This window comes from Kaistia hirudinis (assembly GCF_014196455.1).
Lineage (GTDB): Bacteria > Pseudomonadota > Alphaproteobacteria > Rhizobiales > Kaistiaceae > Kaistia > Kaistia hirudinis.
Genome location: NZ_JACIDS010000001.1, coordinates 56330 through 111110 on the forward strand (window position 1 = coordinate 56330; position 54781 = coordinate 111110).

The following is a 54781-nucleotide window of genomic DNA, read 5'->3' on the forward strand; positions in this document are numbered from 1 at the left end:
AGCGTGGCGGCCAGAAGCTGACGCTGACGGCCACCCCGCAGCGCAAGGAAGTCACCGACCGATTCGGCAATGTTCACCGCGTCGGCCAGCTCGGCATTTCGCGCAACGGCTCGGCCGCCGACGTGAAGGTCCAGCGCTTCTCAGTGCCGGAGGCCGTGTGGCTCGGCGCGCGCGAAACCTGGTTCGTGGTCGACCGGACCTTCTCCTATATCGGCGGGCTCTTTGCGGGCCGGGAATCGACCGACGAGCTCGGCGGCATGATTCGCGTCGCCCAGGTCTCGGGGCAGGTCGCGACGCTCGGCTTCGTGGCGCTGGTCAATCTGGCCGCCGTGCTGTCGGTCAGCATCGGCCTGCTCAACCTCTTCCCGATTCCCATGCTCGATGGCGGGCATCTGATGTTCTATGCCGTCGAGGCGCTGCGCGGTCGCCCGCTGAGCGCCCGGGCGCAGGACATCGGCTTCCGCATCGGCCTCGCGGCCGTCGTCATGTTGATGATCTTCACAACATGGAACGATATCATACACTTGACGTCGCTCTGAGCCGGGCTCGGGGCGTTCGTCCACCTTCCGTAGCGTCACGCGTCACCAGGCGTGGCGGTATGGCAACGGAAGGTTAAATTCCTGCGTGGCATGCTCCGGCTCGGCTTGCGAGGCCGGGGAAAGCCTGCCACAAAGCGATATGTCAGTCGGCCTTTTGGGGGCGAATCCGCCTCGGGGAATAAAAGGCTGGGAAGTCGGAATCGGGAAGGGCGTTTGAACCCAATGAATTTCCTCAAGACTTTCACTCGGGGTGTCGTCCGCGCGGCGGTTGTCTCGGCCGCAGCGCTCCTGATCTTCGGCCAGGTTTCGGTCATGGCGCCGGGCGCGGCTCATGCTGCGGTGGTCTCTTCGATCGTCGTGCAGGGCGGCCAGCGTCTCGATGCCGAGACGGTCAAGAATTACATCACGATCCAGCCGGGCAAGAATTTCGGCCCGAACGAGATCAACGAGTCGATCAAGGCGCTCTACGCGACGGGCCTCTTCTCCGACGTCAAGATCGCGCAGCGTGGCAACGCGCTCGTCGTGACGGTGTCCGAGAATAATGTCGTCGGCAGCGTGCGCTTCGAGGGCAACAAGAAGCTCAAGGACGACATGCTCGAGGCGGTCGTCGAGACCAAGCCGCGCTCCGTCCTCAGCCAGGCGAAGCTCGACGCCGATGTCGAGCGCCTGAAGGAGACCTACAAGCGCAACGGTCGCGCCGAGGCGCAGATCGAGGTCCAGACGATTCCGCGTGAGAACGGCCGTACCGACGTGATCTTCAAGATCACGGAAGGCTCGCGCACCGGCATTTCCTCGATCACCTTCGTTGGCAACAAGGCCTTCTCGTCCGGTCGCCTGCGCGACGTGATGACGATCAAGCGCACCGATTTCACGAGCTGGCTGTCGAAGCGCGACCAGTTCGACGACGCGAAGCTGCAGGCTGACGAGGAGATGATCCGTCGTCTCTACCTGCGCAACGGCTATGCCGACTTCCGCATCGTCAACACCGATGTGCAGTTCAACGAAGAGAAGAACCGCTACAACATCACCATCACGCTCGACGAAGGCCCGCGCTACACCTTCGGCAGCGTCGCCGTCGACTCCTCGGTCGCCAGCATCAACGGCCCGAGCCTGATGCCCTATGTGCTGACCAAGTCCGGCAAGGTGTTCAACGCCGACCTCGTCCAGAAGTCGACCGAGAAGCTCAGCCTCGCGCTGCTCAGCCAGGGCCATTCCTTCGCCCAGGTTCGTCCGCGCGGCGATCGTGACTACACGACGCACACCATCAACGTGACCTATCTGGTCGACGAGGGCCCGCGGCTCTATGTCGAGCGGATCGACATTCGCGGCAACACGCGGACGCGTGACTATGTCATCCGGCGCGAGTTCTCGATGTCTGAGGGTGACGCCTATAACAAGGCGCTCATCGACCAGGCTGAGCGCCGGCTGAAGAATCTCGGCTACTTCAAGACGGTCAACATCGCGACCCAGCCGGGCAGCACGCCCGACCGCGTGATCGTCGTCGTCAATGTCGAGGATCAGTCGACCGGTTCGTTCTCGGTCGGCGGCGGCTACACGACGGACAATGGCGGCGGCTTCATCGCCACGGTTGCGCTGACGGAGAAGAACTTCCTCGGTCGCGGCCAGTTCCTGAAGGTCTCGGTCGGTGGCGGTGCCTCGGACCGTACGTTCAACGTGTCGTGGACCGAGCCCTTCTTCCTCGGCCGGCGCATGTCCTTCGGCTTCGACGCCCTGTACAATCAGGCGGAGCAGACCGACTACCGTCCGTACAACCAGAACAACTGGGGTGGTACGCTGCGTCTCGGCCTGCCGATCACCGACGAGTGGAACGTCCAGTTCAACTACAAGCTCGCTCAGCGTGACGTGACGTCGTGGGGCTCGCAGTACATCGCGGATTGGGGCGCGTTCGCCCAGCTCTATCCGATCGGTTCCTGGATCAACTCGTCCGTCGGCTACGTCCTGACCTACACGACGATCGACAACTACCAGAACCCGCGCAACGGCACGTTCGTGCAGTTGGCCCAGGACTTCGCGGGCCTCGGTGGCGACGGCAAGTTCGTCCGCTCGACCGTCGATGCGCGCTACTACAAGGAGATCATGCCGGACTCCAACATGGTCGGCTTGATCAAGGCCGGCGCGGGTAACATCACCGGTCTCGACGGGCAGGATGTCCAGGTTCTGGACAACTTCTACCGCGGCGGCGAGACGATCCGTGGCTTCGCGTCCTACGGTTATGGCGCGCGCTACATGGGTAACGCGTCGAACTATGCCATCGGTGGTACGACCTACTACAATGTGACGGCGGAACTGCAGTTCCCGCTGCCGCTGATGCCGGAGGAATTCGGTCTGCGCGGCGCGATCTTCGCGGATGCCGGTACGCTGTTTGGGTATGACGGCCTGCAGAACCTGAACATCGAGGACAGCTCGATGATCCGCTCCTCGGTCGGTGCCTCGATCATCTGGAACTCGCCGTTCGGTATCCTGCGCGGCGACTTCGGCGAGGCGCTCACCAAGGCCAGCTACGACCAGACGCAGGTCTTCCGCTTCAGCGCTGGCACGCAGTTCTGATCTTCCCTATAGAATGCAGAAGCGGGACCGCCGGGATTTCCGGCGGTCCTTCGTTTGTGGGTATGGCGTTCTTCATCGGATAGCGTGATGGCAGATCCCGTCTTCTTCGCGCCGGAAGGTTCGCTGAGCCTCGACGATCTCGTCGCTCTCACGGGCGCCCGTATCGCCTCGGCCGGCGATGGCTCATTGCGCATCGGCGGCGTCGCGCCGCTGGACGAAGCCGGGGCCGGCGACGTGACCTTCGTCGAGGGGCCGCGCTATCTTCCTCTTCTGGCCGCGACGCAGGCGGCAGCCTGCTTCGTCGTGCCGCGTCATGTCGCGTCCGTTCCGGCCGGCGTGATCGCGCTGGAGACCGCCAAGCCGCATGACGCCTATGTCGCCGTCCTGCGGCGGCTCTATCCGGCGGCGCTCAGCCCTGCTCCCCTGTTTTCGCCCGGCATCTCGCCGGCGGCGCATATCCATCCCGAGGCGCGGCTCGAAGACGGCGTGACCGTCGAGCCGGGCGCTGTCGTCGGGGCAGGCGCCGAGATCGGGCGCGGAACCATCCTCGCGCCTGGTTGCGTGATCGGACCTGGCGTGCGGATCGGCCGTGACTGCCGGATCGGGGCGGGCGCGACGGTGACGCATGCGCTCCTCGGCAACCGCGTGTTCCTGCATCCGGGCGTGCGGATCGGTCAGGACGGCTTCGGCTATCTGATGAGCGCGCGCGGTCACCAGAAGGTGCCGCAGGTCGGACGGGTGGTGATCCAGGACGATGTCGAGATCGGCGCCAACACGACGGTCGACCGCGGCGCCAACCGCGATACGGTCATCGGAGAAGGCACGAAGATCGACAACCAGGTCCAGATCGGCCACAACGTCGTCATCGGGCGGCACTGCGTGATCGTCTCGCAGGTCGGCATTTCCGGCAGCGCCACGCTCGGGGATTTCGTGGTCATCGGCGGGCAGGCCGGTGTCATCGGCCATGCCCGCGTCGGCAATGGCGGGCAGGTCGCGGCAACGTCGAGCGTCAAGGACGACGTGCCGCCGGGTGGGCGCTATGGCGGGACGCCGGCGCGGCCGATCAAGGAATGGTATCGCGAGGAGCTCGCGTTGCGCCGGCTGGCGCTGCGTGAATTGAAGTCCGCCCCCCGCGACGAAGAGGAGAGCTGAAGCTCATGGACGAGGCACCCGAGAGCCTTGGGCGCAAGAGCCTTGCGAGCGCGGATATCGCGCGCATTCTTGAGCTCCTGCCGCATCGCTATCCGTTCCTGCTCGTCGACAGGATCATCGAGATCGACGGCGACGAATCGGCGATCGGCATCAAGAACGTCACGTTCAACGAGCCGCATTTCCAGGGGCATTTTCCGGGCAAGCCGGTGATGCCGGGCGTGCTGATCATCGAGGGCATGGCGCAGACGGCCGGGGCGATCTGCCTCGCGGCGCGCGCCGGCAAGCCGCAGCTCGTCTATTTCCTGACGATCGACAATTGCAAGTTCCGCAAACCGGTCGAGCCCGGCGACGTGCTCGAATATCACGTGCGCAAGCTCAAGAACCGCGGCAATCTCTGGCGCTTCCAGAGCGAGGCCAAGGTGGCGGGCGTCAAGGTAGCCGAAGCCGAGATCAGCGCCATGCTGGTGGGGCAGTAACGGAGTTTCATGACAACGATCCATCCCACCGCCGTCGTCGAGGACGGCGCGCGTCTCGGTGCCGACGTCGAGGTCGGGCCGTTCACTTTCGTCGGCCGCGATGTGTCGCTCGGCGATGGTGTCGTGCTGAAGAACCATGTCTCGATCGCCGGCCGCACCACGATCGGTGCCCGCACGACGATCAGCCCGTTCGCCTCGATCGGCGGCACGCCGCAGTCGGTTCACTACAAGGGCCAGCCCGGCTCGATCGTCATCGGCGAAAGCTGCGTCATCCGCGAGAATGTCACGGTGAATTTCGGGCTGGTCGGCCCGGATCCCGTGACGCGCATCGGCGATCGCTGCTTCCTGATGACCGGCGTCCATGTCGCGCATGACTGCACGCTGGGCAACGAGGTCATCCTCGCGAATTGCGCGACGATGGGCGGCCACGTCACGATCGGCAACAATGTCTTCATGGGCGGTCTCTGCGCGCTGCATCAGTTCGTGCGCATCGGCGACCACGCGATCGTCGGCGGCCTCTGCCCGGTCTGGCACGACGTCATTCCCTTCGGCGCGCTGCGCGAGGGATTGGAGGGCCTCGGCGGCCTCAATATCATCGGCATGAAGCGCCGCGGCTTCGGGCGGCCGGCGATCCATGCGCTGCGCGCGGCCTATCGCGACCTCTTCTTCACCGAGGGTCAGTTCGCCGAGCGCGTGGAGCGCGTGGCCGAACGCTATGCGGATGACCAGAACGTCATGCACATCGTCACCTTCATCCGTGAGCGTGGCAAGCGTCGCATCACCATGCCGCATGCCGCCAGCGGAGCCGATGTCGGCGAGGAGTAGGGCCGTGCCCGCGGCCGCCGATGCCACGCCGCTGGCGCTGGTTTGCGGCGGCGGCTCGTTTCCGATGGCGGTCGCCGACTCCGCGTTGCGCGACGGCCGCCCGGTCGTGCTGTTCGCCATTCGCGGCTTTGCCGATCCGGATTCGGTGCAGCGCTATGATCATGAATGGATCCATCTCGGCGCGGTCGAGAAGCTGATCTCGTTGCTGCGGCGCCGCGGCTGCCACGACATCGTCATCGTCGGCAATGTCCTTCGCCCACATTGGTGGCAGATCCGCCTCGACTTGATGACGATCCGCCTGCTGCCGCGCATTCTCGCCGCCATGCGCGGCGGGGACGACCACATGCTGTCGCGGCTCGCCGAGTTCGTCGAGGAGCAGGGCTTCGCGCTGATGGGCGCGCATGAGGTCGCGCCGGATCTGCTGGTGCCGGCCGGTGTCCTCGGCAGCGTGCAGCCCCGGCCGGCGGATCTCGAGGATGCGCGAATCGGGCTCGATGTCGTGCGTACGCTCGGCCCCTTCGATGTCGGGCAGGGCGTCGTGGTGGCGCGGCGCCACGTCCAGGCCGTCGAAGCGGCGGAGGGGACGGACTGGATGCTCGAGCGCTGCGCGCTGCTGCGCCAGCGCGGCCGCGTCAAGCTGCCGGATCGTGCCGGCGTGCTGGTGAAGGCGCCGAAGCCGGGGCAGGACCGGCGCGTCGACCTGCCGTCGATCGGCCGTCTCACGGTCGAGATGGCCGCCAAGGCCGGCCTCGCCGGTATCGCGGTCGAGCCGGGCGGCGTCATGGCGGTCGGCATGGCGGAGATGGTCCGCGAGGCGGATCGTCTCGGGCTCTTCATTTACGGTATCGCGGAATGACGGCGGGCGAGGCGCGTCCGCTCCGCGTCTTCCTCGTCGCGGGGGAGGAATCGGGCGACGCACTGGCGGCGCCCCTGATGCACGCGCTGGCGGCGCGGAAGGGTGGCGCGCGCTTCGTCGGGGTCGGTGGCGACCGGATGCGCGCGGCGGGGCTCGAATCGCTCTTTCCGATGGAAGACCTGACGGCGATGGGGTTCGCCGCTGTCATCGGCAAGCTGCCGACGATCCTGCGCCGCATGCGGCAGACCGTCGAGGCGATCATCGCCGATCCGCCAGATGTCGTGGTGCTGGTCGATTCGCCCGATTTCACCCACCGCGTCGCGGCCCGCCTGCGCGCGCGGCGGCCCGATATCCCGATCGTCAAATATGTCGCGCCGACCGTCTGGGCCTGGCGCTCCGGCCGCGCCCGCGCGCTGGCGCCGATCGTCGACCATGTGCTGGCCCTGCTGCCATTCGAGCCCAAGGTGATGGCGGATCTCGGCGGCCCTCCGACGCGCTATGTCGGCCATTCGCTCTCCGAGGAGCGCGCCGAGCTGCGGCCCTCGGCGGAGGAGGCGGAACGGCGGCGGGCGTCTCCGCCCCTGCTGCTGGTCCTGCCTGGCAGTCGTGGCCAGGAAATCCGGATGATGGCGCCGCTCTTCGGCAAGGCGCTGGCGATCCTGGCGGATCGCGGACACCGCTTCGAACTCGTGCTGCCGACGCCGCCGCGCCTCAAGGGCCGGATCGAGACGCTGACCGCGGACTGGACGGTGAAGCCGCGCATCGTGACGGATCCGGCGGTGAAGCGCGCAGCCTTCCGCTCGGCCTATGCGGCGCTCGCCGCCTCCGGAACGGTCACGCTCGAACTCGCGCTCGCCCGCATCCCCATGGTCGGCGCCTATCGCCTGCCGAACTGGGAGGCGATCATCGCCTGGTTCGCGCTGAAAACGCGTACGATCCTGCTCGCCAACATCGTGCTGGGCAAGCAGGTGATCCCCGAGGTGATGCAGCTCGACTGCACGCCGGAGCGCCTCGCCGATGCGCTGGAGCCGATCCTGCGCGAGGGCCCGGCGCGTGAGGCGCAGTTCGCGGCGTTCGATGAGATCGAGCGCGTCCTGGATACGGGCGGGCGCACCAGCGCGGAGATCGCCGCCGAAGTGGTCGAGGCCGCCGCGGCCGGGCGAAACAGGCCGGCGCGGCTCTCCTGACGCCGGCGCGGCCTGTCGCATAGCCGTCTTACTAGCTGGCTATGATCCGGCGGTGCAGGGTCCGTCACTTGATCGCGGGCGGGCCGACGGATCATCGCGATGACAAGTTCCTCCCTCACCGTTCAAGCCCCGGCGGGACGTCCCGTCTCGGGCGTGATCTGGCTCTATCGTTTCGAGGCGTCGGGCCACGCGCAGTCCATGCCGCTCGATGCGCCGTTCGACCTGTTCGATCCCGACGACAGCTTTCTGTGGCTGCATCTCGATCTGGTCGATCGGCTCGCGCGCGGCTGGATCGAGAAATTGTCGGGCCTGCCGGCGGCGGCGCGGCAGACGCTGCTCGCGACCGACGAGCATCCCTCGCTCGAGTGCGACGACGAGGCGCTCTGGGGCGTCTTCGTCGACACGATCGAGGATCCGGAGGATGACAGCCTGCGTGCCGCGCCGATGCGTTTCGTGCTCGGCGACGGCTTCCTGGTGACGGGGCGGCGGCATCCGGTGCGCTCGGCCGCGCTGATGCGCCAGCGCCTCGACCGCGGCCATCTGGTGCGCGGGCCCGTGGCGCTGTTCGAGCTCATGATCTCGCAGGTGCTCGGCGCGATCGCGGAGATGCTGCGGGAACTGCGGACGGAAGCGGATTCGATCGAGGATCGGGTGCTCGATGATCGCGTGCACGACGAATCGCGTCGCCTGGCACCGCTGCGCCGCACGGCGGTGCGCCTGCGGCGCCAGCTCGCCGGCTTTCGCGGCATCTTGAGGCACTTCGCCGAGGACCACGCCGACAAGCCCCGCCATGCCGGTTCGCGCGAGGCCGCTGAGCGGCTGTCGCGGCGGATCGAGGAACTGGACCAGGAGGTGCTGGAGGTGCAGGACCGCGCGCGTTTCCTGCAGGACGAGATCGCGGCGAAGCTTGCCAACACGACCAACCGCCACCTCTATGTGCTGTCGATCCTGACCGCGATGCTGATGCCGGCGACGCTCGTCACCGGCATATTCGGCATGAATACGAGCGATCTCTGGCTCGAGAAGGGCGGTCACGGCACGCTGATCGCCATCTTCATCGCGGTCGGCGCGTCCGGCGGTGTGCTGTACCTGCTGCGCCGGCTCGGCTTCTTCGACTGACGAAAAAGGCGACGCGCGACGCGTCGCCTTGTTTCATGTTCGGGTCAGGGAAGGACCGCGCGCCTCAGCGCTTGGTCGCGTCCTTGAGCTTCACGCTATCGTCGCGCAGCTCGTACCACATGGCGTTGAGGATCGCGAAAGCGCAGGCGAGGCTGAGGCCGAGGATCCAGGAAAAGTACCACATCGTCGTCTTCTCCGATCAATAGGCGTTGGGGTTGCGGCCGAGGCTCTCGGTCGTGACCTTGCCGCGCATCACGCGATACACGAAGGCCGTGTAGGCGAGGATGATCGGCAGGAAGATGACGACGCAGATCAGCATGATCCACAGCGTCAGGTGCGAGGACGAGGCGTCCCAGACCGTGAGGCTCTTGGCCGGATCGAGCGAGGACGGCAGCAGGAACGGGAACAGGGAGAGACCCGCCGTCGAGATGATGCCGATGATGGCAATCGCCGTGCCGAAGAAGGACGCCCAGGCCGCACGGGCCGAGAAGCCGATGATCGCGATCAGGCTGCCGAGGAAGCCGAGCACCGGCGCGATGATCATCCAGCCATACTTGTCATAGTTCAGCATCCAGGCGCCGGCCTGCATCTCGACCGTCTTGCCGATCGGGTTGGACGGTCCGACCGTATCCTGCACGCTGGTGACGACATAGCCGGGCAGCGCCTTGGCGACCCAGAGGCCGGCGAGCGCGAACAGCACGATCGTCACCACCGAGGCGATCCGGCCATAGGAGCGGGCGCGGGCTGCGATCGGTCCGACGGTCTTCAGCGTCAGCATGGAAGCGCCATGGGCGACCAGCATGGAGACGCTGACGAGGCCGGAGAGCAGGGCGAAGGGCGTCAGCAGGCCGAAGAACGAGCCGTGATAGGACGGCCGCAGCACGTCGTCGAGCGTGAAGGGCACGCCGAGCAGCACATTGCCGACGGCGACGCCGAAGATCAGCGCGGGGACGAAGCCGCCGATGAAGAGGCCGAGATCCCAGAGCCCGCGCCAGCGCGGGTCAGCGATCTTGGAGCGGTATTTGAAGCCGACCGGCCGCAGGATGATGCCGAACAGCACCACGATCATCGCCAGATAGAATCCGGAGAAGGAGGTGGCGTAGAGCGCCGGCCAGGCGGCGAAGATCGCGCCGCCGCCGAGGATCAGCCAGACCTGGTTGCCTTCCCAGACCGGGCCGACAACGTTGATCACGATGCGCCGTTCATCGTCGTTGCGGGCGACGAAGGGCAGGAGGGCGCCGACGCCGAGGTCGAAGCCGTCCATCACCGCGAAACCGATCAGCAGCACGCCGAGCAGCAGCCACCAGATCAGGCGAAGGATCTCATAATCGAGAGGAATGCTCATCCGTGTCGTTCCTTCAGAGCTCGGGCTGTGCGGCAGCGGCCATGGGCAGCACCTTCGCGCCACCGATCGGGTCCTCGAGCGGATCGCGCTCGGCCGGCCCCTTCTTGATGGTGTGCAGGAGCAGGAAGACCTCGATCACCGCCAGCGTCGAATAGACGATGACGAAGAAGGCGAGGCTGATGATGAGGTCGGTCACCGTCAGGCTGGACGCCGCATAGAAAGTCGGCAGCACGCCTTCGATGATCCAGGGTTGACGCCCGAACTCGGCGATCAGCCAGCCCATCTCGACCGCGATCCAGGGCAGCGGCAGCGTCGCCAGCGCTCCCCAGAGCATCCAGCGCCACTTTCCGAGTTCGTGGCGGGACGCCACCCAGAACGCGACGGCGAAGAAGGCGATGAAGTAGAAGCCGATCGCGACCATGATGCGGAAGCCCCAGAAGAGCACCCACACTTCCGGAATGGTCTCGTTCGCGGCCTGCTGGATCTGTTCCTCGGTCGCGTTCTCCACATCCGGCCGGATCTTCTTCAGGAGAAGGCCATAGCCGAGGTTCTTCCAGTTCGCGTCAAACAGCGAACGCGCCTCAGCGTCGTTCTTGTCGGCGCGAACCTTCTGCAGCGCGGCATAGGCGATCATGCCGCTCTTGATGCGCTCCTTGGCATTCTCATAGAGGTTCATGATGCCGTCGACCGGCGTATCGAGCGAACGCGTCGCGATGATGCCGAGCAGATACGGAATCTGCAGCTCGTACGTGTTCCGCCGTTGCGCCTGATCGGGGATGGCGATCACGTTGATCGCAGCCGGCGCCGGTTCGGTGTGCCACATGGATTCCATGCCGGCCACCTTCATCTTCTGGTTCTCGGTCGCGAGATAGCCGCTCTCATCGCCGAGTACGACGGCGGAGAGCGCGCCGGCAAGGCCGAAGCTCGCGGCGACCACCATGGACCGCTTGGCGAATTCGGCATGACGGCCCCTGAGCAGGAACCAGGCGCTGACGCCCATCACGAAGACGGCGCCGGTCACGTAGCCGGCGCTGACGGTGTGCACGAACTTGGCCTGCGCGACGGTATTGAAGAGGATATCGCTGAAATTGGCGATCTCCATCCGCATCGTCTCGGGGTTGAAGGTCGCGCCGACCGGGTTCTGCATCCAGCCATTGGCGATCAGGATCCAGAGCGCCGAGAAATTGGCGCCGAAGGCCACCAGCCAGGTCACGATCAGATGGCCGACCTTGGAGAGGCGGTCCCAGCCGAAGAAGAACAGGCCGACGAAGGTCGCCTCCAGGAAGAAGGCCATCAGGCCCTCGATGGCGAGGGGCGCGCCGAAGATGTCGCCGACGTAGTGGCTATAGTAGGCCCAGTCCATTCCGAACTGGAACTCCATCACCACGCCGGTCGCCACGCCCATGGCGAAGTTGATTCCGAACAGAGTCCCCCAGAACATCGTCATGCGCCGCCAGATTTCCCGGCCGGTCATGACGTAGACGCTCTCCATAATCGCCAAAAGGAACGAAAGGCCGAGCGTTAAAGGGACAAAGAGAAAATGATACATCGCTGTCGCGGCGAATTGCAGCCGCGCCAGTGTCACCACGTCCATATCTATCATGGTCCACCTTTGAGTCGCGTCGGACTTTAGAATCCGTCTTCATAAGGCCGCTGACCTTGACCGAAATCAATGGTGCCAAAGTGCCCATGCGGTGGATTGGCGCAGCGCAGCATCGGCTGTTCCGCACATCGTTAGCCACACGTTGAATTGCGGAGGGCGGGCGGTCATTCTGACGACAAGCTCGGCCGCGGAGGAGCGCGCATGGATTCGGTGCTGAAGGCGTGGGGGCGGTTGACGAACCGTTCGCCGGTGCTGGCATTCGTCGACTGGTGCCTGCGCGGCATCGGCCAGGTGATGTTCCAGGACAATCCGCTGACCGGCGCGATCTTCCTCGCCGCAATCGCCTGGGGATCGATTGCGGCCGGCGCGCCGGCCGTGCTGATCGGGGGCGTGGTCGCCGTCGTCGCGGCAACGCTGGCCGCGCTGTGGCTGCGCGTCGACGGCGCGGCGCTCCGGTCGGGACTCTTCGGCTACAATGCCGTTTTGGTCGGCCTGGCGCTTCCGACCTTCCTGCCCGCCGGGCGGCTTCTGTGGCTTTATGTCCTGCTCGGCGCTGTTGTCTCCGTGGTCGCGACCCGCGCGACCGCCGAAGCGGGCAAGCCCTTCGCGGTGGCCGCGCTGACCTTTCCCTTCGTGCTGGTCACCTGGCTCATGCTGCTCGCGAGCCACGGCTTCTCCGCCGTGTCAGCGCCGCTCGCCGTCGAGCCCGCCGTGCTGCCGATCGCCGAGAGCAATCCGCTGGACGCCATCGCCTTCCTCGGCGCCGTGCTGAAGAGCATCTCGCAGGTCTTCCTCAAGGCGAGCTTCGTCGCGGCGATCCTGTTCGTGATCGGGCTTGCGGTGAACTCCGTCGCCGCTGCGCTCTTCGCCGTGGCCGGCGCGATCGTCGCCGTCGCCTTCGCCCATCTCTTCGGCGCGGAGAGCGAACTGGTGACCGGCGGTCTCTTCGGCTTCAGCCCGGTGCTGACGGCGGTGGCGCTCGGCACGGTGTTCTATCGGCCGAGCGGACGCGTCGCGCTCTATGCGCTGGTCGGAACCTTGTTCACCGTCGTGGCCCAGGCGGCGACCAATGCCGCGCTGGCGCCCATCGGCATACCCAGCCTGACGGCGCCCTTCGTGCTGACGACCTGGCTGTTCCTCCTGCCGCGCCAGAGCTTCGAGACGGGCAAGGGCTGAGCCGCGCTCACGGCTCCGGCTCTTCCTTGCCGGCCTCGGGCTTCGTCAGCGCAAACGCCACGGGCACGATGACCGCGGCGACGATGCCGGCCGCGAAGCCGTTATTATAGAGGTTGAGCCCGCCGTGCAGGAAGCCGACGCTGAGCGCGGCGGAGGAGTGGACGAAGCCGGCGATAATGCCCCAATGCCAGCCGAAGCGACCGGCGATCGGCGCGAGCGTGGTGCCGAACAGCGCGGCGAGCACGATCGCCGGATCCGCCGCGCCCCAGGGTTTCAGCATCGAGCCGAGGAAGACGCCGGCCATGATCGGCACGATGTTGAAGGCGTGCTTGCCATAGGCCGAGAAGCCGACGACGGTCAGGATCGCGCCGATGGTCGGGCCGTTGATGTCGCCGCCGACGATGAGGACATAGGCCGTGGCGATCGTGCCGGTGGAGGCCATGTTGACGAGCGCCGCCGCAAAGCCCTGTTTCTCGGTGAAGTCGCAGGGCGCCTGGCCGCTCAGATGCCAGATCGGGCGCAGCCGGGCGATTGCGCTGCGATCGAGCGCCACGGCGAGCGCGACCATCAGCGCGAACAGCACGAAGAGTGCCATGCCGAGCAGCAGATTGTTGCCCGCGCTCCAGACGAAGACCGGATCCGGCACGAAGCCATAGGATTTGTAGATGGCGACGACGAGCGTGCCGACGATGCCGGCGGTGAAGCCCATATTGTAGAGGCTGAAGCCCATATGCGCCCGGAACAGCTGGGCGGCGGCGGGAACGAGGATGAAGCCGATCAGGAGCGTCGTGGCGATGGCGAGCGGGATCGCAACCGCGTTGGAGATCGTCGTCGAGAACAGGATTTCCGTGAAGATCGGCGCCAGCGCCGCGCCGAAGAAGGCCGTGTTGATGTGATCGGCGAAAGGTTCGCGCTTGAAGCGGCAATAGAGATAGACGCCCGCGACAATGAACCAGACGTTCAGGAGGTTCTTGCCGAACAGGCCGAAGCCGAGCACCAGGAAGAGACAGGCCGTCGCCGCGCCGCCGATCTTCGCGCCGGAAAGGCGATAGATCGCTGCGGCGATCAGCGTCAGCACGCCGGCGTTCAGAAAGGCTCCGCCGATCCCGCCGATGCCGATATAGTCCGTCACAAGCGTGTCGCGAACGATCATGATCGCGCCGAGGCCGCGCAGCGATGCCGCCGGTCCGTCGACGACAAGGCCGAAGAGGGTGAAGAGCCCCGCGATCGCCGCGATCGTCATCAGCCGCCGGCCGTCGGAGACGGCAGGGGCGGGGTGCAATGGCTGTCGATCCGGCATGGCGTACTCGTGCTTTGGTCTCGATGCGAGGTGAGGAGCGGAGATTGAGTTCTGTCAATACCCTCCGGCCCGATGCGGGCCATGGGATAACCGCGGCGCCCTTCGGCGTGCGCATGCGCTCGCCCCGGAACAAGGTCCATCCCGCCCGATGAGCTCCGTCGAATTCGATCCGCGCGCTTCGGCGGATTCCCTCCGGCCCGAGGCCAAGGCCTGGCTGTCCGCGCAGCGCAAGGCGGCCGGTCGCTGGCTCACGGTCTCGATGCTGCTGCCCCTTTTGGGCGGCGTGCTGATCGCGGCGCAGGCGCTGACACTCGCCGGCATATTGGCCGGCGTGATCGCGGGTGGACGCTCGCCGTCGGATGAGGGCGGCGCAATCCTGATTCTTCTGGCGGTCATCGTTGCGCGGGCCGCGCTCGCCCTCGTCGGTGAGCGGGTTGCCGCCCGCGCGGCCGAGGACATCAAGCTCGCGGTCCGGCAGAGCCTGTTCGCGGCGCTGATGGCCCGCACGCCGGAATGGATGCGCGCGCGCAGTTCTGGCGAGCTCACCAGCGGCATGGTTGACCAGGTCGAGGCGCTGGACGGCTATTTCGCGCGCTTCACGCCGGCCATGGTCGCCGCCTCGGTGCTACCGCTGGTCTTCGCGATCGGCCTGATGACGGTCGACTGGGTCGTCGGCGTGATCTTTCTCGTCTCGGCGCCGCTGATCCCGCTATTCATGGCGCTCGTTGGCTGGGGGGCCGAATCGGCGAGCCGCCGCCATCTCGGCGCGATGTCTCGCCTCTCCGGCCTGTTCGCCGACCGGCTGCGTGGCCTTGTCGTGCTGAAACTGTTTGGCCGGGCGGAGGACGAGGTCGGGCGCGTTCAGATAGCGACCGAGGATCTCGCCGCCCGCACCATGGCCGTGCTCAAGATCGCGTTCCTGTCCTCGGCCGTGCTCGAGTTCTTCGCCGCGCTCGGCGTCGCCGGCGTCGCGGTCTATGTCGGCCTGACCTTCCTCGGCGACATTCCGCTCCGCTCCGTGCCGCTCGGCCTCGAGGCCGGGCTGTTCTGCCTCTTGATGGCGCCCGAGGTCTATCTGCCGCTCCGCACACTCGCCGCGCATTATCACGACCGCGCCTCGGCGCGGGCCGCCGTCGCCAGCCTCGATGCCGTCTTCGATGGCCTGCCCGAGGCCGCGCCGCTGCCGGTCATGGCCGCCCGGCGCGCCGTCGTGCCCGTGCGGGCGGCGTCCGTCGTGATCCGCGGTCTGACGGTGACGGCCGAGGGGCGCGGCAAGGTGCTCGACGGCATCGATCTCGACATTACGCCCGGCGAGCGGATCGCGATCCTCGGCGCCAGCGGCATCGGCAAGTCGACGCTGCTCGAGGCGATCGGCCGCTTCCGCTCCTTCGAGGGCGATATCCGCATCGACGATGCGCCGGTCGGCGCGATCGACGAGGGTTCCTTCCGCGGCCGCGTCGCGCTGCTGGTTCAGCGCCCCCGACTGTTCCACGGCACGATCGCCGGCAATGTCCGCCTCGCCCGTCCCGACGCGAGCGACGCCGACATCCGCCGCGCCGCCGCGCTGGCCCATGTCACCGATTTCGCCGACCGCCTGCCGGACGGGCTCGAGACGGCCGTGGGCGAGCGGGGCAGGGGCATTTCCGGCGGCGAGGCGCAGCGCGTGGCGCTGGCGCGCATCTTCCTTTCCGATCCCGGACTCGTGCTGCTCGACGAGCCGACGGCCCATCTCGATGTCGGTACCGAAGCGCTGGTCGCCGATTCGATCCTCGATTTCGCCGCCGGGCGCACGCTGATCGTCGCGACCCATTCGGCGGCGCTGGCCCGGCGCATGGACCGCATCTACCGGATCGCCGGGGGCAAGCTGCTGCCCGTGCCGCATCGTCCGCCGGGATCGGTTCCGACGCGCGCCGGCATGGGAGACGCGCCATGAGGTTCTTCGTCGAATTGCTGCGCGGGCGCACGCGCAAGCTTCTGCTGGCGCTCGCTTTGAGCGTGGCAACGTTGCTCACCGGCATGGCGCTGCTCGGCGTCTCCGGCTGGTTCCTGACCGCGACCTATCTCGCGGGGATCGGCGCGCTGTTCAACATCTTCATTCCCTCGTCGATGGTGCGCGGCTCCTCCTTCCTGCGCATCCTGTCGCGCTATGGCGAGCGGGTGAGCGGACATGCGGCGACGCTCGCCATCCTCTCCGACCTCCGCGTGCTCGTCTTCTCGCGGCTCATCCCCCTGGTACCGATCCGCGATGCCGCCGCGCGCACCGGAGACTTCGTCGCGCGCCTGACCGGCGACATCGATACGCTCGACATGGTGGTGCTGCAGCTGGTGCTGCCGGTCGCCGCCGCGCTGGTCGCCGCGCTCGGCCTCGGCGTCGTGCTGGCCTTCGTCCTGCCCGAGGCCATCATTCCCGCGATTGGCGGCCTGCTGGCGACGACATTGCTCGTCCCGTTCGTGCTGTCGCGGCTCGGCCAGGCGGCGGGCACCGAAGCCGTCGGACGTTCGGCGCATCTGCGCACACTGGCGCTCGACGGCGCTGATGGGCATGGCGACATCGTCGCGCTCGGCATCGCGCCGCTCGTCTCCGGCGAGTTCGACAAGGCTGCCAGGGATTTGCGCGCTGCCCGGCTGCGGCAGGCCCGCTGGACGGCGCTGGGTCCGGCCGCGATGCAGCTCGGCCTCGGCCTCACCATGGCGGCGGTGCTGTGGATCGGGCTCGGCGCCCATGCCACCGGCAGGATCAGCGGCCCCATGCTGGTCAGCATGGTCCTCCTGATCCTCGCCACCTTCGAAGCCAGCGGCCCCGTTCTGCGCGGTGCCGGCCGTCTCGGCGCCGCTCGCGCCGCCGCCCGCCGCCTTTCGGCGATCCTGCAGGCGGAGCCTGCCGTCGACGAGCCGCGTGTTCCGGCCGTTCTGCCCGCGAGCGGAGCGCTTTCGGCTGGTCATGTCGGTTTCCGCTATGGCGACCGGCCGGTCCTCACCGATGTCTCGCTCACCATCGAGGCCGGCGAGCGCATCGCCATCCTCGGCGAGAGCGGCTCGGGCAAGTCGACGCTGCTGGCGCTTCTGATCCGCCTTGCCGATCCGGGGGAGGGCGCCATCCGCCTCGGCGGCATCAATATTCGCGATGTCGCGACATCGGAACTGCATGGCCGCATCGCGCTGCTGACGCAGGATACGCCCGTCTTCATCGGCACGATCCGCGACAACCTCAGGATCGGCGCGCCGGACGCCGATGATGCGACGCTCTATGGCGCGCTGGCCCGCGCCCGGCTCGACGAGTTCGTCCGCCGCCTGCCGCTCGGGCTCGACACCTGGCTGGGCGAGGCCGGCGCGACGCTCTCGGCCGGCCAGGCGCGCCGGCTTTGCCTTGCGCGCACGCTGCTGGCGCCCGCGGCGATCCTGCTGCTGGACGAGCCCACGGCAGGCCTCGATCCTGATATCGAGGCGGATCTGCTGGCCGATATTCTCACGGCGACGTCGGGGCGCTCGGTGGTGCTCGCGACGCACGCCGCGCTGCCGGAGGGTGCGTTCGACCGGGTCTATCGCATGGATGCAGGCCGGCTCGCCGCCGCTTGAGGCGCGCCGTCCCGGCCGCGCTCAGGGAGCGGCGACCGCGAGCGGCTCATGCGATGCGAGGATGCGGGCAAATAGCGCGCGGAGATCGCAGGCGCATCCGTCCGGTCCGAGGCTGCGCTGGAAGACGCGGGAACCCTCGACCAGCAGGAAGAGCTGATCCGCCAGCATCTGCGGCTCGGACAGGCCGGACGCGAGGCACAGCGCCGTCAGCCGTTCGCGATGCTTGCGCTTCGTCTGCTCGATGACGCGGCGGCCCGGATGATCTGGATCGCTGATCTGGATCGCCGCATTCACCAGCGCGCAGCCACCGTCGCGCCAGCGGCTCTTCTGGTTGCAGATCTCGTCCATCCAGGCGTTGATCTGCGCCAGCGCATCGCCGGGATATTGGCGGTCGAGGTCGTCCCAGAAGCGCTCACCCTCGGCGGCGAGGCCGCTCAGATATTCCGCGACCAGCAGCTCCTTCGATTCGAAGTGCCGATAGAGCGTCATCTTGTTGGTGCCGGCCGTCTCGGCGATCGTCTCGACGCCGACGCCCTGGATGCCGAACCGATAGAACAGGTCGCGCGCCGCGATGAGAATCCTCTGGCGCGGCGGGAGGCTGCTGTCGATGGCCTCGGTCGGGTGAACGGTCTGTTCAACTGCCGCGCTGCGCACGCCCTTGAATCCTTCTGCTGCCCCGTCGATATTCAATAATGTTACCGTACGGTACCGTTTGTAGGTGCCGTCAACGTAAAGATAGTGAAGGAAAGCGGCATGACCAACATTCTTTTTGTGACGTCGAGTCCTCGCGGCGAGGCGTCCCATTCGACCCGGGTGGCCGAGAAAGCGATCGAGCAGCTTCTCGCGTCCGATCCCGGGGCGACGTTGGTGCGCCGCGATCTCGCGCGGGAGCCGCTGCCGCATGTCGGCGAGGCGTTTCTGGGCGCCGTGTTCACGCCGGACGCGGCGCGTTCGGAAGAGCAGCAGGCGCTGGTCGCGCGCTCGGATGCGCTGATCGACGAACTCTTCGCGGCCGACGTCATCGTCATCGCCTCAGCGATGATCAATTTCACCGTTCCTTCGACGCTGAAGAGCTGGTTCGACTATATCGCCCGCTCAGGCAAGACATTCAGCTATGGCGAGAACGGACCCGTCGGTCTCGTGACCGGCAAGCGCGTGGTCCTGGTGGAGGCCAAGGGCGGCATCTATTCGCAGGGCCCGATGAAGGCCCATGACTATCAGCAGCCTTACCTCCGCTTCATGCTCGGCTTCCTCGGCCTCACCGACGTCGAGGTGATCGATGTCGAGGGCGTGGCGTTCGGCCCTGAAGCGGCCGAACGCGCCGTGACGGCGGCGGTCGAGCGTGCCGATAATGCGGCCCGCGCCATCAGCGAGACGCGCGTCGCCGCGTGAGCCGGGCAGGCCGGCCTTACTGGCCGGCCTGCACTTCGAGCGAGATCAGGTTCGGCAGCGTGCGCGGATCGCTCTCCGCGGCCGCGATGATCGCGAGCAGCGGCACGGGCGTGGCGGGTGCTGCCGTGAACGTCAGCTTTCCGGGCGTGCGGATGAAGGTCTGAAGCGCCGGGGCCAGCTTCTGCTGGAAGGTCGGGTTCTTCAGCACCAGCATCAGCGTCAGCGGGAGCGCGCCAGCGACGTCCTCGCGGAACTTCTCCGGCGTCTGGTTCTTCTTCTTCGCTTCCATGGCCACGGCGCGGTCGACGACCGAGCTGTCCTGCACGGTGACCTTGGCGCGGGAGAAGAGGAGGTTCGGCAGCGCGGACTCGATGGTCTGCGGTGCTTCGATCGTCGCGCGCTTGAGGCCGGTCAGCGCGACATCCGCATTGATCGTGCCGACATCCTTCACCGTGAGCTTGAAATCCGACAGGTTCAAGCTCTCGTCGGCCTCGCGCCAATGCAGCTTGAAGCCGTAATCCGCCATCAGCCGGTCATAGCCGAGGCCCTCGATCAGCTTGCGGGCCTGCGGGTCGTCGACCAGCGACAGATCCAGATTGAGGCCGCGGAGGTCCAGCCCGACATTGGTGGGGACCGGGCCGATATAGTCCGAGAGGTCGAGACGGGCGCGGTCGAGCGCGCCGAGCTTCTTGCCGCCCTGGACGAGATCGAGATTGACGGCTTCGGCGAAGCCCATGGTCGGCGCGAGCGTCAGCGGATCGACCTCGATGTCGGATTCGGCCGCCTTGATCGCCGAGCGGATCCTGTCGATCGACGGGAAGACGAAGCCGCCCACGGCGATCCGCTCCGCCCCGAACGAGCCCTTGTCGCCGACGGCGACGTCGAGATCGCCGACGCCGATCTCGCCGAGACCATCGGACGAGAAATCGGTCAGGTGGAAGTCGCCGAGATGGAACCGCTCGATTTCAGGCGCGACCACGTCGAGGTCGCTCAGGCGGGAGGAGCCGATGCCGAACGAATAGATGATGTCCGGCACCATATCGAGCGCGAGCGCGCCCAGCGCCTTCTCGTCCATATCCGGATTGGCGATGATCTGGTCGATCGCGGGCGTGAACGGCTTCGAGGGCTGGCGCGTCTTGAGATTCTCGGTCTCGAAGGAGCCGATGCGGATCTCGACGCCGGGAATGACGAAGCTCCAGTTGCGATAGGTCTCGAGCGCCACGGCCGTGCGCCATTTGCCGTCGCCGACGCCGCCGACATAGCGGTCGGGATCGAGGACATCCATGATGGCGTTGACGTTGTAGCCACGCCCCTCGATCTTCTCGACCTTCATCTTGACGAGACCATCGGGAGAGGGCGTCTCCTGGGTCAGCGGACCCATCGACACCATGTCCACCACCCCATCCTTCATGCCGCTCATCTGAATGGCGTCGATGGTGGTGTGGGTCTTCTCGCCCTGCATTTCGGTGTCATAGACGAAGTTCCGGCCCTCCGAGGGGCCCGAGGAGGCCTTCAGCGCGACGGACATCACCTTGATCCAGGACGCGACCGGCTTCGCGGTGTCGATCACGACGCCGGCGAAGCTCGGGACCGAAACGTCCTTGTAGGACAGCGAGCCGAAGCGCATGTCGAACCGGATCGGGCTGCTGGTGACGGCGGCACTGCCCTCCGTCGACACCTCGGCCTTGACCGGAGGCTTGCCGGAAGCGACGACGCGGGCGTCGTGAATGTCCAGTTCCTGGAACGCGAACGCGCCGTCGGGGCTCTGGTTGAAACCCTTGACGTCGATTCGGTCGAAGGTGACCTCCAGCTTGCCGCCGGGGATCGCGGTGACATTCTCCGTGCGGATGCTCAGATTGCGGATCGTCGCCGTCTGCGTCGCCGCGTCATAGCTGAGCTCGCCGAAGCCGGCGACCCAGTTCGGGGTCGCGTCCAGCGAGGAAATCCAGCCCCGGATCGTCGTCTCGACCGGCTCCTCGGCCAGCGCATGACCGGCGGGGAAAACGGCGCATCCGAAGAGGATGACGGCGGCGGTGCGCGTGCGCAGTGCAGGGCGGATCATGGTCTTTCCTTCACTTCCTCGGCGGCGAGCCGATTATCCAGACGCGAAAGCCCGGATCGGTTGGATCCGGGCTTCCGAAGAGTCGATTGCGATCAGTTGTTGGCGGCGACGCCGATGCCGAGCAGCTTCAGCACGCCGTTCGGGCTCGCCAGCGCCGTCTTGCCGACTTCGGTCAGCAGCACGGGCGTCGCCGGCGCGAACTTCACCGTGATCGACTTCGGGTCCTTCAGATAGGCGCTGACCGCGGCCGACACCTCGCTCTGGAACGCCTCGTCCGTGATGTTGACCTGGCTGAAGGCGAGCGGCAGGAAGCCGGGAACCATGGCGGCGAGATCCTCGCGCTTGGCGCCGAGCTGCTTGGCCTGCATGTCGAGCGCGCGGTTGGTCAGGCCGGCATCGTCGAAGCGGACCTCCGCGACCTCGAGCGTCGCCGTCGGCGCCAGCTCGTGCAACTGATCGGCGTTCTGCAGCTTCTCGCGCGGCACGCCGCCGAAGGTGCCGCTGATCGACAGCTTGCCCATGTCCTTGCCGTCGAGCGTGATGCCGTTGATCGTCAGCGCGCTCTTGGCGGCGTCATAGCTGCCCGCGATCCCGACATTCAGAGACAGGCTGTCATAGCCGAGATCGGTGATCGTGCTCGAGCCCTGGCCGCTGGCCTTCAGGACGCTGCCGGGAACATTGATGCCGGCGACCGTGAGCTTGCCCTCGTTCGGCGCGCCGTCGACGACATTGCCGAGATCGACCGCGAACGAATCCACCGTGACCGGATCGGGCGCGTTGGGCGCAGCCACCGAAATCCCGTCGATCTCGAAATGCGAGAACGGCGTGATCTTGGCGGTCGAATGCACCTCGGTCGGATCGGGGACGACCGCGTCCTTCGAGATGCCGGTCTTCCAGCTGATCGTCTGCTCGCCATCGACGATCTTGCCATTGTCGAAGGAGATGCTGGCCGCGGTGAAGCCGCCCGGCGTGCGCTCGACCGGGCTCGCGATCACCACCGACGGCACGGTGGCGTCGGAGCCTTCGCGCGACACCTTGAGATTGGTGATGACGACGTCGTCGCCATTCGCCGAAGCCGAATCGAAGCTCGCCTTCGCGCCACCCTTGGCCTGCAGCGCCGCGACGACGCTGTTGGCGATCTTGGTGGCATCGGGCGCCGCGAAGGCAGTCGTCGACAGGAGCAGCGTCGAGACGAGCACCAGGCCGCGAGCGCCGGAAAGCGAAACGTTCATTATGTCCTCCGAGGAACAGGTGTGCGTCGGCCGGACGCCGAGGCTTTTGTGGGCGGCATTGTGTCGTGAGTTCATGGCGAGAGCAAGAATGACCGCCCGCCCCCTGTGACGCACGTCACCGGCAGGCAAGCGCGCGGCGGTCGCGCGGCATTTGCAATCCGGCCCGCCGGGCCTAATCTCGGCTGACGGGAATGGGGTCTCCCGAGCGTTTCCTCTACGGAAAGCTGAACCGCCGGTTCCGGCTGATGGCTCCTGTTCACAACCCTCTTGCGGGGGCGTGGCAGGAACTTGTCCGGCTTCCGGCTGCGCAGCGCTCATGACCGGACCCGCTCGCGGATCGATCCTGGAGATTCCCATGTTCTTTGCCTTCATCGTGTTCGTCGGCGCCGGCCTTGGCGGCGTCCTGCGCTACGCGACCAACCTTGCCGCCATCCGCCTGCTCGGCGAGGCGTTCCCGTTCGGCACCTTCCTGATCAACGTCGCCGGCTCCTTCGTCATGGGGCTGATCGCCGCGGCTGCGGTGGCGCGAATCGGCTTTTTCGGCCAGCCGGAATGGCGGCTCTTCCTCACCACCGGCGTTCTCGGCGGCTTCACGACCTTCTCCGCCTTCTCGCTCGATGCCGCCTATCTCTGGGACCGGGATGAATTCGGCCTCGCGATTCTCTATGTGGGGGGCTCGGTCGCGGTTTCCCTGGCAGCGGTGTCTGCGGGACTTTGGCTCGTCAGGAGCCTCCCCGGGTGATATGACGCGCGATCCAAGGCAGGACGGAGCAGGATGGCGAGCGTCGTCACCAAGACAGTGACCCCGGACGAGACGGATATGCGGCTGGACCGGTGGTTCAAGCAGCATTATCCGGGGCTTTCTTTCGGTCATCTTCAGAAGCTGCTCCGTTCGGGTCAGGTGCGGGTCGATGGCGGCCGAGCCAAGACGTCCGACCGCGTCTCGGCGGGGCAGGTGGTTCGCATTCCGCCGCTCGGCGTCGACGAGGCCGGCGGCTCGCCGCATGTCGCCCGTCCGGCCGGCGCGCGCGGCGGCACGGCCGACACGCTGATGGCCATGTGCCTCTACGAGGACGACCACGTCTTCGTGTTCAACAAACCCTGGGGTCTCGCCGTTCAGGGCGGCTCGGGCCTGACGACCCATGTCGACGGCATGCTCGAGGCGCTCCGGGACACCAAGGGCCAGAAGCCGCGCCTCGTGCATCGTCTCGATCGCGAGACCAGCGGCGTGCTCGTCGTGGCGCGCACGCGCCTCGCGGCCTCCAAGCTCGCCGCCAGCTTCCGCGCCCGCACGACCAAGAAGGTCTACTGGGCGCTGGTGAAGGGCGTGCCGCGTCCCTCGCAGGGCCGGGTTTCGACCTGGCTCGCGCGCGAGGAAAGCACCGAGAAGATGAAGATCGCCCGCCATGGCGACGACGATGCGAGCCATGCGGTCTCGCTGTATTCGGTCGTCGACAATGCCGGCCCCAATCTCGCCTGGCTGACCATGCGGCCGGTGACCGGGCGCACGCATCAGCTGCGCGCGCATGCGGCCCATATCGGCCATCCGATCATCGGCGATTCCAAGTATTTCGAGGCGGACACCAACTGGGAATTCCCCGGCGGCATCCAGAACAAGCTGCATCTCCACGCCCGGCGGATCGTGATCCCGCATCCAGCCGGCGGCACGCTGGACGTGAGCGCGCCGCTGCCGCCGCACATGCTCCAGAGCTGGAACCTGCTCGGCTTCGACACCGACCTCGGCGATACGAACGAGCCCGACGACGAATGAACGGCGTTTTCGACGATCCGGCGGGCGAGGAGCCGCGCGATCCGATGCGGTCGGCTGCGCAGCCGCGCCCCTTGCCGAAGCGATTCTACAAGACCGCCGACTATGCGGCGGAGGGCGATGGCTTCGTCGTGCGGCTCGACGGCAAGACGGTGCGCACGCCGGCCAAACTGCTGCTGCGCGTCGACCGCGAGGCGGTTGCCGCGGCGCTTGCGGCCGAGTGGGCGGCGCAGGGCACGCTGATCGATCCCGCGACCATGCCGCTGACGCGTCTCGTCAATTCCGCCATCGACGGCGTTGCCCGCGATCCGGGGCCGGTGCGGGACGAGATCCTGCGCTATGCCGAAAGCGATCTGCTCTGCTATCGCGCGCCGGGTCCGGCGCGGCTCGTCGAGCAGCAGGACGCGCTATGGACGCCGCTGGTCGAATGGATGCATGAGCGCTTCGGCGCGCGCTTCCTGCTCGCCGAGGGCATCGTGCATGTGCCGCAGTTCCCGGAGACGATCGCGGCCGTCGATGCGGCGCTCGGCGATCCCGATCCGCTGGCGCTCGCCGCGCTCTCGACGGTCAACACGCTGACCGGATCCGCGATCCTGACGCTGGCGCTCCTGCACGGACGGTTGAACGCCGAAGAGGTCTGGCGCGCGGCCCATGTCGACGAGGATTTCGAGCTCGAGCTCTGGGGCGACGACAAGGAAGCGGCAGCGCGCCGCGAGGCGCGCTGGCAGGAGATGCAGGCGGCCGCGCTGGTGCTGGCCGCCTGAGGGGCCTTACTGCGCGGGGACGGTGGCCTGCTTGGCCAGCGTGCCATAGGCGACGATCGGCTTGCCGTCGTGCTGGCCGACCCAGCCCCAGATGAAGCCATCGCCGGACTTGATCAGCGTGACATTGCCGTCGAGACAACCCTTGCCGGTCGCCGCATCGACGCCGCCCTGCGTGATCGTCTCGGCGAAGAAGCTGGTGTCGCCCTTCGTCCCGACCTTGGCGAGCTTGCCGGCGCAGGACTGGTCGGGATAGCTCGTCTCGATCGTCTTGCCGGAGAAGGTGATGCTCATCGGGAAGGCCTTGGCATGCCCGACCTGGACGAAGGTTCCGGTCCAGACGCCGTCCTGCGGCCCGGGTTTGGCGGCCTTCTTGGCCTTCTTGGCGGGCTTCGCCGGCGGCGCCGCTTCGTCGCTGGTGGCTGCCGGAGCGGCGGCATCCGGAGCGGGCGCTGCATCTTCCGCGAACGCGACCGACCCGTATCCGATGAGGGCGGACGCGAGAAGGGCGCCGCCGAGCAGGCGTGAGAACTTCATGACCGATGGTCTCCCGTTGCGCCGCCCCCCGGCGCGCGCCCGACTTTGTTAGCACGCCAGTTGTGGCGTTCTCAGGGCACGTTGCGCGCGCGTCCGCCACGCTTCACGCTTCAACGCGCCGGGCGGGCCTGCTAAGTCTCAAGCCAGCGAAATTGCACCGGAGGCGACGTCGTGAAGGACATCCTGGCGGAGCTCGAAGAGCGGCGGGCCGAGGCGCGCCTCGGCGGCGGCGAGAAGCGCATCGCCGCCCAGCACGCGAAGTCGAAGCTCACCGCGCGCGAGCGGCTCGAAGTGCTGCTCGACGAGGGCTCCTTCGAGGAGTTCGACATGTTCGTCGAGCACCGGGCGACCGATTTCGGCATGGAGAAGACCAAGATCGCCGGCGACGGCGTCGTGACGGGCTGGGGCACGATCAACGGCCGCACGGTCTTCGTCTTCGCCAAGGATTTCACGGTGTTCGGCGGCTCGCTCTCCGAGGCGCATGCCGGGAAGATCACCAAGATCCAGGATATGGCGCTGAAGAACCGCGCGCCGATCATCGGCCTGTTCGATGCCGGCGGCGCCCGCATCCAGGAGGGCGTCGCGGCGCTCGGCGGCTATGGCGAGGTGTTTCAGCGCAATGTGCTCGCCTCCGGCGTGATCCCGCAGATCTCCGTGATCATGGGCCCCTGCGCCGGCGGCGACGTCTATTCCCCTGCCATGACCGACTTCATCTTCATGGTCCGCCATTCCAGCTACATGTTCGTCACCGGCCCCGACGTCGTGAAGACCGTCACCAACGAGACCGTGACGGCCGAGGAACTCGGCGGGGCGAGCGTGCACACGACGCGCTCGTCGATCGCCGACGGCGCCTATGACAATGACGTCGAGACGCTGACCGAGATGCGCCGGCTGATCGATCTCCTGCCGATGAACAATCGCGCCGAGATCCCCGAGCTCGAGACGAGCGATCCGGCCGAGCGGCTGGAGATGTCGCTGGACACGCTCGTTCCCGACAATCCGAACAAGCCCTACGACATCAAGGAACTGATCACCAAGACGGTCGACGAGGGCGATTTCTTCGAGATCCAGGCGGCCTTCGCGCGCAACATCATCACCGGCTTCGGCCGGATCGAGGGGCGCACCGTCGGCATCGTCGCCAACCAGCCCATGGTGCTGGCCGGCGTGCTCGATAGCGACGCCTCGCGCAAGGCCGCCCGCTTCGTGCGCTTCTGCGACGCCTTCGGCATCCCGATCGTCACCTTTGTCGATGTGCCGGGCTTCCTCCCCGGCACGGCGCAGGAATATGGCGGCCTGATCAAGCACGGCGCCAAGCTGCTCTTTGCCTATGGCGAGGCGACGGTGCCGAAGATCACCGTAATCACGCGCAAGGCCTATGGCGGCGCCTATGACGTCATGGCGTCGAAGCATCTGCGCGGCGACGTGAACTATGCCTGGCCCTCGGCGCAGATCGCCGTGATGGGCGCCAAGGGCGCGGTCGAGATCATCTTCCGCGCCTCGAACGGCGACAAGGAAGAACTCGCCGCCCGCACAAAGGAATATGAAGACCGTTTCCTCTCGCCCTTCGTCGCCGCCGAGCGCGGCTATATCGACGAGGTGATCATGCCCCACTCGACCCGCAAGCGCGTCGCGCGAGCGCTCCGCCTGCTCCGCAACAAGGAGCTGGATAACCCCTGGAAAAAGCACGACAATATTCCGCTGTGAGGGGGAGTGAGCGAGTGGTCGCGGCTTCCTTTCTTTCACCTCCCCCTAAGGGGGAGGTCGACGGCCGAAGGCCGGCGGGAGAGGGTTTAGGGAAGCCTCAGAACAAGGCGCTGACCCGCCTTTTCCGCTTCGGATGGTTCCCTAAACCCTCTCCCGGCGCTTCGCGCCGACCTCTCCCTCAGGGAGAGGTGAAGGGGCAGAAGTCTGATCGTTCGCACCGGTAGCGCCAGCTACGCGCCGGCCGGCGGGGTTCCTCTCGCGACCGCCAACTGGGCCGCGAAGGCGCGCTGATAGGCGGGGCGGGCTTCGCCGCGGGCGACATAGGCGGCAAGGCTTGGAAACTCGTCCAGCAGTCCGGACCGCCGGAGCCGCAGCAGCACCGAGACCATCAGAAGATCGCCGGCGCTGAACACACCGTCGAGCCAGTCGGCCTCGCCGAGCCGGGCCGCGAGTTCGCGCAGACGGTCACGGACGCGATCCTTGACGATCGGCAGGCGTTCCTTGTTCCAGGGCTTGTCGTTCTCGAGGAGCCTCGCATTGACGAGTTCCAGGATCGGCGGCTCGACTGTGCTCAGCGCCGCGAACATCCAGGCGATCGCGCGCGCCCGCGCATTGGCATCGTCCGGCAGCAGCCCGGCATGGCGCTCGGCGAGGTGAAGCACGATCGCGCCCGACTCGAACAGGACGAGATCGCCGTCCTCATAGGTCGGAATCTGTCCGAAGGGGTGCAGCGCGCGATGCGCCGGCTGCTTCATCGCGGCGAAGGAAACCAGCCGAACCGCATAGGGCTGCCCGACTTCCTCGAGCGCCCAGCGAACCCGCGTATCCCGCGCCAGCCCCTGACCGCCGTCGGGCGAGCGTTCGAAGGCGGTGATCGTGGGGATCGGTGTAGAGGACATGGGATGCCTCGGTTCGGATGATGACCCTCAAACGGGTCTACCGCCCATCTGGCCGGAAGCCTAACGCTACTGCGAGGACAACGGAACAGGCGCGGAATCGATCCGCCTCAAGGGGATTGCCGCGATGATGGATCGCTGCTTGTCCCGCTCTGCTTCACGGTAACAGGATGACGGGAACATGTAGGCGCCGCGCCAGCCCTGCGAGCTTCAGGTCGGCGGTGACGACGCTCGTGCTCAGCCGCTGGGCGAGGGCGACATAGACGCAATCATATACCGGGTGTCGTTGGTCGCAGGCAATACGAAGCGCCTCCGTGAGCAGACTGTTCGATGCAGGAACGATCTCGATCGTTGCCAGCGCTGCCGCAAGAAGCTCGATCGCGGAGGCCGTATTCATTTCGCCGGCGCGAACATAGCGCCAGAGTGCGTTGGCGACTTCGACCGCGATGATGTCCGGCGCCACCGCATCGTGCGCTTCGATCGCGGCGACGGCCGCCCCGCTGGCACTGCTCTGGACCGCCGCGCGCATCAGCGCGCTCGCATCAAAGACGGCCATGGTCCGTATCGCGGTCCTCGCGGATGATCGCCACCGGATCGAGAGTGATCGGCCCGACGCGCTTGCGGATTGCATCGAGCCTCGCCAGAGCCTCCGCTTTCCCGTCGGCGGCGTAGCCCTCGATCAGGTCACGCATGGCCTGCTCGGCCGACTTGCCCTCGGCCTTGGCCTTCGCCTTGAAGCGTTCCGCGATGTCGTCGTCGATGTTGCGCACCAGCATCTGGGCCATGGCTTGCTCCGTGTCGTCCGTCCCATGCTATCACAATGATAGCATGGTGATGTCGTGTGAGCATCACAAGGCGGGAGGTTGGGACTTCGGACGGGGGAACCCGTTCTCCAAAGCTGGCTGCCAATGGCCGGGCAACCCTCCAGATGTCATTGCCGCGCTTGACCCGGCAATCCGGTCTTTCTCTTCGTGTCATCGCTGGCCCGCGCACAACCCGAAGTCTGGATTGCCGGGTCAAGCCCGGCAATGACAGGTTGAGAGGTTAAGGCGCGGGCGAGACCCATGTTCGGCCGTCTGAGGCGTCCGGCCCCTACGGCCCATCAATGAACGCCACCAGATCCTTGTTATACGTCGCCGGGTCCTGCCAGTGCGCGAAGTGGCTCAAGTTTGGCAGGATGAGGAGCTTGGCGTTCGGGATCAGCTTGGCGAGTTCTTCCGTGTGCTCCGGCTTGATGCCTTCGTCATACTGGCCATCGGCGATGACGGTCGGCGTCGTGATCTTGGCGAGCTGTTCGGCCTTATAGTCCGGCTGGCTGTACCAGAGCGCGACCAGCGCGTTGACGAAGGCCTCGTAGTCCTTCGGCGTCGGCGAGATCTTCTCGTAATCCTTGCCGGCCTTCTCGATATAGGCGCCGAAGACGGGGTCCTTGTCGACATTCGGCTTGACGCCGGAGACGTTGTAATTGGCACCGAAGGCCCAGAGCTTGGAGAGCCGCTCGGGGTGGTTGATCGCGATGTCGAGGCCGGTGATGCCGCCGTCGCTCCAGCCGACCAGCGCCACCTTGTCGATCTTCAGATGGTCGAGCACGGCGAGCGCATCGGACGCGAAGAGGTCATAGCTGAACGGCTTGTCGCCCTTGGTCGAGCGGCCATGACCGCGCGTATCGATGACGATCACCTCGTGCTTGTCGGTGAGCGCGGGAACCTGGTTGCCCCAATAATCGGAATTGCCGAGCCCGCCATGCAGCAGCAGCACCGGCGAGCCCTTGCCTTCGCCAAAAGTCGCGTACCAGATCTTGGCGCCGTCGACGTCGAGCGTGCCGGTCTGGTCCGGCTTCGGCAGCGGCTTCGGATCGGGCAGGGTCTTCCAGATCTCCTCGCCAAAGGCCGGCGCACCAGCGGTCGCGACGTTCGCGACAATGCCGATGGCCAGCGCCGCAAGGGCGGTACGCCAGCTTCTGGTCAGATCATGCATGCTCATGCTGTCACCTCATCCCCATCGGTCCGGTCGAGCCGGCCCCGGAGATGAGCCTACGACGGCCACGGCGGCGTGCAAGGCGATCCGTTCCAACGCGACGCCCCGGCGGAGACCAATGTTCTCCGCGGGGTGCGGCGGGCGAGGCGCTGTTCAGCCGGCCGTGTCGCCGGCCCAGCGGCGCACATCCTGCCGCTCGGTGGCGGGCAGGCGGTCCAGCAGCGTTGCGATCGCTGTGCCGCCGATCGTGAGGTCCGGCGCGATCTCGGCGAGCGGCACCAGCACGAAGGCGCGCTCCGCCATGCGCGGATGCGGTACGATCAGGCCCGGCTCGTCGATCGTCGCTGCGCCGTAGAGCAGAAGGTCGATGTCGAGCGTGCGCGGGCCCCAGCGCACCAGCCGTTGGCGGCCATGGCGCTTCTCGATGGCGAGGCAGAGGTCGAGCAGGGCGCGGGCCGAAAGCGTCGTCTCGATGGCGACGCAGGCATTGAGATAGGGCCCCTGCGGCACGGGACCCCAAGGCGGCGTCTCATAGAGCGGGGAGACGCGCGTCACACGCACCCCGGCGGCGGCGCGAAGATCGTCGATCGCCGTGGCGAGTGTCGCGGCGCGGTCGCCGAGATTGCCGCCGAGTCCGAGAAAGGCCTCGTTCACGTGCGGCCCCGCTCGATTTCCACCGCGACGAGGCCGCTGGCGAGCGGGATCGGCGCACCCGGCTTCGCGACGCGGACGGTGATCCGCTGGACGAGCGGGAAACCGTCGAGGACATCGCTCGCGATGGCTTCGGCGAGCGCCTCGATTAGCTTGAAGCGGCGCTGTGTCACGATCGCCTCGGTCGTCGCGACCACTTCGCCATAATGAACTGAATCTTCCATCGCGTCGCTCGCGCCAGCCCGCGACAGGTCGAGTTCGAGCACGAGCGAGACCACGAAGCGCTGGCCGAGCGCTTCCTCCTCGGCGAAGAGGCCGTGACGGGCGAAGAAGTGCAGGTCGCTGATCAGGATGCGGTCGGTCATGGCGTGGATACCTGCTGGTCGCGGGAGGCAAGGATCGCATCGGTCAGCGCCAGCGCGTCGCGATGCGCGGCGACGTCATGCACGCGGACGATGGCCGCACCGCGCTCGGCGGCGATGACGTTGGTAGCGATCGTGCCGTAGATCCGGTCCTTCGGCTCGCGGCCGGTGAGCGCGCCGATGAAGCGCTTGCGCGATGTGCCGATCACGATCGGGAAGCCGAGCGCGACGAGCACATCGAGCCGGTCGAGGATGACGAGGTTCTCGCCCTCGTCCTTGCCGAAGCCGATGCCGGGATCGAGCAGGATGCGGTGATCGGGAATGCCGGCGGCGCGGGCGATGGCGATCGAGCGGTCGAAGAAGCGCTTCAGCGCGTCGAGGATGGACGCCGCGCCGTAGCGCGCCTCCTTCTCCCAATGCCCGGCGATCACGGCGGCGCCATGCGCTGCCGCAACGCGCGCGATCTCCGGCTCGCGCTGCAGGCCCCAGACGTCGTTGACGATCCGCGCTCCAGCCGAAAGGGCGGCGTCGGCGACGGCCGCCTTGTAGGTATCGACCGAGATCAGCGCACCCGGTTCGGTACCGAGTGCGCGGATGACCTCCAGCACGCGGGCGCTCTCCGTCGCCGCATCCACCTCGGCCGCGCCCGGCCGGGTCGATTCGCCGCCGATATCGATGATGTCGGCGCCCTCGGCCAGCATGGCGCGGCCGCGCGCCACGGCGGCGTCACGTTCCGCATGGTCGCCGCCGTCGGAGAAGCTGTCCGGCGTGACGTTCAAGATGCCCATGATGAGCGTGCGGCCGGCGGCAGCGCGCGCGAGATGGTCGATGTCGAGACTGGCCAAGGCGTCGTCCGATTCGGTCGGGAGGCTGACGGCGTCTAGAGCACCGAGAAGACCTGGCCGGTCAATGCGCCCTCGACGCTCTTCGAGAAGGCGAGCGCCGCGCGGGCGGCCGGCACCGGCTCGTGGCCGCGGAAGAACGGAGCGTAGCCGCCCATGGATTCGAGCAGCACGCCGGGGCTGACGGCGTTGATGCGCTGACCGCGCGGCAGCTCGATCGACGCCGCCTTCACGAAGGAATCGACGGCGCCGTTCACCATCGAGGCGGAGGTGCCCTTGCGGATCGGGTCATGCGCCAGCACGCCGGTGGTCAGCGTGAACGAGCCGCCCTCGCTCACGAAATCCTTGCCGATCAGCACGAGATTGACCTGGCCCATCAGCTTGTCGGCGATGCCGATCGCATAATCCTCCGCCGTCATTTCGACGAGCGGCGCGAACTTGACCTTGCCGGCGGCGCTGACCACGGCATCGCAGGTGCCGACCTCTTCGAAGGTGGCGCGGATCGAGGCGGGATCGCGAATGTCGATGCGGACATCGCCGGTGCGGCCGGCGCGGATGATGTCGTGACGGGCGCCGAGTTCGGCAGCAATGGCCGTGCCGAGAACGCCCGAGGCGCCGACGAGCAGGATCTTCATGTGAGGGGAACTCCGATGTGCGGATGAGGAAAGGTGACCGCGATCATAGCCAAGCTGGGCGGCAGGACTAGGGTCGCGCGCAAATCCGCCGCGTCAGGCGGAAAAATTCGGGAGAGAAACCATGCGCCACCCCGTTCTGATTTCGACGATCGCGGTCTGTGCCGCCTTGCTGTCCGCCGGCCAGGCGCGTGCTGCCTGCTTCGAGACGATCGGCTGCACGGACAGCGAGAAGATGTCGCTGTCGAGCCTCCGGACGCTGTCGTGCGACAGCCTCTGGACGGCGCGCAACACGATCTATCACGAGAATGGCTATTGCTTTCGCACGGCGCGGGGCAAGGCGAATTTCTCCAATGATGGTTGCGTCACCTCGAACCAGTCGGCGATCCGGCTCAACAGCTATGAGCGCGCCAATGTCCAGGCGATCACGAAGGTCGAGCGGGAGAAGGGGTGTCACTGACATCGTTGGGCCGTGGCTCCGGCTTCGGCGGGATCGGCGCCGCAGGGCCGTCGAGGAAGTCGACCATGGCCTTGTTGAAGGCTGTCGGATCCTGAAGCAGGCCGGCATGGCCGACATTGGGCAGGATCACGAGCTGGGCTCCGGGAATGAGCTTCGCCATCTCGCGCGTATGCTCCGGCCGGATCGCTTCCTCGCGCTCGCCATCGGCGATCACCGTGGGAACATGGATCGCGCGGAGCTCGGCGTGGCTGAAATTCGGCTCCGTCTCCCACATCTCGTTCACTTCGCGCACGGTCTCGGCGTGCTCGTCGAGCAGTTCGCTGGCGCTCGCCTGCAGGGGCGCCAGCACCGAGGGGACGGGGGAGGGCGCAAGCCCCGCGACATTGTAGTTGGCGCCATAGGCGAAGAGCTTCGAGATCCGGTCCGGGTGATGGATGGCGATGTCGAGCCCGATGATGCCGCCATCGCTCCAGCCGACGATCGCCGCCTGCCGGATCTTGAGATGGTCCATCAGCGCCAGCACGTCGGATGACATCACGTCATAGCCGATCGGCTCGTTGCCGCGCGTGCTGCGGCCCTGGCCGCGGCTGTCGGCGACAATGACCTCGTGATGGCCGACGAGCGCCGGGATCTGGTTGCGCCAGTCGCGCGAGGAACCGAGGCCGCCATGCAGCAGGATGACCGGCGCGCCGCCATGCGGGTTGAAGATGGCGTACCACATCTTGATGCCGTTCAGATTGGCATAGCCGCTGCGGTCGGGCTTCTTGAAGAAACGGGGTTCGTTGATCGCGGGCCCGACGATGGTGATGCCGACGGCCGCCAGCGCGACGCCGGCGAGCGCGAGCCAGCGGGCGAACAGGCGGACGGTGCGGGTCGTCGTTGCGCTGAACTGCATCACGGGAATCATCGGCCGCCATGGCGCTGCCCTACAAGCTGGGGCAGGACGCTGCCGCCGGCAAGGGCCGCTTCGCTCGGTCGCAGGTCTGGCGGCGAATCATGGCGGATGCAGGGTGAAGAGGGCGGCGCCGGAACTCGACCGGCGCCGCACCAGCGCGTCAGCGAATGCCGGCGTCGATCAGATCGACCAGCCCGTCGATGCTGTCCGGCGTGACGACGCCGGCGCCCGTATTGAGCGAGAGGCCCGGCATCTTGTACTTGGCCGACATCACGCACTGCACGACCGGCATGAAGCCCTGCAGATAGAGCAGTTGGTCCAGGGTCGCCGTCACATAGCCGGACTTCAGGCCGTCGATCGTCGCCGGTCCGAGGTCGATGCCGCCGACGATGATGTCGCCCGGCTGCTTGCCGGCGCTCTTCAGCACCTGGCCCATGATGCCGGTGATGCCGCCATGCTGCGTGCCGATCGCCTTCAGGTTCGGGTGCGCCTGGATATAGGCCGCCAGAACCGGGACGCCGAGCGAGGTGTCGGAATTGACCTCCTGCGTGATCTCGAGCCGGTCGACCTTGAGGCCGGCCTTTTCGAGCGTATCGGCCAGGCCCTTTTCGGACTGGCCGCGCTCGGCCTGGCTGAAGACGCCATAGACCATCGCCTCGTCGCCGGACTTGAGACCCTTGGCCAGCATCGCCTCGGCCGTCAGCTTGCCGCCGGCATAGAGGTCGACGCCGGCATAGCCGAGGCCCTTGGCGCCGAACTCCTGCTGCAGGTCCGTCATCGGCGAATTGCCGACCGTGACGATGATGCCCTGGTCCACGGCGCTCTTGACGAGGTCATGGAAGGCGGCGCTGCCGGGATGGCCCATGATCTCGATGCAGGCGGGCTTGGCGGCGACCGCTTCCTTGAACTGGTTGATCATGGTCTCGGGCGCCCAGGCCGAGAACTGCTCGCGCAGATCGACGCCGAGCGCCTTGGCGGCCTGTGCCGCGCCGGTCTGGCGGGCGAGCGTCGCTCCGTCGCCGGCATTGCCGCCCATCTGCATGTACATGACGAGGCCTGCGCCCGGCATGTCCTCGGCCGATGCCGCGCCGAGCGAAAGTCCAAGGGCCGCCGCGGCGATCCCTCCCAAGAGAATGGCCTTTGCGCGCATGATCGATTCCTCCCTCCGTTCATGCTTGCACCTGCGGCCGATCGGCTTTGCCGAAGTTCTGGCGCAGGCTATTCGGCGGCTTTCGCCCTCCCGAATTTCGCGCTGAAGCCGAGGCGCGCCAGGAAGGCGGCGCGGCGCTGCGGCTCCTCGACATAGAGATAGAAGACGATGGCGATGAGGAAGATGAGCCCCTGCACGGTCCGCACCCAGGCGCCGGTGAGGCCCGAGGCGACCAGACCCGCCTCCAGCATGCCGATGATGAAACAGCCGAAGATCGTGCCGATGATCGTCGCCCGGCCGCCGAAGATCGATGTGCCGCCGATCAGCACCGAGGCGATGGCCGTCAGCAGATAGCCCTGGCCCTGATTGCCGAAGAAGTTCTTGTTTTCGAGCGTCAGGAAGATCGCGGCGAGACCGGCGAGCCCGCCCATCAGCGTGAACAGACGGATCTTCTCGCGGTCCACGTCGATGCCGACGACCCGCGAGACTTCGTTCGAATCGCCGATGAACAGGATGTGCTCGCCGAAGCGATGGCGCGTCAGGATCGTCCAGAGGAAGAAGGCGATCAGCGCTGTCCAGACGGCCTGGAGCGAGATCTGGTTGAGCCAGATCGGGGCGTTCGGGCCGAAATCGATTCGTCCGACCAGAACCTGCCAGACGCTCGATTCCTCGGCGCCGCGCAACGCATAGGACTTGCCGCCCGAGAGCACCGTCGCCATGCCGGCCCAGAAGAACTGCGTGCCCAGCGTCGCGATGAAGGAGGGGATGCCCACCTTGGCGACAAGGAGGCCGTTGACGAAGCCGACCAGCAGACCGGCGGCGAGGGCGGCGACGACCGCGATCCAGCCGAGCTGGTATTCCTTGAAGAGCAAGGCGAAGACGAAGCCGGAGAAGGCGATGATCGCGGGGAAGGAGAGGTCGATCTCGCCCGCGCCGATGACGAAGGTCAGCCCGAGCGCCAGCAGGATCAGCGGCGGCAGCGTCGACAGGAACGTCGTGTAGATGAAGGGCGACAGGAACACGCCCGGCGCCGTGAACATGAATAGGCCGAGGATGCAGGCGAAGACGAGGATGATCGGCAGGCCCTCGATTCTGCGGATGAGGCCGGTCGCCATGGTCACTTCGCCTTCTGCAGATCGATCAGGAATTCGGTCAGGTCGGCGACCGACATGTCGCGCGGCGCGATCTCCGCGACGACGCTGCCGCGGTCCAGCACGATCAGCCGGTCGGCGACCTCGTGCACATGGGCGAGGTTGTGCTCGATATAGACGCAGGCGCGGCCGGAATCCTTGATCCGCCGGACGAAGTCGAGGACCTTCCGGACTTCCTTGACGGCGAGGGCGACCGTCGGCTCGTCGAGCACGATCAGGTCGGAATTGTAATGCATCGCCCGGCCGATCGCGATGCCCTGGCGCTCGCCGCCCGAGAGCTGGGCGACCGTCGAATCGACGGTAATGCCGACCCCGCGGAAGCCGATCGAGCGCAGCAGCACCTCTTCGGCGATCTTCTTTTCCCGCTTGATGTCGATATAGCCGAAGCGGTTGGTGATCTGCCGGCCGACGAAGAAATTGCGCCAGAGCGGCTGTTTGTCGGCGAGCGACTTGTCCTGGTAGACGGTCTCGATCGCGAGGTCGTGCGCCATGCGGACCGAATAGTCGGCGAGATCGACTTCGCGGTCGCGGATGAAGATCTTGCCGGCGGTGGGCGCGAGCACGCCGGTCATGACCTTGATCAGGGTCGATTTGCCCGCGCCATTGTCGCCGATCAGGCCGACGATCTCGTTGCGCCCGATCGCGAGGCTGATGTCGCGGAGCGCATGCACGGAGCCGAAATATTTCTGCACGCCCTCGAGGCGTACGATGTCGCGGAAGCCGGGCTCGGCCACGGCTTCCGTCGCTGACGTCTCATCCAATCGCCTCTCCTCCCCGAGAAAGCGCCTGACGGACCGATGTGATGCGAAGTTGGCGCGGTCTTGCTGCCGCACGCCGCGGACCCGGCCGTTGGTCCCTTCTCCTCCCGGCCTTGTTCTTGGCAAGAGAATCGTACGACGAATGATCCGCTGTCAAGGGCAGACGGGCGTTTCCTCAGCCAAGGATTGCTGGCGCATCGGGGGCGTCGTAGAAGCGTTACAGACGGGACGAAGTGGCGCTGATGTTCGACAAGATTCTGATCGCCAACCGGGGCGAGATAGCCTGCCGGATCATTCGTACGGCGCGGCGCATGGGGATCGGAACGGTCGCCGTATTCTCGGATGCGGATCGCGACGCGCTGCATGTCGAGATGGCGGACGAGGCGGTCCATATCGGTCCGGCGCCGGCCGCGCAGTCCTATCTGGTCATCGACGCGATCGTCGCGGCCGCCCGGCAGACGGGCGCGCAGGCGATCCATCCCGGCTATGGCTTCCTGTCGGAGCGCACGGCCTTCGCCGAGGCGCTGGCGGCGGCCGGCATCGTCTTCATCGGCCCGAACGCCGCGGCGATCGCGGCGATGGGCGACAAGATCGAATCGAAGAAAGCCGCGGCGGCGGCGGGCGTCTCTACCGTTCCGGGCCATCTCGGCGTCATCGAGACCGAGGACGAGGCGGCAAGGATTGCGGCCGAGATCGGCTATCCCGTCATGATCAAGGCCTCGGCCGGCGGCGGCGGCAAGGGCATGCGCATCGCCCGCGACGACGCCTCTGCCCGCGAGGGCTTCCGCATGGCGCGCTCCGAGGCGCGCTCCTCGTTCGGCGATGATCGCGTCTTCATCGAGAAGTTCATCGTCGAGCCGCGCCATATCGAGATCCAGCTTCTCGCCGACAAGCACGGCAATGCCGTCTATCTCGGCGAGCGCGAATGCTCGATCCAACGCCGCAACCAGAAGGTCATCGAGGAAGCGCCGTCGCCGCTGCTCGACGCGGCGACGCGCCGCGCCATGGGCGAGCAGGCGGTCGCACTCGCGCGGGCCGTCGGCTACGATTCGGCCGGCACGGTCGAGTTCGTGGCGGGGCAGGACAAGAGCTTCTTCTTCCTCGAGATGAACACCCGCCTCCAGGTCGAGCACCCCGTGACGGAGCTCGTCACCGGGCTCGACCTCGTCGAGCAGATGATCCGTGTCGCGGCGGGCGAAAAGCTCTCCTTCACGCAGGCGGATGTCCGCCTCGACGGATGGGCGATCGAGAGCCGCGTCTATGCCGAGGATCCCTATCGCGAGTTCCTGCCCTCGATCGGACGCCTGACCCGCTACCAGCCACCGGCCGAGCGCAAGGAAGGCGGCGTCACGGTCCGCAATGACACCGGCGTCGTCGAAGGATCGGAGATCTCGATCTATTACGACCCGATGATCGCCAAGCTCTGCACCCACGCGCCGACGCGCGAAGCGGCGACGGCAGCCATGGGCGAGGCTCTGGACGCCTTCGTGATCGACGGCATCCAGCACAACATTCCCTTCCTCTCCGCGCTCGTGTCGCATCCGCGCTGGGCCGAGGGACGGCTCTCGACGGCCTTCATTGCCGATGAGTTCCCTGAGGGCTTCAAGGGCGCGGTCGCCACACCGGCCGAGATGCGCAAGCTCGCCGTCGCGGCCCTCGCGATGGAAATCGTGCGCAAGGACCGGCTCGATCGGCTGCCCGGGCGGTTGGCCCCGCATGGCCGCCGCTGGCGGCGCGATTGGGTGGTGAAGCTCGGCCGCGAGGAGATCGCCATCAGCGCCGAGGTCGATGCCGTCGCGCCGCTCTCGGTGCGGGTCGGCTTCGACGGCGCGGATCCGACGCTCGAGGTTCGCTCATCCTGGCGGCCCGGCGAGCCGGTCTGGGTGGGAGCGGTCGGCGATGATGCGTTCACGGTCCAGGTCCGCCGCAGCGGGACGTCGGACCGGCTGGTCCATCGCGGCGTCGACGTCGTCGCGCGCGTTCTCGGCACGCGCGTGGCCGAACTCGACCGCGTCATGCCCGAGAAGCGGGTGGCCGATACCTCGAAGTTCCTGCTCTGCCCGATGCCGGGCCTGGTCGTGTCGATCGCCGTGACCGAGGGCCAGCAGGTTAAGGCCGGCGAGACGCTCGCGATCGTCGAGGCGATGAAGATGGAGAACGTGCTCCGCGCGGAGCGCGACCTGACGGTGGCCGAGGTGAAGGCCAAGCCGGGCGACAGCCTCGCGGTCGACGCGGTGATCATGCGCTTCGCCTGAAGCGCGCTGACGCGGCGGACGGCGAAGCCTCAGTCAGCCTCGACGAGGCTGTCTTCCTTTACATTCATGAGGTTGCCGCGCCATTCGAAACCGCTGCCCGAGACGGCGGCGACCCAGAGGAAGGGCAGGGCCACGTCGCGCAGGATCCAGGCGAGCACCTGTTTCGGCGTCGATGTCCAGCCGAGGCTGATGGCGAGCGCCACCTCGGAACCGTACCAGGCGACGGCGAGGAGAGCCGCGGACCAGAGCGGGATCACGTCGAACAGGCCGAGCGCGAGCGCGACCAGCAGCGGGAAGAAGCCGCCGACGATCAGTTCGAACGAGAAGAAGACCGGGAAGGTGACGCGGCGCAGCCGGGCCCAGCGCAGCTGCCGCGACCAGACGGCGCGGAAGGTGCGCCGGCCGAGCGGCTGCGGGAACGGGAGCTCGACGAGGCGGACATGGCGGCCCGCGCCGCGGATGACCTTGGTCGCCGCCGCATCCTCGGCCGCCTCGGCGCCGAGCGCTTCGATGCCGCCATTGTCGTCCAGATATTCGCGCCGCCAGAGCATCGATTTGCCCTGCGCGAAGCCGTTGCCGATCGCGTCGGCCGCCAGCTGCCAGCGGGCCTGGAAGGTGTTCAGGAAGGCGCACTCGACCTCGGAGGCGATGCCGTCCGGCTCGCTGCCGAGCGGCGGCGAGCAGACGAGGCCGGTGGTCGGCGACCAGCGGCTGAGCATGCGGATGAGATAATCGTGCGGCATCAGCACATTGCTGTCTGCCATGACGATCCAGTCATGCCGCGCCGTCTTCCAGCCCTTCACCAGATTGTTGAGCTTGGGATTGATGCTGACGCGGTCGTCGCCGACGAGGAGGCGGGCGGGAACCTGCGGATATTCGGCCATGAGCTTCTCGACCACCGGAACGATCGGGTCGTCGCCATTCGCCACGCAGAAGACGAGTTCATATTCGGGATAATCGAGTTCGAAGCCGGAGCGCAGCGTGCGCTCGATCGAATTCTCGAGCCCGCAGACGGGCCGCAGGATGGAGATCGCCGGGGTCACGGCCGGCTTGGCGTAGAGCTTGCCGACGGCGATGCGACCCCGCAGGATGACGATCGCGATCGTCACGAACTGGATGAATGCCGTCGCGGCGCAGAAGGCGATGCCGGCCCAGGCCAGAATGTTCATCGGGAGGTTTCCCGTTCGGCGGCAGGGCAGGGAGACATGTCGGGGCGGCTCATCGCTTCCATGGGCTTCGCACTGGCCAACGATTCGATCCGGGATACGGTCACTCTTCCCATCCTCGTGGCGGACGCACATGTCCATACTATGACAGCGCGCTGGAGCTTGACGCCGCGACCCAACCCGCGCAAGCCCGCGCAGTGTACCACCAAACCGAAACCTGCGGAGTGTTGCCGATGACACCGGCCGTGCTGCTCGACCTCGACGGCACCCTGACCGATCCCTATCCGGGGATCAGTGCGTCCATTCTCTATGCGCTCGAGCGGCTCGGATATCCGCCTGCCGACGAGCAAACCCTGCGCGCTGCGGTTGGTCCGCCGCTCGAGGGGGCGTTCGCGACGATGCTCGGCGGCGATGCCGTTCTCGCCAAGGAGGCCCTGCGCCTTTATCGCGAGCGCTATGCGCCGATCGGCATCTACGAGAACCGCGTCTTCGACGGCATTCCGCAGATGCTGACGGATCTGCGTGCGGCCGGCCTGCGACTTTATATCGCCAGCTCGAAGCCGCGCGCCTTCTGTGAGTCGATCGCCTCGCATTTCGGTTTTGCCGACCAGCTCGACCGAATCTACGGCTCAGAATTCGACGGAAGGCTGGTCGCCAAGGCCGATCTGATCGGCCATCTGCTCGCCGAGGAGCGCGTCGATCCGCTGCGCAGCGTCATGGTCGGCGACCGGCGGCATGACGTGGAAGGCGCCCGCGCCAACGGGCTGCGCGTCATCGGCGTTTCCTGGGGCTATGGCAGTCCCGAGGAGTTCGCGGCCTTCCCGCCCGATGCGATGGTGGACGATGTCGCGGCGCTGGCCGGCGAGGTCCTGCGGCAATTGGAGCGGCGGCCGTGAGCGGACGGGTCGGTGTGCATATCCGCGTCACCGGCACGGTCCAGGGCGTCGGCTATCGCGCCTTCGTCGAACGGGAGGCCGTTGCGCGCGGCCTCTCCGGCTGGGTGCGGAACCGGCGCGACGGCAGCGTCGAGGCGGTGCTGAGCGGCGAGAGCGCGGTGGTCGAGGCCATGATCGCCGCCTGCCTCGCCGGGCCGCGTCTGGCGCGCGTCGAGCGTGTCGAGCGCATCGCGGTGGTCGAGCCGCTCGACGGCCCGTTTCTGGTGGCGCCGAGTTTCTGAAGTCGGCTCAGGCGGATGCCGTCGGCCCGAAATGCTCTTCGAATTCGGCCCGCAGGACCGAATCGAGCTCGGGCATCGCGACGATCCGGCCGAGGTCCGAAAGGCTCGTCACGCCGTGGCCGCGTATGCCGCAGGGCACGATGCCGTCGAAATGGGAGAGCTCCGGCTCGAGATTGATCGAGACGCCGTGAAAGCTCACCCAGCGCCGGACACGGATGCCGATCGCCGCGATCTTGTCTTCGACATCCACTCCCCGGTCGGGCCGTCGTACCCAGACGCCGACGCGATCCTCGCGCCGCTCGCCGGTCACGTTGAAATGGCCAAGCGTCTTGATGACCCAATCCTCGAGCGTCGCGACGAAGCGGCGCACGTCGCGCCCGCGTCGTCCGAGGTCGAGCATCACATAGGCCACGCGCTGGCCGGGGCCGTGATAGGTGTACTGGCCGCCGCGCCCCGTCGTATGGACGGGGAAGCGGGCAGGGGCGAGCAGGTCTTCCGCGCTCGCGCTGGTTCCGGCCGTATAGAGCGGCGGATGCTCGACGAGCCAGACGCGCTCCCGCGCCGTGCCGGCGCTGATCGCCGCGACGCGCGATTCCATTTCGGCGACGGCATCCGGGTATTCGACGAGGCCCTCGGCGATCACCCATTCGACCGGTTCGCTTCCCGGAGCCGGGTGCATGGCATGGCCGAGGGAGGCCCGGTCGAGGGCTGCGGTTTCCATTGAATTCCTGCCTGGACGTGGTGCGATCCGGCTTCCGTCGGAGCCTTGGGGTGACCGGGGGAATATCGGCAGCGCAGGCGCCGGCTGCAAGAAGCGTCTTTCCTGTTCGCTCGTCCACAGCTTGCGCTTGCCACCACCGGATCCATTTGCTACATCCCCGCCCGTTCGCCGGATCGGACTGCGGTCGTGGCGGAATTGGTAGACGCGCAGCGTTGAGGTCGCTGTGCCGCAAGGCGTGGAAGTTCGAGTCTTCTCGACCGCACCAAACCGGTGAACATGATGATGACGGCGGCCCTCGGGCCGCCGTTCTCGTTTTCAGGCGTGCGATCGGCATGTTGCGCCGCCGCAATGATCGGCCGCCCCGCGATACGCATCGCCGCCCGATTCCTGTTTTCGCTTTACGGCGCCAAGCGCTGACGACTAAAGCTCGGCCGTCTGCCTCCCCCACATCGTCCGCCCCCACCCAAGCGGAGGTCTCATGTCGGATCCGACGACGATCGAGCCCGAACTCCGCCCCGAGGCGGAGCCGATTCCGTTGCGCGACGCCAATGACAATCTCTCAGCCGCGTTCATGGACGCGCTGGAGCGGGCGATCGAGCAGCGCGACGCGGAGGCGGCGCGCCGCCTGACGGACGATCTGCACGAGGCGGACCTCGGCGCCATCCTCGAACAGCTCGCTTCCGAACAGCGCCCCGCGCTGATCGAACTCCTCGGCGATTCGTTCGACTTCACGGCGCTGACCGAGCTCGACGAGACGACCCGCGTCGAGATTCTCGAGGATCTGTCGCCCGAGACCGTCGCCGACGGCGTGCGCGACCTCGATTCGGACGACGCGGTCTACATTCTCGAGGATCTCGACCAGGAAGAGCGCGAGGAGATTCTCGCGCAGATTCCCTCGGTCGAGCGCATCGCGCTCAAGCGCAGCCTCGATTATCCCGAGGACAGCGCCGGCCGGCGCATGCAGACCGAGTTCATTGCCATCGCGCCGTTCTGGACGGTCGGGCAGACAGGCGACTATCTGCGCGAGGCCGAGGAACTGCCGGAGGCGTTCCACGAGGTCTTCGTCGTCGATCCATCCTATCGCCTGCTCGGGCGCGTCGGGCTCGACCGGCTGCTGCGCGCCAAGCGGACGCAGCGGATCGAGGAACTCGTCGATGAATCGCCGCAGCTCGTCCATGCGACCGACGAACTCGAATCGGTCGCGCGGCTCTTCCAGCGCTATAATCTGATCTCGGCCGCCGTCGTCGACGAATCGGGCCGCCTGGTCGGCCTGATGACCATCGACGACGTGGTCGACGTGATCGAGGAGGAGGCCGACCGCGACATCAAGCGCCTCGCGGGCGTCGGCGACGAGGAGATGTCCGACCGCCTCTGGGACATCATCAAGAGCCGCCTGCCGTGGCTCTGCATCAATCTCGTCACCGCCATTCTCGCCTCCGCCGTGATCGGCCTGTTCCAGGGCGAATTGCAGCGCATGGTGGCGCTGGCCGTGCTGATGCCCATCGTCGCCAGCCAGGGCGGCAATGCCGGCACGCAGACCATGACGGTCGCGGTGCGCGCGCTCGCCACGCGGGCGCTCGGGCCGCACAATGCAATGCGCGTCGTCGGGCGCGAATTGCTGGTCGGGCTGCTCAACGGCGTGTTTTTCGCCGTGATCGTGGCCGTCATGGCGATCCTGCGCTTCGGGATCGTCGATCTCGGCGTGGTCATCGCTGCGGCGATGATCATCAACCTGATCGCCGCCTCGCTCGGCGGCATCCTGATTCCGCTGGCCCTCAACAAGCTGAAGGCCGATCCCGCCGTCGCGTCGGGCGCCTTCGTGACGACGATCACCGATCTCGTCGGCTTCTTCTCCTTCCTCGGATTCGCGGCCCTGTGGTTCGGTTGAGCCAGCTATGCCGGGCGGCGGCCCAAGCTTCGCGCCATGTTTCCCGGACGGACAAAATGTGACCGTGTTTTGATGGTCGACAATCGACTTCTCCGCCAAAAGCGTTAGACGGGGAGCGGGGATTGTGCGGCGCACGCATCGCGCGCCGAACCGAAAGGCAAGTCGGGATTGTCGCAGGGATCGTCGAGCGGAGCCATCAGGACGGGGGTTGTCGGCCTCGGCTATTTCGGCTCGTTCCATGCGCGTCACCACGCGGCCAATCCGAAAGCCTATCTGGTTGCCGTCGCCGACGCCGATGCCGAGCGGGCGAGCGCCACGGCCGCTGCCCATGGCGCCGAGGCGTTTGCCGATCATCGCGCGCTAATCGGGCGCGTCGACGCCGTCTCCATCACGGTCCCGACCTCGCTGCATCATGAAGTCGCCGGCGACTTTCTCGATGCCGGCATTCATGTGCTGATCGAGAAGCCGATCGCCGACACGCCCGAGGCCGCGCGCGATCTGATCGCCCGCGCGGCCGCCAGCGGCGCCGTGCTGCAGGTCGGCCATATCGAGCGCTTCTCGCCGGTCTTCGCCGCGCTCCGCGAGCGCGCCGTGCAGCCGCTCTCGGTCGAGTGCACGCGCATCGGACCCTGGCGGGGCAGGGCGATCGACGTCGACGTCGTGCTCGACCTGATGATCCACGATATCGACCTCGTGCTCACCCTCGTCGGTGCGCCGGTCGAATCTGTCTCGGCCGTCGGCTCGCCAGTTCTGGCGCCAACCAATGACTATGCCCATGCGCAACTGCGCTTCGCCAATGGCGCCACGGCGCATCTGTCCGCCAGCCGCGTCGCGGAGCGGACCGAGCGCGTGATCCGCGTGGTCGAGCCCGCGCGCCACTGGACGGCCGATCTCGCGCAGCGCACCGTCGCCTCCTACGACCGGGGCAACGGCGTCGATTCGCGCCAGGAGATCACCGTGCCCGCCAGCGACAATCTGGCACTCGAAATCGATTCCTTCCTCGACGCCGTCGCGAAGCATTCGCGGCCCGTCGTCGACGGGCAGGCGGGGCTCGATGCCCTCGTGGTCGCCAAGGCGATCCTGGACCGCATCGCGCTCGCCCCGACCGGCGCCGTCATCTCACCCGGAGGTTCTCTCTGATGTCGTCCCAGCCCCGTCCGGCCGTCACCGTTGCGCCGGGCCGTGTCGCCTTCTTCGACCTTCAGCGCCAGCAGCGCCGCATCCATGACGATGTCCGCGCACGCATGGACGCCGTGCTCAATCATGGCCAGTTCATCCTCGGCCCGGAGGTCGAGCAGCTCGAGCAAAAGCTCGCCGCCTACGCCGCCGTGCCGCACGCGATCGGCGTCTCCAGCGGGCGCGACGCGCTGATGATCGGGCTGATGGCGCTCGGCATCGGACCGGGCGATGCGGTGTTCGTCCCCGCCTTCACCTTCGCCGCGACGGCGGGTGCCGTCTGCTCTGTGCAGGCGACGCCGGTCTTCGTCGATGTCGATCCCGACACGTTCAACATGGATCCGGCCGATCTCGAGCGCGCCGTGGCCGAGGTGCTGGCCGCAGGCGAGCTGAAGCCCCGCGCGGTCATGCCGGTCGATCTCTACGGCCTGCCGGCGGATTACGAGGCGATCGGCGCGATCGCGGTCCGTCACGGGCTCACCGTGTTCTCAGACGCGGCGCAGAGCTTCGGCGGCCGCGCGGGCAACAGCCGCGTCGGCGGCATGGCCACGATCTCGGCGACGAGCTTCTATCCGACCAAGCCGCTCGGCTGCTATGGCGATGGCGGCGCGATCCTCACCGACGACGACGCGATTGCCGACGCGGTGCGCACGCTCCGCTCGCATGGGCGCCAGGGCACGGGCGACGTGGCCGTTCGCAACGGCATCACCGGCCGCCTCGACACGCTGCAGGCGGCGATCCTGCTCGCCAAGCTCACCATTTTCGACGACGAGCTCATCCGCCGCGACGAGATCGCCAAGGCCTATGACGCCGCCTTCAAGGGCGTGCTCGGCGTCCAGAAGCGTCCCGCCGGCACGCTCAGCGCCAATGCGCTCTACACGGTCACCTTCGACGGCCGCGACCGTCTCAAGGCGGAGCTCGACGCGAACGGGATCGGCAATGCGCTGTTCTATCGCCTCGCGCTGCACCAGCACCCGGCGTTCGCCGAGGCGCCGAAGCGTCCGCTGCCGGTCTCCGAGCGTCTGGCGAACACCGTTCTCAGCCTGCCGATGAACCCGGATCTGACCAATGACGAGGTCGCGCGGGTGATCGAAGTGGTGCGCAATTTCGTCGGTTGATATTGTCGCAATCCTAACGCTGGCTCCGGATCGGTCTACTCAACGGGCGGTTTAGCCCTTAGGTTCGCTCCGTGTCGCGATCGCAGCGCTTGCGGCGCCGTCGCAACCGGAGCCAATCGCGCGTGCGCCTTGATGTACCGACATTGCTGGTCGTTCTGGCCGGCCTGACGCTGATGCTCGCCATGGGCATGCTGGTGCAGTCGCGCCGGTCGGCCAATGCGCGCTACATGCTGAATCTGGCCCTGGCGCTGCTCCTCGTTGGCCCGTCCTTTCTGCTCGTCGCTCTGCGCGGCCTGATTCCGGACTGGATATCGATCGTCGTCGCCAATGCCGGCATATTGGCAGGGCTCGGCATGTGCTGGAACGGGTTCCGCGCGTTCAACCACCGCAGGTCCCGGCCCGCCGCGGTGATCGTTCCGCCGGTGCTTTGGCTCCTCGCGTGCCTGCATCCCGACTTCTACGCGTCGTTCCCGCTGCGCACCGCGGCGGGCTGGACCGGCATCACGCTCTTCGCCTTCGGTCTCAGCTATGAGATCTGGATCCGCGGCGCGGACCGCTTGCCGGCACGGCGTCCGATCGGCGTGCTCTGCCTCGCCGCATCGTTCGTGGCCGCCGGCGAGGTCGTGTTCGCCCTGTTGAACAGGCATCAGGTTTCGGCCCGACTCAGCGACGGCTGGCTCTCGCTGCCGGTCCTGTTCTCGATCTATTGTCTGTTCGGCGCGACCGTCCTCTCCCTCGTCATGACGCAGCAGCGGACGGTGCACAGGCTCCGCCGGCAGGCCTCCCAGGATGCGCTGACGGGGCTGCTCAATCGCGGCGCGTTCGTCGAGGCGGCATCGGCCCAGCTCAAGACGGCCACGCTGACCGATTCGGATATCGGCCTGCTGCTGTTCGATCTCGACCGCTTCAAGGAGGTCAATGACAGCCACGGCCATGCCGCCGGCGACGCCGTGCTGGTCGCCTTCGCCGAAATCCTGCGGCGGTCGTTGCGCCAGACCGACGTCATCGGCCGGATCGGCGGCGAGGAGTTCGCGGCTCTGCTGACCGGCGTGGATGCCCGGCGCGCAAACCTCATCGCCGAGGGCATCCGCCTCGAACTGGCCCGCCTGGCGATCGATCACGCGGGAACCGCGATCGCGACGACGGTGAGCGTCGGGCTCACCATTGCGCGGGCGCGGGAGACCGGCCTGACGAGCCTCATGGAGCGGACCGACGGTGCGCTCTACATGGCCAAGCGCGGCGGCCGCGATCGGGTCGAGACCGCACCGGCCTGACCGGGGGACGCGCGTCGGATCGGGCCGCCTCTGCGGATCGCGCGCTTGACGGGGAGACGCCGGCCGTCGGACAGTCCCGCCCTCATGTCAGGCGGAGTCCCCAATGTCCCAGTTCATTCAGGCGCATGGCGCGTCCATCCCCGCGATCGGTCTCGGGACCTGGATGCTGAACGGACCGGCCTGCACCGATGCGGTCGAGGCCGCGATCGGCTTCGGCTATCGCCATATCGACACCGCGATCGGCTACAGCAACGAGAGCGAAGTCGGGGAGGGCATCCGCCGCTCGGGCATTGCGCGCGATGATCTCTTTCTCACGACCAAGATCCCGCCGGAACAGCTCGCGCGTGATGACATGATGCGCGCGGCCGAAGGCAGCCTGACGCGCCTCGGAGTCGATCAGGTCGATCTCCTGCTGATCCACTGGCCGAGCAAGAGCCTCAGCGCGACCGAGACCATCCGTTCGTTGAACGCGGTCAAGGAGCGCGGCCTGACGCGCCATATCGGCGTCTCCAATTATACGATCCGCCTGCTCGACGAGGCCTGGGCCGCGACCAGTGCGCCCATCGTTGCGAACCAGTGCGAGCATCACCCCTATCTCGACCAGCCGGCGCTGCGCGCGGCCACGGCGGCGCATGGCACGGCCTTCGTCGCCTATTGCCCGCTCGGCCAGGCGGAGGTGCTGGACGAGCCCGTGATCCAGGACATTGCCGGCCGGTTCGGCCGCACGCCGGCGCAGATCGTGCTGCGCTGGCAGGTGCAGAAGGGCTGCGTCGCGATTCCGAAGAGTTCCCATCCGGCGCGCATCCGCCAGAATCTCGACATTTTCGGCTTCGAGCTCTCGGGCGACGATGTCGCCGCGATCGATGCGCTCGGCAGCACGCAGCGCCGCATCTGCGATTTCGCATCGATCGCGCCCGACTGGGACGCCTGAGGCGCGGCAGCGGCAGGGCGCGCCGATGTTCTTCTATCTCGCCAAGATCCTCTGGTTCATCGCCCAGCCTTCGGCGGCGTTGCTCCTGCTGCTCTTCGCCGGGCTGCTGCTGATCGGCCTTGGCCGCGTGCCGTTCGGCGGGGCGGCGGTGCTCATCGCCACCGCCGGCCTGCTCGTCTGCGGCTTCACGCAACTCGGCGTGCTGCTGCTCCTGCCGCTCGAGCAGCGCTTTCCGCCGCCAGATCTCAAGGGACCCGTGACGGGGATCATCGTGCTCGGCGGCGGCATCGACCAGCACAATAGCCGCATCCGCGGCGGCTTCGCGCTCACCGATGCCGGCGACCGCCTGACCGAGGCGGCGATCCTGGCGCGCCGTTATCCGGAAGCGCGGCTGGTGTTCACCGGCGGCTCGGCCGACCTGCAGCCCGACGGCACGACCGAAGCGGGTGCTGCGGCCGGCTTCTTCCGCGCGATCGGAATTGCGGATGAGCGCATCATGCTCGAGTCTGCGAGCCGCGACACGGCGGAGAATGCGCGCCTGACGAAGGCGAAGGTCGATCCGAAGCCGGGCGAAACCTGGCTGCTCGTCACCTCGGCCTGGCACATGCCGCGCTCTGTCGGCTGCTTCCGCGCCGCCGGCTGGGACGTCGTGCCCTATCCGGTCGACTACCGCACCTATGGCTGGAACCAGCTCGGCTTGCTGTCGGCGCGTCCTTCGCTCGGCCTGACGCAGGTCGATCTCGCGGTGAAGGAGTGGATCGGGCTCGTCGCCTATCGCCTGGCCGGCCGCACCGACGCGCTCTTTCCCGCGCCCTGAACGCGGCCCGTCAAGCCGGCGTGTCGGCTACCGGCTCGGCGATGCCCGCGGCGAGCGGGCCGCCGATGCGATAGACGCCCTTGAAGGTCGCGGGATCGACCGGCTTGCCCTTGCGCAGGATGCTGGCGCGGCCCTGACCGGCGAGCTTGACCGCGACGCGGCGGATCGACGGCATCAGCCGCGCCCATGCCTTCTCATCCGTTCCGGCGAGGGCGCGGGCGAGTTCCGTGGGGTCGAGGCTCTTGTCCGCGGGGAGGGCGGCGAGCCGCTCCAGCAGCGCGGCTGCAATCGCGGGGTCTTTCGGGATCATTGCTGTGCCTTTCGTGCCGCCTCGATCACCGCCTTGGCCGAAGGCGACAGGAACTGGCGATAAAGCTGGACGGAGAAGATCAGGGCAGTCGCCAGCATCAACACCCAGCCATTGATGAACCAGCCGAGATAGCCGACCGCGAAGAAGAAGGCGCGGAGACCGTGGTTGAAATGGCGCCCGGCCGTGATGGTGAAGAGCGCGGCGCGGTCGGCCGCGGCGATCGCCTCCGCCTCGCCGGCATGCGCAGCCGTGGGCGTCGCGCCGACCAGGATCGAGGCGTAGTTGAACAGGCGATAGGACCAGCCGAACTGGAAGAAGGCGTAGCCGAAGATGAGGATAAGCCCGATCGCCTTCACCTCGAACAGCCCGCGCGGCACGGTCTGTTCCATCGAGAGGTCGTTGAGGACGCCGAAGATGCGATCCGTGGCGTTGAGCAGCGCGAAGGCGCCGCCGATGGCCAGCAGGGATGTCGAGGCGAAGAAGGCCGTGCCGTTCTGCAGCCCGCTCATGATGCTGGTGTCGATCATGCGCAGGTCGCGCCGCGCCATGACGCGCATCCATTGTCGCCGCTGGTGGTCCATGGCCGAGGACAGAGATCGTCCCGTGCCGCTCAGCCGGCCGATCACATAGGCATAGCCGGCCCACAGGGCGAGGAAGAACAGGACCGCGACGATATCCAGCGTCGACATGGCGATGCTCATGGTGCGCCTCCCGGCGATCCGGACGAGCAGGGCCTCATGGGCGCCGGACGAACAGGCGCGCGAGGGGCCGGCGGAAGACCACGGCGATCAGCACGACGATGAGCGCGAGAGCGCCGAGCACCGGCGAATGCAGCATCATGCCGGCGGCCGTCAGAACCAGCGCCCCGATCACGCCGAGGGTCGCGATCTTGCTGGCGGCGGCCTCGACCGCGGGGATGATTTCCTTGCCCATCCCGCCTTGATAGGTCAGCTTGCACCCCGCCCACAATCGTCTCTGTGGAAAAAAGCCATCACACCTTTGACGGCGTCGGTTCCGGGGCGGAGGGTCTCGCCATGCCGCTGCACATGATCAAGCTCTGCGTCGGGGTCGAGAGCGTCGAGGAAATCGTCGACTGGATCGCGCAGGACCTCGCCCACAAGCGCGCGCTCGGCCTGCCGGCCGAGGATACGCATGTCACGCGCATGTTCCCGAAGCGGGCGGAGGAACTGCTGGACGGCGGCTCGCTCTACTGGGTGGTGAAGGGCCAGGTGCAGTGCCGGCAGCGCATCACGGATCTGCGCGCCGTCACCGGCGCGGACGGCATCGAGCGCTGCGAGATCGTGTTCGACCCCGAGGTCATCCTCACCGAATGGCAGCCGAAGCGCCCGTTCCAGGGCTGGCGCTACCTCGCCCCCAAGGACGCCCCCCGCGACCTCGCCGACATAGGCGGACAGGGCGGCGACGAACTCCCGGCAACGCTCAAGGCCGAACTCGCGGAACTCGGGCTTCTGTGAGCCTCACGCGGCGATGTTGTCGATCAGGCGCGTGCGGCCGAGCCAGGCGGCGGCGAGGAGGCGGAGGGGTTCGGCCTTGAGGTCGGCGACCTCGGCGAGCGTTTCGGCATTGCGCAGCGCGAGATAATCGGGGCGGAAGCCGGCTTCCTTCAGACTGTCGATGCCGGCGGCGAGTACCGCATCCGGGGCGTCGCCGGCGCGGATCGCTGACGCGACCTGGCGCAGCGTCGCATTGAGGCGCACGGCTGTCGCCCGCTCCTCGGCCGAGAGATAGGCGTTGCGCGAGGAGAGGGCGAGCCCGTCCGCCTCACGCATGGTCGGCACGCCGACGATCTCGGTCGGCAGGCGAAGGTCCGCGACCATGCGGCGGACGACGAGCAACTGCTGATAGTCCTTCTCGCCGAACATCGCGAAATCCGGAAAGCCGGCGAGCAGCAGCTTGGCGACGACGGTCGCGACACCGGCGAAGAAGTGCGGGCGGAAGTCGGTTTCGAGGCCCTTCGCCGGCCCGTCGAGCGAGATCGTGGTGGCATAGCCCGGCGGATACATCTCGGCAGCGTTCGGCGCGAAGACGGCCTCGACGCCGAGCGCGGCGAGCTTCTCGACGTCGCTCGTCTCGGTGCGCGGATAGGCGGCGAAATCCTCGTTCGGCGCGAATTGCGCCGGATTGACGAAGATCGTGACGACGATGCGCTCGGCGCGCTGGCGTCCGGCCTCGACGAGGGCGAGATGGCCGGCATGCAGCGCGCCCATGGTCGGGACCATGGCGACGCGCAGGCCCTGCGTGTGCCAGGAGGCTGTCGTCGCGCGGAGATCGGCGATGGTGCGGAAGATTGCGGGCGCGCTCGTCATGGTGTTCGTCTCATGTTCAGGCGGGGCAGCATGTTCTGGCCTATTGCGGGGTCCTTCGCCAGACCCCATTAGAGGTCAGCCGCAATGCCGAAGGGCGAGCGGAGATCGCCATCGGAGACCGCCTTGGGCCTCACTGCACCCTTCATCGCCGCGTTCCTGCTGGCTCTCGTGCTGGTCTATCTCTTCGCTCGCCCGAAAGGGCCGGACGCGATGAAGCAGATGCTGCGGCGCGCGGGGGGCGGGGCGCTGATCGCGACCGGCGTGGTGATGACGGCGACGGGACGCGCCGTGGCCGGCGTGCCGCTGATCGCCGCCGGGCTCTATCTGTGGAAGCCGGCGATCCTGGAGCGGGGATCGGTCATCGCCGATGGCCGCGTCCGCACGGGGCGTTTCGCCGGGCGGCCGCTGGACAGCCTCGACGGCCGGGAACTCGCGACGCTGTGGCGCGATCTCGGCTCACGTCCGCAGGATCGAGCCGTCCTCGAAGCTCATCTCGACCGCCGAATACCCGGCTGGCGTGAACACTTCCAGCGTGATGCGGCAGGCGGGCCGGGTCGCGCGGCGCGCCCGGGCACCATGACAGATCAGCAGGCCTACGAGATCCTTGGCCTTTCGGCTGGCGCTACCGAGGCCGAGATCCAGGCGGCCTATCGTCGGCTTATGAAGCGCGTTCATCCCGACCAGGGGGGATCGACGTTTCTCGCCGCCCAGATCAACGAGGCTAAGGAAAGACTCCTCGGCGGACATCGGTAACTCCCGTACGCAATACAAAAGGGAGATGTTTATCGGGCCTTCGCCGACAACTCAGTCGGCGATGGCCAGGCAGTTCACGGAGCGCTTCTTCAGATAGTCACAGGCGGCGCGGGCCTTGTCCTTGTTGGCAAAGCCCACGAAACGGGCGCGGTAGAACGTATCGCCGCCCTTGGCCACGGCCTCGACCGAGGGATTGGCGGAGGCCAGCGCCTTGCCGCCCTTGGCGCGGGCCTGGTCGAGCAGCGAGCGGGCGCCGTCCTCGGTCGGTGCGGCGGCGATCTGGACCTTCCAGCCCGATGCCGTGGCGCGGGCCGTCGGCATGGCGGTGCTGTCATCCGTATCGCCCTGGGCGATCGTCTGGCCTTCCTCGCCCTCTTCGGACGGATCATTCTGGGCGAGGCCGCCGGCAGCCGACGCGGTCATCACGGCGGGACGGGCGACCTGCTTGCCGGTCGGGCCCTGCTGGAAGACCATGCGCGGTCCGTCATTCTGGCTCGCTGCTGCGGCCGGGGCATAGGCGACCGCCTGCGGCGCGGGCTCGGTGATTTCGGCCATGTCGTCGCTCGGGCCGGCGTTCTGCGTCATGACGGCGCGGGCCTGCGGGCCGGGACGGGTGCGCGGGGCAGGGGCCAGCGAAGCGGTCTCGATCGCATCGGGCTCCTCGACGGCCGGCGCTGCCGCCACGGCGGCCGGGGCGGGCGCAGGGGCCGGCGTCGGCAGCGGCGCGTCGGCTTCCTTGGCCGGGGCCAGCTTGGCGAACAGCGAGCCACCCTTGGCCGGGCCGGCATAGGCGACGGGCATGTACTTGTTGATCAGGCCGACCATCTGCTTGTCGCGCGAGGCGCCCGAGCTGCCGCCCATGACGGACGCGACGATGTAGCGATTGTCGCGCTTGACCGAGGAGACGAGGTTGAAGCCCGAGGCGCGCGTGTAGCCGGTCTTGATGCCGTCGACGCCCTCGACGCGGCCGAGCAGCTTGTTGTGGTTGCCGATCGTCTGGCCGCGATAGACGAAGGCTTTGGTCGAGAAATAGCGGTAATAGGTGGGGTAACGAGCCTGCAGGGCGCGGCCGAGCGTCGCCATGTCGCGCGCCGTCGTCCACTGGTTCGGATTGGGCAAGCCGGAGGCGTTGCGGAACGTCGTGCGCGACATGCCGATCGAGCGGGCCGTCTGCGTCATGCGGTTCGCGAAGGCGACTTCCGATCCGGCGATGTTCTCCGCGATCACCACGGCCGCGTCATTCGCCGAGCGCGTGATCAGGCCGAGCATCGCGTCGCGGACCGAAACGGTCGAGCCCGGCTTCAGGCCGAGCTTGGTCGGCGCCTGGCGCGAGGCAAACTGCGAGACCTTGAGCTGGGAATCGAGCGTGAACCGGCCGCTCTGCAGTTCGCCAAACAGCAGATAGAGCGTCATCATCTTGGTGAGCGAGGCGGGATGGCGCAGGCCGTCGGGGTCGCTGGCGTAGAGAACCTTGCCCGTCTTGGCATCGACGACGATCGCCGACTGGGGTGCCGCCTCGGCTGTGCTCGCTGCTGTCGCCGTAAGGGCGCCGGCAACCACAACCGCAGCACACAGACCGCGGGACGACCGTCCGAAAAGGCGGCCGATCGGGCTCAAAGCCTTCAACATGTCGACCAATATCTCCCGTCTCGCGACGCCGACGCTCTCGCATCGGCGGTGCCCGCAACATAACAATATCGTGACCGGAGCTTTTTTGGGGCGAGGTGCCGGAAAAATATGCGCCGCCTTCATATGACGGCGGTCTCCCGGCCTCGGCTCGCCCCGCAAGACCACGACGCCTGGTGCGCCGCAATCTCCCGATCAGGGCCTCACGCTAGGCAAACGACGTTACGAAACGGTAAAGGTCGCGGTAACCGGCAATCGGAATTCCAGACAGGACAAGGAGATGGGCCGTT

55 protein-coding genes, 1 tRNA gene and 1 riboswitch (1 of these 57 only partly in view) are annotated in these 54781 nt (G+C 67.2%); of the genes, 29 read left to right on the top strand and 27 right to left on the bottom strand.

Translation table 11 applies throughout. From position 1 onward, the window contains the following. The 8 genes from rseP to GGR25_RS00315 form a co-directional block, all read left to right on the top strand. Window positions 1-539: the final stretch of an RIP metalloprotease RseP gene (gene rseP, locus GGR25_RS00280; protein WP_183396740.1), read on the top strand. Its footprint begins 607 nt before the window's first position; only the last 539 of its 1146 coding nucleotides appear in the window; the start codon falls outside the window, past its left edge; the stop codon is at window positions 537-539. Between the two features lie 222 nt (window positions 540-761). Next, window positions 762-3107, top strand: a complete 2346-nt coding sequence (gene bamA / locus GGR25_RS00285; RefSeq protein WP_183396741.1) for an outer membrane protein assembly factor BamA — start codon at window positions 762-764, stop codon at window positions 3105-3107. 87 nt (window positions 3108-3194) lie between these two features. Further along, window positions 3195-4259, top strand: coding sequence for a UDP-3-O-(3-hydroxymyristoyl)glucosamine N-acyltransferase (lpxD, locus tag GGR25_RS00290; protein WP_183396742.1), 1065 nt, complete (start codon window positions 3195-3197; stop codon window positions 4257-4259). Window positions 4260-4264: 5 nt separating this feature from the next. After that, entirely contained in the window at window positions 4265-4735 is a 471-nt protein-coding gene (fabZ, locus tag GGR25_RS00295) for a 3-hydroxyacyl-ACP dehydratase FabZ (RefSeq protein ID WP_183396743.1), read from the top strand. A 9-nt stretch (window positions 4736-4744) separates the two neighbouring features. Next, on the top strand, window positions 4745-5560 hold the full coding sequence (lpxA, locus tag GGR25_RS00300; RefSeq protein WP_183396744.1) for an acyl-ACP--UDP-N-acetylglucosamine O-acyltransferase: 816 nt from the start codon (window positions 4745-4747) through the stop codon (window positions 5558-5560). Between the two features lie 4 nt (window positions 5561-5564). Continuing rightward, window positions 5565-6416: an LpxI family protein gene (locus GGR25_RS00305; RefSeq protein WP_343067929.1), complete on the top strand. Its 852-nt coding sequence runs from the start codon at window positions 5565-5567 to the stop codon at window positions 6414-6416. Beyond that, window positions 6413-7603, top strand: a complete 1191-nt coding sequence (lpxB, locus tag GGR25_RS00310; protein WP_183396746.1) for a lipid-A-disaccharide synthase — start codon at window positions 6413-6415, stop codon at window positions 7601-7603. The genes GGR25_RS00305 and lpxB overlap by 4 nt, the downstream gene beginning before the upstream one ends. Before the next feature lie 99 nt (window positions 7604-7702). Beyond that, the gene (locus GGR25_RS00315) at window positions 7703-8722 is read left to right on the top strand and encodes a CorA family divalent cation transporter (RefSeq protein ID WP_183396747.1); all 1020 of its coding nucleotides are present in this window, start codon (window positions 7703-7705) and stop codon (window positions 8720-8722) included. A gap of 64 nt (window positions 8723-8786) precedes the next feature. Here the strand turns inward: GGR25_RS00315 and cydX are convergent, their stop codons facing one another. Genes cydX through GGR25_RS00330 form a run of 3 tightly spaced genes read right to left on the bottom strand, consistent with a single transcriptional unit; the run spans window position 8787 to window position 11670 of the window. Continuing rightward, window positions 8787-8906 carry a cytochrome bd-I oxidase subunit CydX gene (gene cydX, locus GGR25_RS00320; protein ID WP_183396748.1) on the bottom strand — a complete coding sequence of 40 codons (120 nt, stop codon included), beginning with the start codon at window positions 8904-8906 and terminating at the stop codon, window positions 8787-8789. 15 nt (window positions 8907-8921) lie between these two features. Then, a complete protein-coding gene (gene cydB / locus GGR25_RS00325; RefSeq protein ID WP_183396749.1) occupies window positions 8922-10067 on the bottom strand; it encodes a cytochrome d ubiquinol oxidase subunit II in 1146 nt (381 codons plus the stop codon). A gap of 13 nt (window positions 10068-10080) precedes the next feature. Continuing rightward, entirely contained in the window at window positions 10081-11670 is a 1590-nt protein-coding gene (locus tag GGR25_RS00330; RefSeq protein WP_183396750.1) for a cytochrome ubiquinol oxidase subunit I, read from the bottom strand. A 201-nt stretch (window positions 11671-11871) separates the two neighbouring features. Here GGR25_RS00330 and yut point away from each other — a divergent pair, with 201 nt between their 5' ends. Further along, window positions 11872-12846: an urea transporter gene (gene yut / locus GGR25_RS00335; RefSeq protein ID WP_183396751.1), complete on the top strand. Its 975-nt coding sequence runs from the start codon at window positions 11872-11874 to the stop codon at window positions 12844-12846. A 7-nt stretch (window positions 12847-12853) separates the two neighbouring features. Here the strand turns inward: yut and GGR25_RS00340 are convergent, their stop codons facing one another. Continuing rightward, a complete protein-coding gene (locus GGR25_RS00340; protein WP_183396752.1) occupies window positions 12854-14146 on the bottom strand; it encodes a DUF1576 domain-containing protein in 1293 nt (430 codons plus the stop codon). A 148-nt stretch (window positions 14147-14294) separates the two neighbouring features. On the opposite strand from GGR25_RS00340, the gene cydD reads away from it, so the two are divergent. Both cydD and cydC read left to right on the top strand, forming a co-directional pair. Further along, on the top strand, window positions 14295-16079 hold the full coding sequence (gene cydD, locus GGR25_RS00345) for a thiol reductant ABC exporter subunit CydD (protein WP_183396753.1): 1785 nt from the start codon (window positions 14295-14297) through the stop codon (window positions 16077-16079). Beyond that, the gene (gene cydC, locus GGR25_RS00350) at window positions 16076-17722 is read left to right on the top strand and encodes a thiol reductant ABC exporter subunit CydC (RefSeq protein WP_183396754.1); all 1647 of its coding nucleotides are present in this window, start codon (window positions 16076-16078) and stop codon (window positions 17720-17722) included. Before cydD ends, cydC begins: the two co-directional genes overlap by 4 nt. A 21-nt stretch (window positions 17723-17743) precedes the next feature. Here cydC and GGR25_RS00355 read toward each other — a convergent pair whose 3' ends face one another. Further along, a complete protein-coding gene (locus GGR25_RS00355) occupies window positions 17744-18376 on the bottom strand; it encodes a TetR/AcrR family transcriptional regulator (protein WP_343067930.1) in 633 nt (210 codons plus the stop codon). A 99-nt stretch (window positions 18377-18475) separates the two neighbouring features. Here GGR25_RS00355 and GGR25_RS00360 point away from each other — a divergent pair, with 99 nt between their 5' ends. Next, window positions 18476-19114 carry an FMN-dependent NADH-azoreductase gene (locus GGR25_RS00360; RefSeq protein WP_183396756.1) on the top strand — a complete coding sequence of 213 codons (639 nt, stop codon included), beginning with the start codon at window positions 18476-18478 and terminating at the stop codon, window positions 19112-19114. Between the two features lie 16 nt (window positions 19115-19130). Here GGR25_RS00360 and GGR25_RS00365 read toward each other — a convergent pair whose 3' ends face one another. Both GGR25_RS00365 and GGR25_RS00370 read right to left on the bottom strand, forming a co-directional pair. After that, window positions 19131-21176, bottom strand: coding sequence for a hypothetical protein (locus GGR25_RS00365; protein WP_183396757.1), 2046 nt, complete (start codon window positions 21174-21176; stop codon window positions 19131-19133). A 92-nt stretch (window positions 21177-21268) separates the two neighbouring features. Continuing rightward, window positions 21269-22408 carry a hypothetical protein gene (locus tag GGR25_RS00370; protein WP_183396758.1) on the bottom strand — a complete coding sequence of 380 codons (1140 nt, stop codon included), beginning with the start codon at window positions 22406-22408 and terminating at the stop codon, window positions 21269-21271. Between the two features lie 178 nt (window positions 22409-22586). Beyond that, window positions 22587-22670, top strand: a riboswitch (Fluoride riboswitch). A gap of 93 nt (window positions 22671-22763) precedes the next feature. Between GGR25_RS00370 and crcB the strand changes: the two genes are divergently transcribed. The 3 genes from crcB to GGR25_RS00385 are packed head-to-tail and all read left to right on the top strand — an operon-like array spanning window position 22764 to window position 24940. Next, entirely contained in the window at window positions 22764-23150 is a 387-nt protein-coding gene (gene crcB / locus GGR25_RS00375; protein WP_183396759.1) for a fluoride efflux transporter CrcB, read from the top strand. Window positions 23151-23183: 33 nt separating this feature from the next. Beyond that, window positions 23184-24179 carry an RluA family pseudouridine synthase gene (locus GGR25_RS00380; protein ID WP_183396760.1) on the top strand — a complete coding sequence of 332 codons (996 nt, stop codon included), beginning with the start codon at window positions 23184-23186 and terminating at the stop codon, window positions 24177-24179. Next, complete coding sequence (locus tag GGR25_RS00385; RefSeq protein WP_183396761.1) at window positions 24176-24940, top strand: ATP12 family chaperone protein; 765 nt, start codon at window positions 24176-24178, stop codon at window positions 24938-24940. Before GGR25_RS00380 ends, GGR25_RS00385 begins: the two co-directional genes overlap by 4 nt. A 6-nt stretch (window positions 24941-24946) precedes the next feature. On the opposite strand, the gene GGR25_RS00390 is transcribed toward GGR25_RS00385, so the two are convergent. Further along, window positions 24947-25474, bottom strand: coding sequence for a hypothetical protein (locus GGR25_RS00390; RefSeq protein WP_183396762.1), 528 nt, complete (start codon window positions 25472-25474; stop codon window positions 24947-24949). 171 nt (window positions 25475-25645) lie between these two features. Between GGR25_RS00390 and GGR25_RS00395 the strand changes: the two genes are divergently transcribed. Further along, entirely contained in the window at window positions 25646-27178 is a 1533-nt protein-coding gene (locus GGR25_RS00395) for a carboxyl transferase domain-containing protein (protein ID WP_183396763.1), read from the top strand. Window positions 27179-27408: 230 nt separating this feature from the next. On the opposite strand, the gene GGR25_RS00400 is transcribed toward GGR25_RS00395, so the two are convergent. The 8 genes from GGR25_RS00400 to GGR25_RS00435 form a co-directional block, all read right to left on the bottom strand. Further along, window positions 27409-28077: a glutathione S-transferase family protein gene (locus tag GGR25_RS00400; RefSeq protein WP_183396764.1), complete on the bottom strand. Its 669-nt coding sequence runs from the start codon at window positions 28075-28077 to the stop codon at window positions 27409-27411. Window positions 28078-28231: 154 nt separating this feature from the next. Then, window positions 28232-28630 (bottom strand): type II toxin-antitoxin system VapC family toxin, encoded by a 399-nt coding sequence (locus GGR25_RS00405; protein ID WP_183396765.1) that lies wholly within the window; start codon window positions 28628-28630, stop codon window positions 28232-28234. Then, window positions 28617-28859 (bottom strand): FitA-like ribbon-helix-helix domain-containing protein, encoded by a 243-nt coding sequence (locus GGR25_RS00410; RefSeq protein ID WP_183396766.1) that lies wholly within the window; start codon window positions 28857-28859, stop codon window positions 28617-28619. The genes GGR25_RS00405 and GGR25_RS00410 overlap by 14 nt, the downstream gene beginning before the upstream one ends. Window positions 28860-29166: 307 nt before the next feature. After that, window positions 29167-30057 (bottom strand): alpha/beta fold hydrolase, encoded by an 891-nt coding sequence (locus tag GGR25_RS00415; RefSeq protein WP_246409118.1) that lies wholly within the window; start codon window positions 30055-30057, stop codon window positions 29167-29169. A 147-nt stretch (window positions 30058-30204) separates the two neighbouring features. Next, window positions 30205-30705 carry a 2-amino-4-hydroxy-6-hydroxymethyldihydropteridine diphosphokinase gene (gene folK, locus GGR25_RS00420; protein WP_183396767.1) on the bottom strand — a complete coding sequence of 167 codons (501 nt, stop codon included), beginning with the start codon at window positions 30703-30705 and terminating at the stop codon, window positions 30205-30207. Beyond that, on the bottom strand, window positions 30702-31067 hold the full coding sequence (gene folB, locus GGR25_RS00425) for a dihydroneopterin aldolase (protein WP_183396768.1): 366 nt from the start codon (window positions 31065-31067) through the stop codon (window positions 30702-30704). The genes folK and folB overlap by 4 nt, the downstream gene beginning before the upstream one ends. Beyond that, the gene (folP, locus tag GGR25_RS00430; RefSeq protein ID WP_246409120.1) at window positions 31064-31909 is read right to left on the bottom strand and encodes a dihydropteroate synthase; all 846 of its coding nucleotides are present in this window, start codon (window positions 31907-31909) and stop codon (window positions 31064-31066) included. The genes folB and folP overlap by 4 nt, the downstream gene beginning before the upstream one ends. A 35-nt stretch (window positions 31910-31944) precedes the next feature. After that, window positions 31945-32541, bottom strand: a complete 597-nt coding sequence (locus GGR25_RS00435) for a short chain dehydrogenase (RefSeq protein ID WP_183396769.1) — start codon at window positions 32539-32541, stop codon at window positions 31945-31947. 121 nt (window positions 32542-32662) lie between these two features. Here GGR25_RS00435 and GGR25_RS00440 point away from each other — a divergent pair, with 121 nt between their 5' ends. Then, a complete protein-coding gene (locus tag GGR25_RS00440; protein WP_183396770.1) occupies window positions 32663-32998 on the top strand; it encodes a YARHG domain-containing protein in 336 nt (111 codons plus the stop codon). On the opposite strand, the gene GGR25_RS00445 is transcribed toward GGR25_RS00440, so the two are convergent. The 4 genes from GGR25_RS00445 to GGR25_RS00460 all read right to left on the bottom strand — a co-directional run bounded on the left by GGR25_RS00445 (window position 32964) and on the right by GGR25_RS00460 (window position 36955). Then, a complete protein-coding gene (locus tag GGR25_RS00445; protein ID WP_183396771.1) occupies window positions 32964-33893 on the bottom strand; it encodes an alpha/beta fold hydrolase in 930 nt (309 codons plus the stop codon). The genes GGR25_RS00440 and GGR25_RS00445 overlap by 35 nt on opposite strands. A gap of 160 nt (window positions 33894-34053) precedes the next feature. Further along, window positions 34054-35043: a substrate-binding domain-containing protein gene (locus GGR25_RS00450; protein ID WP_183396772.1), complete on the bottom strand. Its 990-nt coding sequence runs from the start codon at window positions 35041-35043 to the stop codon at window positions 34054-34056. Between the two features lie 68 nt (window positions 35044-35111). After that, window positions 35112-36158, bottom strand: a complete 1047-nt coding sequence (locus GGR25_RS00455) for an ABC transporter permease (protein ID WP_183396773.1) — start codon at window positions 36156-36158, stop codon at window positions 35112-35114. Window positions 36159-36160: 2 nt separating this feature from the next. Next, window positions 36161-36955: an ATP-binding cassette domain-containing protein gene (locus tag GGR25_RS00460; protein WP_210299767.1), complete on the bottom strand. Its 795-nt coding sequence runs from the start codon at window positions 36953-36955 to the stop codon at window positions 36161-36163. Between the two features lie 239 nt (window positions 36956-37194). Between GGR25_RS00460 and GGR25_RS00465 the strand changes: the two genes are divergently transcribed. After that, complete coding sequence (locus tag GGR25_RS00465) at window positions 37195-39207, top strand: acetyl-CoA carboxylase biotin carboxylase subunit (protein ID WP_183396774.1); 2013 nt, start codon at window positions 37195-37197, stop codon at window positions 39205-39207. Between the two features lie 29 nt (window positions 39208-39236). Here GGR25_RS00465 and GGR25_RS00470 read toward each other — a convergent pair whose 3' ends face one another. Then, complete coding sequence (locus GGR25_RS00470; protein ID WP_183396775.1) at window positions 39237-40376, bottom strand: ceramide glucosyltransferase; 1140 nt, start codon at window positions 40374-40376, stop codon at window positions 39237-39239. A 230-nt stretch (window positions 40377-40606) separates the two neighbouring features. Here GGR25_RS00470 and GGR25_RS00475 point away from each other — a divergent pair, with 230 nt between their 5' ends. Both GGR25_RS00475 and GGR25_RS00480 read left to right on the top strand, forming a co-directional pair. Beyond that, window positions 40607-41269 carry an HAD hydrolase-like protein gene (locus GGR25_RS00475; RefSeq protein ID WP_183396776.1) on the top strand — a complete coding sequence of 221 codons (663 nt, stop codon included), beginning with the start codon at window positions 40607-40609 and terminating at the stop codon, window positions 41267-41269. Next, window positions 41266-41550, top strand: coding sequence for an acylphosphatase (locus GGR25_RS00480; protein WP_183396777.1), 285 nt, complete (start codon window positions 41266-41268; stop codon window positions 41548-41550). Before GGR25_RS00475 ends, GGR25_RS00480 begins: the two co-directional genes overlap by 4 nt. 7 nt (window positions 41551-41557) lie before the next feature. On the opposite strand, the gene lipB is transcribed toward GGR25_RS00480, so the two are convergent. Continuing rightward, window positions 41558-42271: a lipoyl(octanoyl) transferase LipB gene (gene lipB / locus GGR25_RS00485; protein ID WP_183396778.1), complete on the bottom strand. Its 714-nt coding sequence runs from the start codon at window positions 42269-42271 to the stop codon at window positions 41558-41560. A 180-nt stretch (window positions 42272-42451) separates the two neighbouring features. Here lipB and GGR25_RS00490 point away from each other — a divergent pair. From GGR25_RS00490 to GGR25_RS00520, 7 genes are all read left to right on the top strand, one after another. Next, window positions 42452-42536: transfer RNA gene (locus GGR25_RS00490), tRNA-Leu, on the top strand. Window positions 42537-42749: 213 nt separating this feature from the next. Beyond that, window positions 42750-44159, top strand: coding sequence for a magnesium transporter (gene mgtE / locus GGR25_RS00495; RefSeq protein ID WP_183396779.1), 1410 nt, complete (start codon window positions 42750-42752; stop codon window positions 44157-44159). Between the two features lie 168 nt (window positions 44160-44327). Continuing rightward, window positions 44328-45299 carry a Gfo/Idh/MocA family protein gene (locus GGR25_RS00500; protein WP_183396780.1) on the top strand — a complete coding sequence of 324 codons (972 nt, stop codon included), beginning with the start codon at window positions 44328-44330 and terminating at the stop codon, window positions 45297-45299. Beyond that, the gene (locus tag GGR25_RS00505; RefSeq protein WP_183396781.1) at window positions 45299-46453 is read left to right on the top strand and encodes a DegT/DnrJ/EryC1/StrS family aminotransferase; all 1155 of its coding nucleotides are present in this window, start codon (window positions 45299-45301) and stop codon (window positions 46451-46453) included. The genes GGR25_RS00500 and GGR25_RS00505 overlap by 1 nt, the downstream gene beginning before the upstream one ends. Window positions 46454-46575: 122 nt before the next feature. After that, window positions 46576-47727, top strand: a complete 1152-nt coding sequence (locus GGR25_RS24970) for a diguanylate cyclase (RefSeq protein WP_183396782.1) — start codon at window positions 46576-46578, stop codon at window positions 47725-47727. Window positions 47728-47830: 103 nt separating this feature from the next. Beyond that, window positions 47831-48658 carry an aldo/keto reductase gene (locus GGR25_RS00515; RefSeq protein ID WP_183396783.1) on the top strand — a complete coding sequence of 276 codons (828 nt, stop codon included), beginning with the start codon at window positions 47831-47833 and terminating at the stop codon, window positions 48656-48658. Between the two features lie 25 nt (window positions 48659-48683). Beyond that, window positions 48684-49475 (top strand): YdcF family protein, encoded by a 792-nt coding sequence (locus GGR25_RS00520; protein WP_183396784.1) that lies wholly within the window; start codon window positions 48684-48686, stop codon window positions 49473-49475. A gap of 10 nt (window positions 49476-49485) precedes the next feature. Here the strand turns inward: GGR25_RS00520 and GGR25_RS00525 are convergent, their stop codons facing one another. From GGR25_RS00525 to GGR25_RS00535, 3 genes are read right to left on the bottom strand one after another with little or no spacing between them, the layout of a single operon-like run. Then, window positions 49486-49785 (bottom strand): DUF3253 domain-containing protein, encoded by a 300-nt coding sequence (locus tag GGR25_RS00525; protein ID WP_183396785.1) that lies wholly within the window; start codon window positions 49783-49785, stop codon window positions 49486-49488. Then, window positions 49782-50486: a DUF599 domain-containing protein gene (locus tag GGR25_RS00530; protein WP_246409122.1), complete on the bottom strand. Its 705-nt coding sequence runs from the start codon at window positions 50484-50486 to the stop codon at window positions 49782-49784. Before GGR25_RS00530 ends, GGR25_RS00525 begins: the two co-directional genes overlap by 4 nt. Before the next feature lie 34 nt (window positions 50487-50520). Further along, the gene (locus GGR25_RS00535) at window positions 50521-50718 is read right to left on the bottom strand and encodes a hypothetical protein (protein ID WP_183396786.1); all 198 of its coding nucleotides are present in this window, start codon (window positions 50716-50718) and stop codon (window positions 50521-50523) included. A 101-nt stretch (window positions 50719-50819) separates the two neighbouring features. Here GGR25_RS00535 and GGR25_RS00540 point away from each other — a divergent pair, with 101 nt between their 5' ends. Next, on the top strand, window positions 50820-51260 hold the full coding sequence (locus GGR25_RS00540; protein WP_183396787.1) for a DUF1489 family protein: 441 nt from the start codon (window positions 50820-50822) through the stop codon (window positions 51258-51260). A 3-nt stretch (window positions 51261-51263) separates the two neighbouring features. Here the strand turns inward: GGR25_RS00540 and panC are convergent, their stop codons facing one another. Beyond that, entirely contained in the window at window positions 51264-52112 is an 849-nt protein-coding gene (gene panC / locus GGR25_RS00545; RefSeq protein WP_183396788.1) for a pantoate--beta-alanine ligase, read from the bottom strand. Between the two features lie 123 nt (window positions 52113-52235). Here panC and GGR25_RS00550 point away from each other — a divergent pair, with 123 nt between their 5' ends. After that, the gene (locus GGR25_RS00550) at window positions 52236-52865 is read left to right on the top strand and encodes a DnaJ domain-containing protein (protein ID WP_210299768.1); all 630 of its coding nucleotides are present in this window, start codon (window positions 52236-52238) and stop codon (window positions 52863-52865) included. 51 nt (window positions 52866-52916) lie between these two features. Here GGR25_RS00550 and GGR25_RS00555 read toward each other — a convergent pair whose 3' ends face one another. Beyond that, the gene (locus tag GGR25_RS00555; RefSeq protein WP_183396790.1) at window positions 52917-54494 is read right to left on the bottom strand and encodes a D-alanyl-D-alanine carboxypeptidase; all 1578 of its coding nucleotides are present in this window, start codon (window positions 54492-54494) and stop codon (window positions 52917-52919) included. Between the last annotated feature and the right edge of the window lie 287 nt (window positions 54495-54781).

What these genes read in the sequence shown, in the direction of transcription:
- bamA (WP_183396741.1), top strand. Translation starts at nt 762, where the DNA reads ATGAATTTCCTCAAGACTTTCACTCGGGGTGTCGTCCGCGCGGCGGTT.
- lpxD (WP_183396742.1), top strand. Translation starts at nt 3,195, where the DNA reads ATGGCAGATCCCGTCTTCTTCGCGCCGGAAGGTTCGCTGAGCCTCGAC.
- fabZ (WP_183396743.1), top strand. Translation starts at nt 4,265, where the DNA reads ATGGACGAGGCACCCGAGAGCCTTGGGCGCAAGAGCCTTGCGAGCGCG.
- lpxA (WP_183396744.1), top strand. Translation starts at nt 4,745, where the DNA reads ATGACAACGATCCATCCCACCGCCGTCGTCGAGGACGGCGCGCGTCTC.
- lpxB (WP_183396746.1), top strand. Translation starts at nt 6,413, where the DNA reads ATGACGGCGGGCGAGGCGCGTCCGCTCCGCGTCTTCCTCGTCGCGGGG.
- GGR25_RS00315 (WP_183396747.1), top strand. Translation starts at nt 7,703, where the DNA reads ATGACAAGTTCCTCCCTCACCGTTCAAGCCCCGGCGGGACGTCCCGTC.
- cydX (WP_183396748.1), bottom strand. Translation starts at nt 8,906, where the DNA reads ATGTGGTACTTTTCCTGGATCCTCGGCCTCAGCCTCGCCTGCGCTTTC.
- cydB (WP_183396749.1), bottom strand. Translation starts at nt 10,067, where the DNA reads ATGAGCATTCCTCTCGATTATGAGATCCTTCGCCTGATCTGGTGGCTG.
- GGR25_RS00330 (WP_183396750.1), bottom strand. Translation starts at nt 11,670, where the DNA reads ATGATAGATATGGACGTGGTGACACTGGCGCGGCTGCAATTCGCCGCG.
- yut (WP_183396751.1), top strand. Translation starts at nt 11,872, where the DNA reads ATGGATTCGGTGCTGAAGGCGTGGGGGCGGTTGACGAACCGTTCGCCG.
- GGR25_RS00340 (WP_183396752.1), bottom strand. Translation starts at nt 14,146, where the DNA reads ATGCCGGATCGACAGCCATTGCACCCCGCCCCTGCCGTCTCCGACGGC.
- cydD (WP_183396753.1), top strand. Translation starts at nt 14,295, where the DNA reads ATGAGCTCCGTCGAATTCGATCCGCGCGCTTCGGCGGATTCCCTCCGG.
- cydC (WP_183396754.1), top strand. Translation starts at nt 16,076, where the DNA reads ATGAGGTTCTTCGTCGAATTGCTGCGCGGGCGCACGCGCAAGCTTCTG.
- GGR25_RS00360 (WP_183396756.1), top strand. Translation starts at nt 18,476, where the DNA reads ATGACCAACATTCTTTTTGTGACGTCGAGTCCTCGCGGCGAGGCGTCC.
- GGR25_RS00365 (WP_183396757.1), bottom strand. Translation starts at nt 21,176, where the DNA reads ATGATCCGCCCTGCACTGCGCACGCGCACCGCCGCCGTCATCCTCTTC.
- GGR25_RS00370 (WP_183396758.1), bottom strand. Translation starts at nt 22,408, where the DNA reads ATGAACGTTTCGCTTTCCGGCGCTCGCGGCCTGGTGCTCGTCTCGACG.
- crcB (WP_183396759.1), top strand. Translation starts at nt 22,764, where the DNA reads ATGTTCTTTGCCTTCATCGTGTTCGTCGGCGCCGGCCTTGGCGGCGTC.
- GGR25_RS00380 (WP_183396760.1), top strand. Translation starts at nt 23,184, where the DNA reads ATGGCGAGCGTCGTCACCAAGACAGTGACCCCGGACGAGACGGATATG.
- GGR25_RS00385 (WP_183396761.1), top strand. Translation starts at nt 24,176, where the DNA reads ATGAACGGCGTTTTCGACGATCCGGCGGGCGAGGAGCCGCGCGATCCG.
- GGR25_RS00390 (WP_183396762.1), bottom strand. Translation starts at nt 25,474, where the DNA reads ATGAAGTTCTCACGCCTGCTCGGCGGCGCCCTTCTCGCGTCCGCCCTC.
- GGR25_RS00400 (WP_183396764.1), bottom strand. Translation starts at nt 28,077, where the DNA reads ATGTCCTCTACACCGATCCCCACGATCACCGCCTTCGAACGCTCGCCC.
- GGR25_RS00405 (WP_183396765.1), bottom strand. Translation starts at nt 28,630, where the DNA reads ATGGCCGTCTTTGATGCGAGCGCGCTGATGCGCGCGGCGGTCCAGAGC.
- GGR25_RS00410 (WP_183396766.1), bottom strand. Translation starts at nt 28,859, where the DNA reads ATGGCCCAGATGCTGGTGCGCAACATCGACGACGACATCGCGGAACGC.
- GGR25_RS00415 (WP_246409118.1), bottom strand. Translation starts at nt 30,057, where the DNA reads ATGAGCATGCATGATCTGACCAGAAGCTGGCGTACCGCCCTTGCGGCG.
- folB (WP_183396768.1), bottom strand. Translation starts at nt 31,067, where the DNA reads ATGACCGACCGCATCCTGATCAGCGACCTGCACTTCTTCGCCCGTCAC.
- GGR25_RS00435 (WP_183396769.1), bottom strand. Translation starts at nt 32,541, where the DNA reads ATGAAGATCCTGCTCGTCGGCGCCTCGGGCGTTCTCGGCACGGCCATT.
- GGR25_RS00440 (WP_183396770.1), top strand. Translation starts at nt 32,663, where the DNA reads ATGCGCCACCCCGTTCTGATTTCGACGATCGCGGTCTGTGCCGCCTTG.
- GGR25_RS00445 (WP_183396771.1), bottom strand. Translation starts at nt 33,893, where the DNA reads ATGCAGTTCAGCGCAACGACGACCCGCACCGTCCGCCTGTTCGCCCGC.
- GGR25_RS00450 (WP_183396772.1), bottom strand. Translation starts at nt 35,043, where the DNA reads ATGCGCGCAAAGGCCATTCTCTTGGGAGGGATCGCCGCGGCGGCCCTT.
- GGR25_RS00455 (WP_183396773.1), bottom strand. Translation starts at nt 36,158, where the DNA reads ATGGCGACCGGCCTCATCCGCAGAATCGAGGGCCTGCCGATCATCCTC.
- GGR25_RS00465 (WP_183396774.1), top strand. Translation starts at nt 37,195, where the DNA reads ATGTTCGACAAGATTCTGATCGCCAACCGGGGCGAGATAGCCTGCCGG.
- GGR25_RS00470 (WP_183396775.1), bottom strand. Translation starts at nt 40,376, where the DNA reads ATGAACATTCTGGCCTGGGCCGGCATCGCCTTCTGCGCCGCGACGGCA.
- GGR25_RS00475 (WP_183396776.1), top strand. Translation starts at nt 40,607, where the DNA reads ATGACACCGGCCGTGCTGCTCGACCTCGACGGCACCCTGACCGATCCC.
- lipB (WP_183396778.1), bottom strand. Translation starts at nt 42,271, where the DNA reads ATGGAAACCGCAGCCCTCGACCGGGCCTCCCTCGGCCATGCCATGCAC.
- mgtE (WP_183396779.1), top strand. Translation starts at nt 42,750, where the DNA reads ATGTCGGATCCGACGACGATCGAGCCCGAACTCCGCCCCGAGGCGGAG.
- GGR25_RS00505 (WP_183396781.1), top strand. Translation starts at nt 45,299, where the DNA reads ATGTCGTCCCAGCCCCGTCCGGCCGTCACCGTTGCGCCGGGCCGTGTC.
- GGR25_RS00515 (WP_183396783.1), top strand. Translation starts at nt 47,831, where the DNA reads ATGTCCCAGTTCATTCAGGCGCATGGCGCGTCCATCCCCGCGATCGGT.
- GGR25_RS00520 (WP_183396784.1), top strand. Translation starts at nt 48,684, where the DNA reads ATGTTCTTCTATCTCGCCAAGATCCTCTGGTTCATCGCCCAGCCTTCG.
- GGR25_RS00525 (WP_183396785.1), bottom strand. Translation starts at nt 49,785, where the DNA reads ATGATCCCGAAAGACCCCGCGATTGCAGCCGCGCTGCTGGAGCGGCTC.
- GGR25_RS00530 (WP_246409122.1), bottom strand. Translation starts at nt 50,486, where the DNA reads ATGAGCATCGCCATGTCGACGCTGGATATCGTCGCGGTCCTGTTCTTC.
- GGR25_RS00535 (WP_183396786.1), bottom strand. Translation starts at nt 50,718, where the DNA reads ATGGGCAAGGAAATCATCCCCGCGGTCGAGGCCGCCGCCAGCAAGATC.
- GGR25_RS00540 (WP_183396787.1), top strand. Translation starts at nt 50,820, where the DNA reads ATGCCGCTGCACATGATCAAGCTCTGCGTCGGGGTCGAGAGCGTCGAG.
- panC (WP_183396788.1), bottom strand. Translation starts at nt 52,112, where the DNA reads ATGACGAGCGCGCCCGCAATCTTCCGCACCATCGCCGATCTCCGCGCG.
- GGR25_RS00555 (WP_183396790.1), bottom strand. Translation starts at nt 54,494, where the DNA reads ATGTTGAAGGCTTTGAGCCCGATCGGCCGCCTTTTCGGACGGTCGTCC.